This is a genomic window from Noviherbaspirillum sp. (genome assembly GCF_036846085.1).
GTDB lineage: Bacteria > Pseudomonadota > Gammaproteobacteria > Burkholderiales > Burkholderiaceae_D > Noviherbaspirillum.
In genome coordinates, this window is record NZ_DAIUCO010000003.1 from 1 (window position 1) to 56,157 (window position 56,157).

49 protein-coding genes, 1 other RNA gene and 1 pseudogene are annotated in these 56,157 nt (G+C 61.3%); 42 read left to right on the forward strand and 9 right to left on the reverse strand.

Annotated features, from left to right (window positions below; genetic code table 11):
* The 10 genes from V7080_RS00580 to V7080_RS00625 form a co-directional block, all read left to right on the forward strand.
* Positions 1–843 (forward strand): sodium:solute symporter family transporter (locus V7080_RS00580; RefSeq protein ID WP_442947164.1); only part of this gene is annotated, 843 nt, incomplete at its 5' end.
* A 103-nt stretch (positions 844–946) separates the two neighbouring features.
* The gene (locus V7080_RS00585; RefSeq protein WP_334186450.1) at positions 947–1,270 is read left to right on the forward strand and encodes an FmdB family zinc ribbon protein; all 324 of its coding nucleotides are present in this window, start codon (positions 947–949) and stop codon (positions 1,268–1,270) included.
* Between the two features lie 87 nt (positions 1,271–1,357).
* Positions 1,358–1,999, forward strand: coding sequence for a DUF502 domain-containing protein (locus tag V7080_RS00590; protein WP_334186495.1), 642 nt, complete (start codon positions 1,358–1,360; stop codon positions 1,997–1,999).
* A 100-nt stretch (positions 2,000–2,099) separates the two neighbouring features.
* A complete protein-coding gene (aspS, locus tag V7080_RS00595; RefSeq protein ID WP_334186451.1) occupies positions 2,100–3,917 on the forward strand; it encodes an aspartate--tRNA ligase in 1,818 nt (605 codons plus the stop codon).
* Positions 3,918–4,053: 136 nt separating this feature from the next.
* On the forward strand, positions 4,054–4,563 hold the full coding sequence (gene nudB / locus V7080_RS00600) for a dihydroneopterin triphosphate diphosphatase (protein ID WP_334186452.1): 510 nt from the start codon (positions 4,054–4,056) through the stop codon (positions 4,561–4,563).
* Between the two features lie 73 nt (positions 4,564–4,636).
* On the forward strand, positions 4,637–5,431 hold the full coding sequence (locus V7080_RS00605; RefSeq protein ID WP_334186453.1) for an endonuclease/exonuclease/phosphatase family protein: 795 nt from the start codon (positions 4,637–4,639) through the stop codon (positions 5,429–5,431).
* A gap of 65 nt (positions 5,432–5,496) precedes the next feature.
* Positions 5,497–6,663: a cardiolipin synthase ClsB gene (gene clsB / locus V7080_RS00610; RefSeq protein ID WP_334186454.1), complete on the forward strand. Its 1,167-nt coding sequence runs from the start codon at positions 5,497–5,499 to the stop codon at positions 6,661–6,663.
* A gap of 56 nt (positions 6,664–6,719) precedes the next feature.
* A complete protein-coding gene (locus V7080_RS00615; protein WP_334186455.1) occupies positions 6,720–7,235 on the forward strand; it encodes a GNAT family N-acetyltransferase in 516 nt (171 codons plus the stop codon).
* Positions 7,236–7,348: 113 nt separating this feature from the next.
* A complete protein-coding gene (locus tag V7080_RS00620; protein ID WP_334186456.1) occupies positions 7,349–8,197 on the forward strand; it encodes a DMT family transporter in 849 nt (282 codons plus the stop codon).
* Positions 8,198–8,385: 188 nt separating this feature from the next.
* Positions 8,386–8,886 carry a pyridoxamine 5'-phosphate oxidase family protein gene (locus V7080_RS00625; RefSeq protein ID WP_334186457.1) on the forward strand — a complete coding sequence of 167 codons (501 nt, stop codon included), beginning with the start codon at positions 8,386–8,388 and terminating at the stop codon, positions 8,884–8,886.
* Here V7080_RS00625 and V7080_RS00630 read toward each other — a convergent pair.
* Positions 8,883–9,059, reverse strand: coding sequence for a hypothetical protein (locus V7080_RS00630; RefSeq protein ID WP_334186458.1), 177 nt, complete (start codon positions 9,057–9,059; stop codon positions 8,883–8,885). The genes V7080_RS00625 and V7080_RS00630 overlap by 4 nt on opposite strands.
* A gap of 74 nt (positions 9,060–9,133) precedes the next feature.
* Between V7080_RS00630 and V7080_RS00635 the strand changes: the two genes are divergently transcribed.
* Both V7080_RS00635 and V7080_RS00640 read left to right on the forward strand, forming a co-directional pair.
* Positions 9,134–10,306, forward strand: coding sequence for a hypothetical protein (locus tag V7080_RS00635; protein WP_334186459.1), 1,173 nt, complete (start codon positions 9,134–9,136; stop codon positions 10,304–10,306).
* 61 nt (positions 10,307–10,367) lie between these two features.
* Positions 10,368–11,144, forward strand: coding sequence for a ferritin-like domain-containing protein (locus V7080_RS00640; RefSeq protein ID WP_334186460.1), 777 nt, complete (start codon positions 10,368–10,370; stop codon positions 11,142–11,144).
* A 7-nt stretch (positions 11,145–11,151) separates the two neighbouring features.
* Here the strand turns inward: V7080_RS00640 and V7080_RS00645 are convergent, their stop codons facing one another.
* From V7080_RS00645 to V7080_RS00655, 3 genes are read right to left on the reverse strand one after another with little or no spacing between them, the layout of a single operon-like run.
* Entirely contained in the window at positions 11,152–12,453 is a 1,302-nt protein-coding gene (locus tag V7080_RS00645) for a diguanylate cyclase (RefSeq protein WP_334186461.1), read from the reverse strand.
* A 46-nt stretch (positions 12,454–12,499) separates the two neighbouring features.
* The gene (locus V7080_RS00650; protein ID WP_334186462.1) at positions 12,500–13,231 is read right to left on the reverse strand and encodes an anti-sigma factor; all 732 of its coding nucleotides are present in this window, start codon (positions 13,229–13,231) and stop codon (positions 12,500–12,502) included.
* The gene (locus V7080_RS00655) at positions 13,228–13,812 is read right to left on the reverse strand and encodes a sigma-70 family RNA polymerase sigma factor (protein WP_334186463.1); all 585 of its coding nucleotides are present in this window, start codon (positions 13,810–13,812) and stop codon (positions 13,228–13,230) included. The genes V7080_RS00650 and V7080_RS00655 overlap by 4 nt, the downstream gene beginning before the upstream one ends.
* 191 nt (positions 13,813–14,003) lie before the next feature.
* On the opposite strand from V7080_RS00655, the gene V7080_RS00660 reads away from it, so the two are divergent.
* The 7 genes from V7080_RS00660 (at position 14,004) to V7080_RS00690 (ending at position 22,691) form a co-directional block, all read left to right on the forward strand.
* On the forward strand, positions 14,004–14,381 hold the full coding sequence (locus V7080_RS00660) for an RNA-binding S4 domain-containing protein (RefSeq protein WP_334186464.1): 378 nt from the start codon (positions 14,004–14,006) through the stop codon (positions 14,379–14,381).
* Positions 14,382–14,588: 207 nt separating this feature from the next.
* The gene (locus tag V7080_RS00665; RefSeq protein WP_334186465.1) at positions 14,589–15,245 is read left to right on the forward strand and encodes a TetR/AcrR family transcriptional regulator; all 657 of its coding nucleotides are present in this window, start codon (positions 14,589–14,591) and stop codon (positions 15,243–15,245) included.
* A 25-nt stretch (positions 15,246–15,270) separates the two neighbouring features.
* A complete protein-coding gene (locus V7080_RS00670) occupies positions 15,271–17,061 on the forward strand; it encodes an acyl-CoA dehydrogenase C-terminal domain-containing protein (RefSeq protein ID WP_334186466.1) in 1,791 nt (596 codons plus the stop codon).
* A gap of 233 nt (positions 17,062–17,294) precedes the next feature.
* Positions 17,295–19,682, forward strand: a complete 2,388-nt coding sequence (locus V7080_RS00675) for a 3-hydroxyacyl-CoA dehydrogenase/enoyl-CoA hydratase family protein (RefSeq protein WP_334186467.1) — start codon at positions 17,295–17,297, stop codon at positions 19,680–19,682.
* A 19-nt stretch (positions 19,683–19,701) separates the two neighbouring features.
* On the forward strand, positions 19,702–20,898 hold the full coding sequence (locus V7080_RS00680; protein ID WP_334186468.1) for an acetyl-CoA C-acyltransferase: 1,197 nt from the start codon (positions 19,702–19,704) through the stop codon (positions 20,896–20,898).
* A gap of 72 nt (positions 20,899–20,970) precedes the next feature.
* Positions 20,971–21,876 carry an alpha/beta hydrolase family protein gene (locus tag V7080_RS00685; RefSeq protein WP_334186469.1) on the forward strand — a complete coding sequence of 302 codons (906 nt, stop codon included), beginning with the start codon at positions 20,971–20,973 and terminating at the stop codon, positions 21,874–21,876.
* 47 nt (positions 21,877–21,923) lie between these two features.
* Positions 21,924–22,691: an enoyl-CoA hydratase gene (locus V7080_RS00690; RefSeq protein WP_334186470.1), complete on the forward strand. Its 768-nt coding sequence runs from the start codon at positions 21,924–21,926 to the stop codon at positions 22,689–22,691.
* Between the two features lie 86 nt (positions 22,692–22,777).
* Here the strand turns inward: V7080_RS00690 and paaY are convergent, their stop codons facing one another.
* Positions 22,778–23,380, reverse strand: a complete 603-nt coding sequence (paaY, locus tag V7080_RS00695; protein ID WP_334186471.1) for a phenylacetic acid degradation protein PaaY — start codon at positions 23,378–23,380, stop codon at positions 22,778–22,780.
* Positions 23,381–23,531: 151 nt separating this feature from the next.
* Here paaY and V7080_RS00700 point away from each other — a divergent pair, with 151 nt between their 5' ends.
* Together V7080_RS00700 and paaZ are read left to right on the forward strand one after the other, a co-directional pair.
* The gene (locus V7080_RS00700; protein ID WP_334186472.1) at positions 23,532–24,149 is read left to right on the forward strand and encodes a TetR/AcrR family transcriptional regulator; all 618 of its coding nucleotides are present in this window, start codon (positions 23,532–23,534) and stop codon (positions 24,147–24,149) included.
* Between the two features lie 189 nt (positions 24,150–24,338).
* Positions 24,339–26,390 carry a phenylacetic acid degradation bifunctional protein PaaZ gene (gene paaZ / locus V7080_RS00705; RefSeq protein ID WP_334186473.1) on the forward strand — a complete coding sequence of 684 codons (2,052 nt, stop codon included), beginning with the start codon at positions 24,339–24,341 and terminating at the stop codon, positions 26,388–26,390.
* A 145-nt stretch (positions 26,391–26,535) separates the two neighbouring features.
* Here paaZ and V7080_RS00710 read toward each other — a convergent pair whose 3' ends face one another.
* The gene (locus V7080_RS00710; protein ID WP_334186474.1) at positions 26,536–26,973 is read right to left on the reverse strand and encodes a hypothetical protein; all 438 of its coding nucleotides are present in this window, start codon (positions 26,971–26,973) and stop codon (positions 26,536–26,538) included.
* Positions 26,974–27,298: 325 nt separating this feature from the next.
* Here V7080_RS00710 and V7080_RS00715 point away from each other — a divergent pair, with 325 nt between their 5' ends.
* Positions 27,299–29,395: a TonB-dependent receptor family protein gene (locus tag V7080_RS00715; RefSeq protein WP_334186475.1), complete on the forward strand. Its 2,097-nt coding sequence runs from the start codon at positions 27,299–27,301 to the stop codon at positions 29,393–29,395.
* Between the two features lie 60 nt (positions 29,396–29,455).
* Here V7080_RS00715 and V7080_RS00720 read toward each other — a convergent pair whose 3' ends face one another.
* Positions 29,456–31,345, reverse strand: a complete 1,890-nt coding sequence (locus tag V7080_RS00720; RefSeq protein ID WP_334186496.1) for a sigma-54-dependent Fis family transcriptional regulator — start codon at positions 31,343–31,345, stop codon at positions 29,456–29,458.
* Between the two features lie 417 nt (positions 31,346–31,762).
* On the opposite strand from V7080_RS00720, the gene V7080_RS00725 reads away from it, so the two are divergent.
* From V7080_RS00725 to V7080_RS00735, 3 genes are all read left to right on the forward strand, one after another.
* Positions 31,763–31,918, forward strand: a complete 156-nt coding sequence (locus tag V7080_RS00725) for a DUF2256 domain-containing protein (protein WP_334186497.1) — start codon at positions 31,763–31,765, stop codon at positions 31,916–31,918.
* Positions 31,915–33,462 (forward strand): cryptochrome/photolyase family protein, encoded by a 1,548-nt coding sequence (locus V7080_RS00730; protein ID WP_334186476.1) that lies wholly within the window; start codon positions 31,915–31,917, stop codon positions 33,460–33,462. The genes V7080_RS00725 and V7080_RS00730 overlap by 4 nt, the downstream gene beginning before the upstream one ends.
* Positions 33,463–33,647: 185 nt before the next feature.
* Positions 33,648–34,880, forward strand: a complete 1,233-nt coding sequence (locus V7080_RS00735; protein ID WP_334186477.1) for a hypothetical protein — start codon at positions 33,648–33,650, stop codon at positions 34,878–34,880.
* 40 nt (positions 34,881–34,920) lie between these two features.
* On the opposite strand, the gene V7080_RS00740 is transcribed toward V7080_RS00735, so the two are convergent.
* Positions 34,921–36,630, reverse strand: a complete 1,710-nt coding sequence (locus V7080_RS00740) for a thiamine pyrophosphate-binding protein (RefSeq protein ID WP_334186478.1) — start codon at positions 36,628–36,630, stop codon at positions 34,921–34,923.
* Positions 36,631–36,705: 75 nt separating this feature from the next.
* On the opposite strand from V7080_RS00740, the gene rnpB reads away from it, so the two are divergent.
* From rnpB to V7080_RS00825, 17 genes are all read left to right on the forward strand, one after another.
* Positions 36,706–37,083, forward strand: an RNA gene (rnpB, locus tag V7080_RS00745) — RNase P RNA component class A.
* 842 nt (positions 37,084–37,925) lie between these two features.
* Complete coding sequence (mraZ, locus tag V7080_RS00750; RefSeq protein WP_334186479.1) at positions 37,926–38,354, forward strand: division/cell wall cluster transcriptional repressor MraZ; 429 nt, start codon at positions 37,926–37,928, stop codon at positions 38,352–38,354.
* A gap of 6 nt (positions 38,355–38,360) precedes the next feature.
* Positions 38,361–39,323 carry a 16S rRNA (cytosine(1402)-N(4))-methyltransferase RsmH gene (rsmH, locus tag V7080_RS00755; protein WP_334186480.1) on the forward strand — a complete coding sequence of 321 codons (963 nt, stop codon included), beginning with the start codon at positions 38,361–38,363 and terminating at the stop codon, positions 39,321–39,323.
* The gene (ftsL, locus tag V7080_RS00760) at positions 39,320–39,592 is read left to right on the forward strand and encodes a cell division protein FtsL (protein ID WP_334186481.1); all 273 of its coding nucleotides are present in this window, start codon (positions 39,320–39,322) and stop codon (positions 39,590–39,592) included. The genes rsmH and ftsL overlap by 4 nt, the downstream gene beginning before the upstream one ends.
* Positions 39,592–41,349, forward strand: a complete 1,758-nt coding sequence (locus tag V7080_RS00765) for a peptidoglycan D,D-transpeptidase FtsI family protein (protein ID WP_334186482.1) — start codon at positions 39,592–39,594, stop codon at positions 41,347–41,349. Before ftsL ends, V7080_RS00765 begins: the two co-directional genes overlap by 1 nt.
* A complete protein-coding gene (locus V7080_RS00770; protein ID WP_334186483.1) occupies positions 41,349–42,905 on the forward strand; it encodes a UDP-N-acetylmuramoyl-L-alanyl-D-glutamate--2,6-diaminopimelate ligase in 1,557 nt (518 codons plus the stop codon). The genes V7080_RS00765 and V7080_RS00770 overlap by 1 nt, the downstream gene beginning before the upstream one ends.
* Positions 42,905–44,293 carry a UDP-N-acetylmuramoyl-tripeptide--D-alanyl-D-alanine ligase gene (locus V7080_RS00775; RefSeq protein ID WP_334186484.1) on the forward strand — a complete coding sequence of 463 codons (1,389 nt, stop codon included), beginning with the start codon at positions 42,905–42,907 and terminating at the stop codon, positions 44,291–44,293. The genes V7080_RS00770 and V7080_RS00775 overlap by 1 nt, the downstream gene beginning before the upstream one ends.
* A gap of 1 nt (position 44,294) precedes the next feature.
* Positions 44,295–45,464 carry a phospho-N-acetylmuramoyl-pentapeptide-transferase gene (gene mraY / locus V7080_RS00780; RefSeq protein ID WP_334186485.1) on the forward strand — a complete coding sequence of 390 codons (1,170 nt, stop codon included), beginning with the start codon at positions 44,295–44,297 and terminating at the stop codon, positions 45,462–45,464.
* The gene (gene murD / locus V7080_RS00785; RefSeq protein WP_334186486.1) at positions 45,464–46,966 is read left to right on the forward strand and encodes a UDP-N-acetylmuramoyl-L-alanine--D-glutamate ligase; all 1,503 of its coding nucleotides are present in this window, start codon (positions 45,464–45,466) and stop codon (positions 46,964–46,966) included. The genes mraY and murD overlap by 1 nt, the downstream gene beginning before the upstream one ends.
* Positions 46,963–48,168: a putative lipid II flippase FtsW gene (gene ftsW, locus V7080_RS00790; RefSeq protein ID WP_334186487.1), complete on the forward strand. Its 1,206-nt coding sequence runs from the start codon at positions 46,963–46,965 to the stop codon at positions 48,166–48,168. The genes murD and ftsW overlap by 4 nt, the downstream gene beginning before the upstream one ends.
* On the forward strand, positions 48,165–49,247 hold the full coding sequence (gene murG, locus V7080_RS00795) for an undecaprenyldiphospho-muramoylpentapeptide beta-N-acetylglucosaminyltransferase (protein ID WP_334186488.1): 1,083 nt from the start codon (positions 48,165–48,167) through the stop codon (positions 49,245–49,247). The genes ftsW and murG overlap by 4 nt, the downstream gene beginning before the upstream one ends.
* Positions 49,247–50,635 carry a UDP-N-acetylmuramate--L-alanine ligase gene (gene murC / locus V7080_RS00800; RefSeq protein WP_334186489.1) on the forward strand — a complete coding sequence of 463 codons (1,389 nt, stop codon included), beginning with the start codon at positions 49,247–49,249 and terminating at the stop codon, positions 50,633–50,635. Before murG ends, murC begins: the two co-directional genes overlap by 1 nt.
* Before the next feature lie 155 nt (positions 50,636–50,790).
* The gene (locus V7080_RS00805) at positions 50,791–51,762 is read left to right on the forward strand and encodes a D-alanine--D-alanine ligase (RefSeq protein ID WP_334186490.1); all 972 of its coding nucleotides are present in this window, start codon (positions 50,791–50,793) and stop codon (positions 51,760–51,762) included.
* A 19-nt stretch (positions 51,763–51,781) separates the two neighbouring features.
* Positions 51,782–52,549 carry a cell division protein FtsQ/DivIB gene (locus tag V7080_RS00810; RefSeq protein ID WP_334186491.1) on the forward strand — a complete coding sequence of 256 codons (768 nt, stop codon included), beginning with the start codon at positions 51,782–51,784 and terminating at the stop codon, positions 52,547–52,549.
* A gap of 10 nt (positions 52,550–52,559) precedes the next feature.
* The gene (ftsA, locus tag V7080_RS00815; RefSeq protein WP_334186492.1) at positions 52,560–53,792 is read left to right on the forward strand and encodes a cell division protein FtsA; all 1,233 of its coding nucleotides are present in this window, start codon (positions 52,560–52,562) and stop codon (positions 53,790–53,792) included.
* Positions 53,793–54,014: 222 nt separating this feature from the next.
* Positions 54,015–55,193, forward strand: coding sequence for a cell division protein FtsZ (ftsZ, locus tag V7080_RS00820; protein ID WP_334186493.1), 1,179 nt, complete (start codon positions 54,015–54,017; stop codon positions 55,191–55,193).
* Positions 55,194–55,302: 109 nt separating this feature from the next.
* Positions 55,303–55,809, forward strand: a complete 507-nt coding sequence (locus V7080_RS00825; RefSeq protein WP_334186494.1) for a peroxiredoxin — start codon at positions 55,303–55,305, stop codon at positions 55,807–55,809.
* Between the two features lie 86 nt (positions 55,810–55,895).
* Here V7080_RS00825 and V7080_RS00830 read toward each other — a convergent pair.
* Positions 55,896–56,157 (reverse strand): annotated as a pseudogene (locus tag V7080_RS00830) (DeoR family transcriptional regulator); the annotation flags it as partial.

A 56,157-nucleotide genomic window follows, 5' to 3' on the forward strand; every position in this document is an offset into this window, starting at 1 on the left:
ATGGCGACACAGGCAAACCTTTGGAATTTCCTGCCGCCGCCGACCTTCACCGATATCGCCTTCTTCATCGCCGCGGCATTGACGATGATGCTCGGCAGTATTCCGCAGCAGGACGTGTTCCAGCGCGTCATGTCGGCGAAGAACGCGCCAACGGCGCGCACCGGCGCAATCGTCGGCGGCGCGAGCTATATCCTGTTCGCCTTCGTGCCGATGTTCATCGTCTCCTGCGCCGTCGTGGTCATGGGCGCGAGCGCGCTCGACCTGGCGAAAAACGATTACCAGCGGTTGCTGCCGACCTTCGTGATGACCAAGATGCCGCTCGTGATGCAGATTCTGTTCTTCGGCGCGCTGCTCTCCGCCATCAAGAGCACCTCGTCTGCAACCCTGCTGGCACCGTCCACGAGTTTCGTCGAAAACATTCTCAAGAACCTGCGTCCGGGCATGACGGACCGGCAGCAATTGTTCGCGATGCGTTGCTCGATCGTGGTCTTCGCCACGCTGGTGCTGACGTATGCCATCGTGATGAAAGGCACGCCGATCTACGAACTGGTGTCGACGGCTTACCAGGTAACGCTGGTCGGTGCCTTTGTGCCGCTGGTGATGGGTTTGTACTGGCAGCGTGCAACGACGCAGGGTGCGATCCTGTCCCTGTTCGCGGGCATCACGACCTGGGCCCTGTTTTTTCCGCAGGTTACCGGCCTGGGCGAGGCGTTTCCCGGCCAGCTTGCCGGCTTGATCGCCGCGTTCGCCGGCATGCTGGCCGGCTCGCTGCTGCCGCAGCTTGTTGGCAAATCGGCAGGAGAAGGGCAGGCCGCAGGCAGCCGATCCTTGCCACATGCCTAATACCCCGCCCGAAATCTTTCGGTCGTGCATCGGATGACGTGCTTCGCCGCGCTGAAACCCTTTATAATTCAGGGCTTTGGATGATTTTTGCGGAGGAAGTTTCATGCCAATTTATGCATATCGCTGCGAAGATTGCGGTTTCGCCAAGGATGTATTGCAGAAGGTGTCCGATGCGCCGTTGAGCGATTGCCCCTCGTGCGGCAAGCCGGCGTTCAAGAAGCAATTGACCGCCGCCGGCTTCCAGCTTAAGGGCTCTGGCTGGTACGTGACCGATTTCCGCGGCGGATCTGGCAAGGCTGCGCCTACCTCGGACAACAAGGAATCCGGCGCCGCGGCGACGCCTGCCGCCACCGAACCCGCGAGCGCGCCCGCCGCAGCTGCGCCAGCCGCCAGCAGCACATCCGGCGACAAGGCCGCTGCCGGTTGAGTTCGATTGCAGGCTGCCCGCACATCCGGTGAAGCGGCCTATTTTTAAGAGATCGCATCACCCGCGGTCTCGATGACAAAGAAGAAAATGCGTAAATACTTCATCACCGGCCTGTTGATCCTGGTTCCCCTTGCCATCACGCTATGGGTCCTGAACCTCGTGATCAGCACCATGGACCAGTCGCTTCTGCTGCTGCCGGAGCGCTGGCGGCCGCAAGCCGTGTTCGGATTCAATATTCCCGGCCTCGGCACGATACTCACACTGTTGATCGTATTCCTCACCGGCCTGCTGACCCGCAACTTCATCGGCAAGCAAGTCGTGCATGCCTGGGAAACGCTGTTGCGGCGCATCCCGATCGTCAGTTCCATTTATTCCAGTGTCAAACAGGTATCGGACACACTGTTCTCCTCGTCAGGCAACGCCTTCCGCAAGGCAGTGCTGGTGCAGTATCCGCGCGAAGGTTCCTGGACGATTGCCTTCCTGACCGGCGTGCCCGGCGGCGATGTCAGGAACCATTTGGTGGGTGACTACATCAGCGTCTATGTGCCAACGACACCGAACCCGACTTCCGGCTTCTTCCTGATGGTGCCGAAAGCCGATACTGTCGAACTCGACATGACAGTCGACGAAGCATTGAAATACATCGTCTCGATGGGCGTCGTCTCTCCTGAATACGTGGTTGCCGCGGGCAGCAACCTGAAGGCAATCCCGCCGCAGACCGGCACATAACATCGCGCAACGGTCTATTTGCATCAACTGATATCGGGCTTTCGCCCGGGTGAAACCGGCGTCGAGATCCCTTCCCAAAAACTACAATCGGAATTTGATTATGTCTATGCGAACTCATTATTGCGGCCTCACCACCGAGGCGCTACTCGGCCAAACCGTCAGCCTGTGCGGCTGGGTGCATCGCCGGCGTGATCACGGCGGCGTGATCTTCATCGATCTGCGCGACCGCGAGGGTCTGGTACAGGTGGTCTGCGATCCTGATCGCGCCGATGTGTTCAAGACTGCCGAAGCAGTCCGCAACGAATTCTGTCTGCGCATCACCGGCGTCGTGCGCAACCGTCCGGAAGGCACGACCAACGCCAACCTGAAATCGGGCAACATCGAAGTACTGTGCCAGCAGATCGAAGTGCTCAATCCTTCGGTGACGCCGCCGTTCCAGCTCGACGACGACAACCTGTCCGAAACCACCCGCCTGACGCACCGCGTACTCGACCTGCGCCGTCCGCAGATGCAGAACAACCTGCGCCTGCGCTACAAGGTGACGATGGAAGTGCGCAAGTTCCTCGACGCCAACGGCTTCATCGACATCGAAACGCCGATGCTGACCAAGTCCACGCCCGAAGGCGCACGCGATTACCTCGTGCCGTCGCGCGTCAACGCCGGCAATTTCTTTGCGCTGCCGCAGTCGCCGCAGCTGTTCAAGCAGCTGCTGATGGTGGCCAACTTCGACCGCTACTACCAGATCACCAAGTGCTTCCGCGATGAAGACCTGCGTGCTGATCGCCAGCCGGAATTTACCCAGATCGACTGCGAAACCTCGTTCATGAACGAACAGGAAATCCGCGACATGTTCGAAGGCATGATCCGCCTGGTGTTCAAGAACACGCTGAACATCGACCTGCCGAATCCATTCCCGGTCATGGACTACGCAACAGCAATGGGCCTGTACGGCTCCGACAAGCCGGACATGCGCGTGAAGATGCAATTCACCGACCTGACCGACGTGATGAAGGATGTCGACTTCAAGGTGTTCAGCGGCGCGGCAAACATGGAAGGCGGCCGGGTGGTCGGCCTGCTGGTGCCGGGCGGCGCGAAGGAAGGCAGCGGCATGCCGCGTTCGGAAATCGACGCCTACACGCAATTCGTCGCCATCTACGGCGCCAAGGGCCTTGCCTACATCAAGGTCAACGAGAAAGCCAAGGGACGCGACGGGCTGCAGTCGCCGATCGTCAAGAACCTGCATGACGCGGCACTGGCCAAGATCATCGAGCAGACCGGCGCGCAGGACGGCGACCTGATTTTCTTCGGCGCCGACAAGGCCAAGGTCGTCAACGATGCGATCGGCGCATTGCGGGTCAAGATCGGTCATAGCGACTTCGGCCGCAAGAACGGCTTGTTCGAAGATGCCTGGAGACCGCTGTGGGTGATCGACTTCCCGATGTTCGAGCATGACGAGGAAAACGATCGCTGGACGGCGGCCCACCATCCGTTCACCGCGCCGAAGGACGGCCACGAAGACCTGCTCGAGACCAATCCGGGCAAGGCGCTGGCCAAGGCCTACGACATGGTGCTGAACGGCTGGGAACTCGGTGGCGGCTCGGTGCGTATTCACCGCGCCGACGTGCAAAGCAAGGTCTTCCGCGCGCTCAAGATCGACGCCGAGGAAGCGCAGCTCAAGTTCGGCTTCCTGCTCGACGCGCTGCAATACGGCGCGCCACCGCATGGCGGCCTGGCGTTCGGCCTCGACCGTATCGTGACCATGATGACGGGCGCGGAATCGATTCGCGACGTGATCGCCTTCCCGAAAACCCAGCGCGCCCAGTGCCTGCTGACGCAGGCGCCGTCGGAAGTCGACGAAAAGCAGTTGCGCGAGCTGCATATCCGCCTGCGCAACGTTGAGCCAGCGGTAAAGGCGTAAGCTTTTCCGCGGCCATTGATGCCGCCGTTTCAGGGCATAATCAAGGCGCGGTTTACCGCGCCTTTTTTTGTGCATCGTCGCCCGGTCACCTGGACCTTGACGTGCCGGGCCAGCGCCATCTTTCAGAGTGGGGTGCATGAGTACTGTGTATAAAATTCCCGAATCGGTACTGGTGGTCATCCATGACGTCCGCCTGGATGTACTGCTGATCGAGCGTGCCGACAGACCGGGATTCTGGCAGTCGGTGACCGGGTCCAAGGATCTGCCGGACGAGTCGCTGCTCGAGACCGCAATCCGCGAGGTGTATGAAGAAACCGGCATCCGTATCGCCGGGCTGCCGGCACAGGCCGCTGACAGGGACGGGATGCAGGGGCCGGAATTGCCGCTTGAAAATCTGCGCGACTGGCAACTATCCAATGTCTACGAAATTTATCCGGTCTGGCGGCATCGCTATGCACCGGGCGTGACCCGGAACACGGAGCATGTTTTCAGCCTGCAGGTGCCCCGCGACATCCCTATCCGGCTGGCGCCGCGCGAGCATCTGCACCACGCCTGGTTGCCGTGGCGCGAAGCGGCGGATAAATGCTTCTCCCCATCGAACGCCGAAGCCATCCTGCAACTTCCTGAATATGTTCGCCGGAGCTGATCGGCCTTGGGCGGAACCAAGTCCATGCCAACGGCATCCATTCATGTGACATTCAACAACTTCACCTAAGCGAATGAAACTACGCATCGCGACCTACAACATCCACAAAGGCGTTTCTTCATTTGGCAGCCGGCCACGGGTACATGCCTTGAAACAGGCGTTGACTTCGATGGAGGCAGATGTACTTTTCCTGCAGGAAGTGCAGGGCCGGCACGACCGTTATGCAACCCGGCATGCCGGCAACTGGCCCGAACTATCGCAGCACCAGTTTCTTGCCGGGGAATCCCATCATTGCGCCTATGGCATGAACGCGGTGTATGACCACGGGCATCACGGCAATGCCCTGATCAGCTGCTATCCGATTGCGTCCGCGCGCAACCAGGATGTATCGGATCACGCGTACGAAGCGCGCGGCATCCTGCATTGCGTGGTGCAGTCGCCGGCCGCCGATCTGCATTGCTATGTCGTCCACCTTGGCTTGTTTGCCGGCAGCCGCAAGCGGCAGACGGAAGCGTTGATCGACGCCGTCGAAGGATCGTGCCCACCCGGCGCACCGGTCATCATCGCCGGCGATTTCAACGACTGGACCAACCAGCTCAGCGACACGCTCAGGAAGCGGCTCGGCGTCACCGAAGTCTTCGATACCAACCTGCCGTCACGCGGCTTCGGCACCTATCTTCGCCAGCTGAGCGGACGGGGCGTGAAAGTCAAGCCGGCCCGTACCTTCCCCGCCGCGCTGCCGTGGCTCAGGCTCGACCGCATCTATGTGCGCGGATTGAAGGTGGAATCCGCCCAGGTCTTGCACGGACCGTTGTGGGCGCGACTGTCGGATCACGCCCCCATCGTTGCAACGCTGGTCCTGGAGTAGTGCGGTTCGAGGCGAACAGCTAGAATCGATGCCCACCAGCTTCCTGCCTGGAACCCATCCGCCCCATGCGACCGGTCGCCTTTACCGCCAATAACCGTATCGCGCTGCTGCAAGGCGGCGCCGACTACTTTCCCGCGCTGATCGCATCCTTCGACGCGGCGCGATCCGAGATTTATCTCGAAACCTATATCTTCACGCCCGACCAGACGGGACTCGACATCATGGCTGCGCTCGCTCGTGCCGCCGACAGGGGCGTGGCAGTCAATGTCATCAGCGACTGGGTCGGCACCGGCCATGTCAACTGCGTGTTTCTGAAGCGGGAATTCGGCAAGACCAAGGTCCGCTACAAGGTCTTCAATTCCTGGTTCCATCGCGGCCTGACGCGCACCCATCGGAAAATCTGCGTCGTCGACAAGGAAGTCGCATTCCTCGGCGGCCTCAACATCAACTACGATTGGATCTCGGACGACGGCTTCAACGAACCCTTGCCGGCGCCCCGCTGGGATTTTGCGGTACGCATCGAAGGGCCGCTGGTGGCGTCGATTCACCATGAAGTCGAGTCGCAATGGCGGCTGCTCAACGGCTTGCATCTCCGCTTCAGGTGGAAGCGTTTCCGCGAAAAGCTGGTACGTGAACCGGCGGCGGATTCCGGTCCGGCACTAGCCGGGCTCGTGGTGCGCGACAATCTCCGCAATCGCCGCACGATACAGCGGGCCTACCTGAAGGCGCTGGGCAGTGCACGGAAAAGCGCGCTTCTCGCCAATCCCTATTTCGCGCCGGGACGGAAGCTGCGTGACGGGCTTGCCATGGCAGCGGCGCGGGGCGTCGATGTGACGCTGCTGATCGGCGTCGGGCAGTTCCGCATACAGGATGCTGTCGCGCATTCGTTCTATCCGAAGTTGCTGAAAAGCGGCGTCAAGGTCGTCGAGTACCACAAGACGCAGTTGCACGGCAAGGTGGCCGTGATCGACGACGAGTGGGCAACGGTCGGCTCAAGCAACTGGGACGGGCTCAGCCTGTTCGTGAACCAGGAGGCCAACGTGGTCGTCAGGGACCGCGAGTTCGCTCGTGCGCTGCGACTGCGGATCGAAGGCGCGGTGGCGGAAGGCAAGGTGGTGCGGCCGCAGGATTTTGCGAATATACCGTGGTATGAGCGCGCCCTGTACGGCGCCGCCTACTTGTTCTACAAGAGTGTGCTGCGCGTGATTACCTTCGGCCGCTATACCGAGTGAGCGGAGGCGGCGGATGAAGCTTTGCAGGGAGCGACAGCGATGAACCGGAGCATGCCATGATGGAAAACATTCGATTCAGGGAAGCCCGCGCCGGTGACGTGGCGGATATGACGGCATTCATCTTCATGCATGGTCCCAACCAGTGGAATCACCTGCCGGAGGAAGACGTCGGCGCGCATATTGCCGCCATTACCGATGGAAAGACCGGCGCGGTGCTGGCTGAAATAGAAGGGCGCCTTGCCGGCTTCGTCACCTTTACCGCCAGCCGTTCGATGACCCGATATCAGTCGCGGGAGAACATCGGGCACCGCCACGGCTATGTATGCGAGGCGGTCGTGCATCGCGACCACGCAGGCAAAGGCATCGGCGCGCAACTGCTGAAACGCGTGGTGGCGGCATTGGCAGCCAACGGCCACACCGAAATCTATATCGAGCGGCATGAAGAAAACCTGGCTTCCGCCGGCATGATGCGCAAGGCCGGATTCATCGAGATCGACACCTACAACGATCCGGTGCGCAGGACCTCCGGCTCGCGACGCACGACTGTCTGCCGGCTGATGATCAACGGCTGATGATCACCGGCTGAGGGGTTCCGCATGGCCGGGCAGGTCCGGCGGATGTCGATTGGACGCAAGGTGGTCATTGCACCGATAATCCGGTGTCGACCGTTCATCCAACAACACTCATGTCACGTCATTCCGCCATCGCTCTCGTCCTGCTGTCCGCGCTCGGATTCGGCACCATGGCCTTGTTCGCCAAGGTTGCCTATGCAGGCGGGGTAACGCCCACGGTATTGCTGGCCTTGCGCTTCACGCTGGCGGTGGCATTGCTGGCGCCGGTGGTATGGGCAAAACGCATGGCCCTGCCGCGCGGGCGCGTGCTGGCCGGCTTTGCATTGATGGGCTTGCTCTACACCGCGCAGTCGCAAAGCTATTTCACGGCGCTCCTGCATGCGAGCAGCGGACTGGTCGGGTTGCTGTTGTACGTCTATCCGGTGCTGGTGACCCTGCTCGCGCTTGCATTGGGCTGGGAAAAGCCGGAACGCCGCACGTTCATGCTCCTTGCCATTGCCGTTGCAGGCATCGCGATTACTCTGGGCGGAAACCTGCAGGGCAGCCCGCTCGGCATCGCGCTCGGTCTGCTGGCTGCCGCCGTGTACGCCGTCTATATCCTGATCGGCGGACGTGTCACCCGCGATATTCAACCTCTGGCCGGAACGCTGGTGGTGATGGCCACCGCCGCGGTGGCCAATGGCGCGCTTGCCGTGGCGGGCGGACAGTCGTTGCCGACCGGCGCATCCACGTGGCTTGCAATCGGCGCGATCTCATTGTTCTCGACGGTCATCGCGGTGGGAGCGCTGCTTGCGGGCATCCGGCATATCGGCCCGGCCCAGGCATCGATCATCTCCACGCTGGAACCGGTCATCACGCTCTGCCTCGGCGCGCTGCTACTGGGGGAAACCATCGGCACGGGGCAGGTGGTCGGCGGCGTGATGGTATTGGGCGCCGTCGTGATGCTGGCGCGCCGTCCGTGAGCTGTACGACTGAGCCCGTTGATGTGGCGGACAGCGCTGCGTGTCCTTGCCTGCACGCATAACGCATTTGCACATCGGAAAAGTTGCGGCGCGCGTAGAAATGGAACTTTCATTGTGCGGCTGCATCATCCATTGATGGCCGGGTGCCACCGGCTTCCCGAAGACCATCATCACCGCAAGGAGGAATCATGGATGTGCAAGAGCAGGACAATCCGGAGCTGCAGGCAGTTGCCGATCTGGTGAAGGACATCAAGTTCGCCATGCTGACTACCGAGGAGTCGGACGGCACGCTGCGCAGCCGGCCGATGTCCACGATGCAAATGGAGTCGAACGGCGACCTGTGGTTTTTCACCAGCCAGTCGTCGCCGAAAATTACCGAAGCCGAACAGCACCGGCAGGTGAATCTCGGTTATGCACGCATCGACAAGCAGGACTATGTGTCGATTTCCGGCATCGGTGAAGTCGTTCGCGACAAGGCCAAGATGGCGCAGTTGTGGACGCCGTGGATCAAGCCCTGGTTTCCCGACGGGCTGGATGATCCGGACCTCGTGTTGCTGAGGGTAAGGATCACCGAAGCCGAATATTGGGATGCGCCCGGCAGCACGGTGAAGCGCCTGTACGGTCTGGCGAAAGGCATTGTCACGGGCGACACCAGCAGTCTCGGCGACAACCGCAAAGTATTGAACTAGGCGAAGTACCGAACCAGAAAATGTAGTGAATACATAGCGGCGACTGCGGTCGCCGCTTGCTTTTTTAGTGCGTCATCCCGCAAATCCGACTCTTCCTTTTCCTGAAAAATCGCCCGCATTAAAAATGCGACAACGCCGAACTTCGTTGGGTCGGCATCATCGAAGCTGTTCAAGATGACAACAGCCGGGTCGTCTCAACCACCTTCAACGCGCTGTCGGCACCGGCATTCTTCCGAGGAGCATGACGATGGGATTCAATTTATTCAGTGCAAAAGGCGTTCCGCTGGAACAGCAGCGCTTCACATGGCGCGATATGGTCGGCAAGCCGATCAGCAAACTCGACGACGATGCGTTCACCAGGGCGCGCGTCATTCTCATGAACGGCATCGAACAGGAATCAATCCGCTTCCAGCATTTCGCAGCACGGGCTAACCGGGCGTTGCGCGTTCCGCTCGCACGCGTGCGCCGCACCGAGCAGCACCAGGCAACCATGGTGAACTGGCTGCTCGGCCCCGACCATTCACCGCTGGAAATCACGCTGGGCTATGAGCAGGTCGCCATCGAAGTCACGGCGGCAGTGGCGCAGCAGGAGCCGGATCCCTATCTTGCCCAGAACTATCGCTTCGGCATGCTGGAGGACTTCGACCACCTGTATCGCTATTCCGCCTTGCTGGATCGTGTCGAAGGCAAGGACGCCAACAATATTTTGCAAAGCTACACCGACATCATGCCCGGCCGGCCGACCGTCTTTGAACACAGGGCGCCGCAGGACGATGTGCGCGATCCGTACGACCGCAAGACGGCCGCGCCGATCACCAAGCTCAACGCGCTGACGATTGTCGCCGTCGAGTTCCAGGTGCATGAGTACTACATGAATATCGGTCCGCAATTCGCCGATCCGGTGGCGCGGCAGCTCTATGCCGAGATCGCTTCCATCGAGGAGCAGCACGTCACGCAGTATGAATCGATGCTCGATCCGGAGGAGGGCTGGCTGGAGCAATGGCTGCTGCATGAAGCGAGCGAGGTGTACAACTATTACAGTTGTATGCAGCAGGAAACCAACCCGCGTGTGAAGGCGATCTGGGAACGCTTCCTGGATTACGAGCTCGGCCAGTTTCATTATGTCGCCGACCTGTTCAAACAATACGAGAAGAGCGATCCGATGGAAGTGTTTCCCGGCGATCTCCCGGAGCCGATTTCATTTGCCAGCCAGCGTGACTTCGTACGCCGGACGCTGTTGCAGGAAGCGGACCTGCGCACCAACGGTACGCAGTTCGTGCCGATGGATAAGGAAAGCCAGGCATCGATCGACTACCGCTCGTACATCAATTCGGAAGGATCGCCGAGCGAGACGGTTGCCGCCGGCTATATCTGGACGCCGGGCACCGAACTCAATCGCAAGGTCGCCATCGCCGCATGAGCGATTGCCAGCCATGCCGTATCAACCTATTTCAACGGTCTGACGACCCGAAGGAACAGCAATGAAAGAAGAAACCCATATCGGAATGAATCGCACCGGCATCCAGATGTCGCCGTTCGACACCACTGCAATGACAACGCCGCCCACATCGGAAATCCCGGCGACGCCGGGCAGTGAATCGGCGCTGGCACAGATGCGCAGCCTCTACATTGCCGAGGCCGACACGCTCGGTTCCGTGCCGGTGCCGGGCACGGTAAAAGGCGTGCTCACCACCGGTGTTTCCATGTTGACCGGCAACAATCCGGAGATCCTGCTCGACAAACTGGGCGAACGCCTGGCGTTCGAACGTACCAGCACGCGACTGTACGATGCCTTGCTCACCAAGGTGGAAACCTTGCAGGAGGGCACGACCAGCATGACGCTGGGCGAGCTGCGCAAGATCCGCGATGAAGAGTTCCGGCATTTCACCATGGTTGCCGCCGCCATCGAATCGCTGGGCGGTGATCCGACCTCGCAGACGCCGTGTGCGGATTTGGTCGGTGTGGAATCGATGGGACTGATGCAGGTCATCACCGACCCGCGCACGACGCTGGCGCAATCGCTGCATGCCATCCTGGTGGCGGAAATGACCGACAACAATGGCTGGGAACTGTTGATCGTGCTTGCCGAGGATCAGGGACAGATGTCGATGATGGCGGATTTCAGCGTGGCGCTCGACAGGGAGCGTGCGCATTTGCAGATGGTGCAGACATGGTTCGAAGAGGCGACCATCGGCCAGGCGATTTCCAACGAGGCGGTCGACGAGGCGGAATCGCCGCCGTCCCAGCAATTGCATTGACGCCGCTTCAACGCTGCAGGGTCTCGATACCTGACCGGACCAGCGCCGGCATGTTTTCCTCGACGCGGCTGGCGGCGCGCTTCATCTCATACATGCGCCGGTCCGCGACGCCGAGAATTTCCTCCGGCGTCTCACCGTCTTTCGGAAAAACGGCGATGCCGATGCTGGCGCTCACGCGCGCCTCCCCGTGCTGCTGCAGCAGCGGAACGGAGACCGATTCCGCCATCCGGACCGCCAGTTTTTTTGCCTGGCCATAGCCGCGCACCTTGGGCATCAGTACAGCGAACTCGTCGCCGCCCAGGCGCACGATGACATCGGTTTCACGAACCGTTGCCGCAAAGCGGCGGGCCGCTTCCCGCAGCACATCGTCACCGGCGTCATGCCCGAAGCGGTCGTTGATCTGCTTGAAGCCGTCGAGATCGATGAACAGCACCGCGAGCGGGTGCTGATCCCGCTTCGCGCATGCGAACATATACGGCATCAGCTGGTCCAGGAAACGCCGGTTGGGCAGGCGTGTCAGCGGATCATGCTGGGCTTCGTGCGCCATGCGTTCGGCATGCATGCGTTTGAGGCGAAGGTCGCGCAACGATACCCATATCGTCAGCCCGCCAAATATCGTCAGCATGCCGAGCAGCAGAAATGCGTTGTGGCGGGTGGATATCCAGCGATTGCCGGATGCGCGCAGTTCTTCCGCGAGCCGGCGATCGCTATCCAATCGTATCTGCCGGATCACTTCCCGGATCGCGTCCATGTGCGCCTTGCCGGCGCCCTGCCGGACGACGGCCAGCGCAGCGTCGGCATTCGTCCGGCCCTGCTGCAATGCGATGGTTTGGGCCAGTTCATCCAGCTTGGCGCGCGCAAGCCGGCGCAGTTCCGCTGCCCTCGCGGCCGTTGCCGCGTCATCGGCAAACCATGCCGGCAGGTCACCGAGCATGACGCCGATCCGTGCCTTCGCTTCATGGTAGGGATGCAGATAATGTTCATCGCCGGTCAGCAGATAGCCGCGCTGGCCGGTTTCAGCATCCTGCAGCGCGATGAACAGGGCATCCAGCCGGTGCAGCTTGCCATGCAGCGCATCGATCCTGCGTTCGTTGGCGATGTAAGCCTCGACGTCCCTCAAGGTGCTTGCGCCGACCAGCAGAAGCACGGGCAACGCCAGCACCATCATGACGATGATGGTGTATTCCGTTTTCCACTGCCATGCCTTGAAATGTGTTCTCACGGTGACGTTGCCGATATGGATGCAGCAGGGCGCTGTGCGCAGCGTGTCGGAAATCGGCCGGTGCCGCCGGCATGGAGAGGCCGGCATTCAACCGATAATCCGCGCAGACCCGGACAGCGCGGTTGGAATACGCCTAGATCTGCACCCACGCACCCTTGAAAATAACGGGGCCGCTCGGTGCATTCGGGTTCGGCGAGCCGCCTTTCGGCTCCAGACTGATCGCCAGCACGGGGATCGATTCCGGCGTCGCATCTTCCGGCATGGGCAATACCACCGTGCCATTGTTGGCCACCAGGCCGAGCGAGCGGGGCGCACCTTGCTTCGGCACCGCCCAGAGTTCAAGGCTCCGGTCGGCCGCGATGTTCTGCGGCATGACGACCTTGACCGTCATCTGCCGGCGCTTCGCATCCCCGGTCACGACCATGACAGGCTGCGCTTTCTCATCCGACAAGGTGGCGACGAAGGACATGGTTTGCATTGCCGGTTCCGGCTGCCTGGTCAGCATGACCGTGACGAGAATCGTGGCCAATGCCGTCGACGCCATTCCCAATCCGCGCCAGAAGCTCAAGTCTTCCCGCAAGCCGAGCCAGAAGGAGCGCCGGTCCTGCCGGACCGGAGCCGGAGCCAGCTTCAATTGTTTTTCGATCGCCTGCCATACCTGCGGCGACGGTTGCGCCGACGGCGCGAACTCCGCCATCGGATGCAGGCGGTCCTGCCATTCCGCCACCGCCCGTTTCACGATCACATCGTCGCGCAACCAGCGTTCAAAGCGCCGCCGCGCGCCGCCGCGCAGCGTGCCGAGGACGTATTCACCAGCAAGCTGTTCGAGCAGCTTGTCGTTCCGTTTCAGGTTCTGGAGGTTCATGCACCCTCCAGCTTGGTGAGGCACAGGCGCAGACGTTCCAGCCCGCGCCGTATCCAGGTCTTGACCGTGCCGATCGGCAGCGTCATCTGCTCCGCCACTTCGCTATGGGAGAGATCATGATAAAACGCCAGCGCGATCGCCTGCCGGTGCAGGCCCTCCAGGCGTGAAAAGCAATGCGCCAATGCTTTCGCGTCGCCGCTGATCTGCAGCGCCTCGATCGGCGTGGGCTCATTGCTTTCCATTGCGTTCATGACATCCTGGTCAAAATTGTCGGCATCGATCTCGACAGCGTTGTCCAACCGCCGCAGAATGTCGAATGACTTGTTTCGCACGATGGTGGTCATCCACGTCATCGGCGCCGCGATGCTGGCCTGATACGTTGAGGCGTTATGCCAGATGCTGACAAAACTCTCCTGTAACGCCTCTTCGGCCAGCTCCCTCTTGACTAATATACGCAGCGCGAAGCCAAACAGTTTCGACGAAGTTGCATCATAGAGTGAGCGGAACGCCTCGCCGTCTTGCCGGGCGACGGCGGCGAGCCAATTTTTCAACTGCGCGGGTTGCAGATCTGAAGTGGACAAGGGGGGACTCGTATTAAAAGTTGGGCAGGGCCACGCAGTGCATGACCGACGCCGGCAAACCAACTGTTACTGGAAGTTAAGCCGGATTATAGTATGGCCGCCTCCATATCTGCTGTTTATGCCAGGAACACTTTTGTATTAAACAACAGCCCATATTTACATTTTTTGCTATTGAGTAGGCGATATCAAATATGAATCCTTCCGTACGTATTGATAAATGGCTGTGGGCAGCCCGATTCTTCAAAACCCGTTCCCTTGCGACCGATGCCGTCGACAGCGGGAAGGTGCGGTTGAACGGAGAGCGCATCAAGCCGGCGCGCAATATAAAGGTGGACGATGTCCTTCAGATAGACAACGGGGCGACCGAATGGGAAGTGGCAGTGAAAGACCTGTCCGACAAGCGCGGCCCCGCTTCGGTGGCCCAGACCCTTTACGCCGAGACCGAAGAAAGCATGGCAAAGCGGCAACAGCAGGCGGAGCAGCGGCGGTACTTCCGCGAACCGAGTGCGACGATAAAAGGGCGCCCTACTAAACGTGACAGGCGCCTGATCGACCGGTCAGGATCATAATGTTGCACCTGGGAAGCCCGGAAATAGTGCTTTTCAGGATCTTATACAAATAGAATCGACCCTCTAAGTTCTCGTTTGACTTTTGCATCTCGCTGGATAATAGTACGAGCGTTCGCTTAGTTATCCGCGCTGTTAATTGATCGTATTTCTTGAAATTTCAACAGGGCTGCTGTGGCTATCAATATCACTGAATCGACACCGAAATTTATGCGTAAGGGCGAACTGACGCGCGCCGCCATCCTCGATGTGGCGCTTGACCTGGCAAGCAGGGACGGCCTGGAGGGCCTGACCATTGGTTTGCTCGCCGACAAGATGAATATGAGCAAGTCGGGCGTGTTTGCGCATTTCGGTTCGCGCGAAGACCTTCAGATCGAAGTCGTCAAGCTTTACCACCAGCACTTCGAACAGGAAGTGTTTTACCCGAGCATGAAGGAACCGCGCGGCCTGCCGCGTCTTCAATCGATGTTCGGGCGCTGGGTCCGCCGGGTGTCGGTCGAGATCGCATCGGGCTGCATCTATATCAGCGGAGCGGTCGAGTATGACGACAGGCCGGGCGCCATCCGCGATCAGTTGGTCAGCATGGTGCATGCATGGCAGGGTGCGTTACGGCGCTGCGTCAAGCAATGCATCGACATGGGACATCTCGGTGCGGATGCCGATCCGGATCAGCTCGTGTATGAGATGTACGGACTGATCCTGGCGCTGCACCATGACGCACGATTCATGAAAATGCCCGGCAGCGTAGAGCGCGCGCAAACCGGCTTTGAACGCCTGATCCGCAACAATCAGCAATCGCAGACGACCGATGACGACAGGCCGGCTGCGAAAAACAATCCCAAATCCGCTGTACAAAAAACAGCCTAACTCATTCAGTGTCAGGAGAATAACCATGGGTCAATATATCGCGCCATTGCGGGATATGCAGTTCGTGCTGCACGAACTGCTTAAAGTCGAAGACGAACTGAAGCAACTGCCGACGCATGCCGAAATCGACGCCGACATCATCAACCAGGTGCTGGAAGAGGGTGGCAAATTCACTTCGCAGGTCATTTTCCCCCTGAACCATTCCGGCGACCGCGAAGGCTGCCGCCTGGACAAGGAAACCCACGTGGTGCACACGCCGAAGGGTTTCAAGGAAGCCTACAAGCAGTATGTCGAGGCCGGCTGGCCATCGCTGTCCTGCGACCCGGAGTTCGGCGGCCAGGGCCTGCCCATCGTGCTGAACAACTCCTTCTATGAAATGCTGAACTCCGCCAACCAGGCCTGGACCATGTATCCCGGCCTGTCGCATGGCGCTTATGAATGCCTGCATGAGCACGGCACGCCCGAGCAGAAGGCAATGTATCTGCCGAAGCTGGTGTCCGGCGAATGGACCGGCACCATGTGCCTGACCGAGCCGCATTGCGGCACCGATCTCGGCATGCTGCGCTCGAAAGCCGAGCCGCAGGCGGACGGTTCGTACAAAATCACCGGCGGCAAGATCTTCATCTCCGCCGGCGAGCACGAGATGTCGGCCAACATCGTTCACCTGGTACTGGCCCGCCTGCCGGACGCACCCGTGGGCACCAAGGGAATCTCCCTGTTCCTCGTGCCGAAATACATTCCGAACGCCGACGGTACGCCGGGCGAACGCAACAAGATTTTCTGCGGCGCGATCGAGGAAAAGATGGGCATCCACGGCAATTCCACTTGCCAGATGAACATGGACGGCGCCACCGGATGGCTGATCGGCCAGCCGAACAAGGGCCTGAACGCGATGTTCGTGATGATGAACGCGGCCCGTCTCGGCGTCGGCATGCAGTCGCTCGGCCTGACGGAAGTCGCGTACCAGAACGCGGTGATGTATGCGAAAGACCGCCTGCAGATGCGCAGCCTGTCGGGTGTGAAGGCACCGGACAAGCCGGCCGACCCGATCATCGTCCATCCGGACGTGCGTCGCATGCTGCTGACCGCGCGTGCATTCGCCGAAGGCGGCCGTGCATTCAGTTCCTACATCGCGCTGCAGATCGACCGCGAACTGAACCATCCGGACGAGCAGGTCCGCAAGGATGCCGCCGACGAAGTCGCGCTGCTGACACCGATCATCAAGGCCTTCCTGACCGACAACGGCTGGATCGCCACCTCCGAATGCATGCAGGTCTACGGCGGCCACGGCTTCATCTCCGAATGGGGCATGGAGCAGTATGTGCGCGATGCACGGATCAACATGATCTATGAAGGCACCAATACCATCCAGTCGCTCGACCTGCTGGGCCGCAAGATCCTGATGGACAACGGCGCGAAGCTGCGCAAGTTCGGCGACAAGGTGAAGGCCTTCGTGGAAGAAAACGGCACCGACGAAGCCATGTCGGAATTCATCACGCCGCTGGGCGACATCGGCGACAAGGTCGGCAAGCTGACGATGGAAATCGGCATGAAGGCATTCCAGAACCAGGACGAGGTAGGCGCCGCCGCCGTGCCTTACCTGCGCGTGGTTGGTCACATGGTGTTTGCTTACTTCTTCGCGCAGATGGCGAAGATCGCGCTGGAGAAGCAGGATTCCGGCGACAACTTCTACAAGGCGAAGCTGGCGACGGCACGCTTCTACTTTGCGCGCCTGCTGCCCGAAACGGCAATGCTGATCCGCCAGGCACGCGCGGGTTCGTCGAACCTGATGGCGATGGAAGAAGAGTTGTTTTAAGTTTTGTTTCAATCGAGTCGGCGACATTAGAAAGTTGCAAGTGTCCTGTTCCCTCCCTCTCAAGGGGAGGGCCAGGGTGTGGATGGGTTCTAAATACCGTTCGCTAACAACCTTTCCACGTCGCCGCTTGCAAGCGACTCCGATTCGCGCAGCGCAAAGCAATGCTTTGCGAAACCCTGCACTCATCCCCCTACTCGGGGGAGGGACTCATTCAAGAATATAAGGAAAATCCCATGTCCAACTTCATCGTCAAGAAAGTCGCCGTCCTCGGCGCAGGCGTGATGGGCGCGCAGATCGCGGCCCACTGCGTCAATGCCAAGGTCCCCGTCGTCCTGTTCGACCTGCCCGCCAAGGAAGGCCCCAAGAACGGCATCGTGCTGCGCGCCATCGAGAACCTGAAGAAACTCAGTCCCGCGCCGCTGGGCAACAAGGACGATGCGGCGATGATCGAAGTCGCCAACTATGAAGACAACCTCGACGTGCTGAAAAGCTGCGATCTCATCATCGAGGCGATCGCCGAGCGTATGGACTGGAAGCATGACCTGTACAAGAAGGTCGCGCCGCATATCGCGCCGAACGCGATCTTCGCCTCCAATACCTCCGGCCTGTCGATCACCGCGCTGTCGGAAGGCTTCGACGCCGACCTGAAGGCGCGCTTCTGCGGCGTGCACTTTTTCAATCCGCCGCGCTACATGCACCTGGTCGAACTGATCCCGACCGTGTCGACCCGTCCGGAAATCATCGACCAGCTCGAAGGTTTCCTCACCACCACGCTCGGCAAGGGCGTCGTGCGCGCAAAAGACACGCCAAACTTCATCGCCAACCGCGTCGGCATCTTCAGCATGATGGCGACGATGTATGAAGCACAGAAATTCGGCCTGCCCGTCGACGTAGTCGATGACCTCACCGGCACCAAGCTCGGCCGCGCCAAGTCGGCTACCTTCCGCACTGCCGATGTGGTCGGCCTCGACACCATGGGTCATGTGATGAAGACGATGCAGGACAACCTGCAGTCCGATCCGTTCTATCCGGTCTACAAGACGCCGGAACTGCTGGCCAAGCTGATTGCCGCCGGCTCGCTCGGCCAGAAGACCGGCGCCGGATTCTTCAAGAAAGTCGGCAAGGATATCCTGCGCTTCGACGGCGAGAAGGGCGACTATGTGCCCTCCACCGGCAAGGCGGACGACCTGGTCGCGCGCATCCTGAAGGAAAAGGATGCCGCCAAGAAAATGAAGACGCTGCGCGAATCCAGCAATCCGCAGGCGCAGTTCCTGTGGGCGATTTTCCGCGACACCTTCCATTACATCGCCGTGCATCTCGAATCGATCGCCGACAACGCGCGCGATGTCGATTTTGCGCTGCGCTGGGGCTTCGGCCAGAAGAACGGTCCGTTCGAAGGCTGGCAGGCTGCGGGCTGGCAGCAGGTAGCGACCTGGGTGAAGGAAGATATCGATGCCGGCAAGGCGCTGTGCGACGCACCGCTGCCGGCGTGGGTATTCGACGGCCGCACCGGTGTACACACGCCGGAAGGCTCCTGGTCGCCAGCGAAGAACGCCTATGTGCCGCGTTCCGACCTGCCGGTGTACCAGCGCCAGGCATTCCGCGCCACCGTGCTCGGCGAAAATGCGCCAGACGGCTCCAAGGCCGGCGCCACCGTGTTTGAAGATGATTCGGTACGCATCTGGCACCAGAACGATGACGTGCTGATCTTGTCCCTGAAGACCAAGATGCGCGTCATCGGTCAGGGCGTGATCGACGGTCTCGCCAGGGCGATCGCCGAAGCGGAAAAGAACTACAAGGGTCTCGTCATCTGGGGCACCGATGCGGCCGAGGGCGGCGCGTTCTCCGCCGGCGCGGACCTGCAATCAATGCTGCCGGTCTTCATGTCGGGCGGCATCAAGGCCATCGAACCGGAAGTCGCCAAGCTGCAGCAGGCACATCAGGCACTGAAGTACGCGAACGTGCCGGTGGTGGCCGCAGTGGCCGGCCTGGCACTGGGCGGCGGCTGCGAGCTGATGATGCATGCGGCCAAGCGCGTGGCATCGATCGAATCGTATATCGGTCTGGTGGAAGTGGGCGTCGGACTGGTTCCTGCCGGCGGCGGCCTGAAGGAAGCGGCGGTGCGTGCAGCGGCCGATGCCAAGGGCACCGACATCCTGCAGTTCCTGAAGACCTACTTCACCAATGCGGCGACGGCGAATGTGTCGAAGTCGGCACTGGAAGCGCAGAAGATGGGCTACCTGTCGGCCAACGACGTCATCGTCTTCAACCCGTACGAGCTGCTGCATGTCGCGAAAGTGGAAGCGCGCGCCATGTACGACGCCGGCTACCGTCCGCCGCTGAAGGCACAGGTCCCGGTCACCGGACGCTACGGCATGGCGACCATCATGGCGCAGCTGGTGAACATGCGTGACGGCGGTTTCATCTCCGCCCACGACTTCAAGCTGGGATCGATGATTGCCGAGATCGTCTGCGGCGGCGAGGTGGAGGCGGGCAGCGTCGTCACCGAGCAGTGGCTTCTCGACCTCGAGCGCAAGGCCTTCATGGAGCTGCTGAACAACCCGAAAACCCAGGAACGCATCATGGGCATGATGCAGACCGGCAAACCCGTCCGTAACTGACCGGATCAGGAGTAGAGAAATGACCAAACAACTTCAAGAAGCCTATGTAGTCGCCGCCACCCGCACGCCGATCGGCAAGGCGCCGCGCGGCATGTTCAAGAACGTGCGTCCGGACGACCTGCTGGTGCGGGTGCTGCAATCCGCGATGTCGCAGGTACCCGGTCTCGATCCGAAACTGATCGAAGACGCCATCGTCGGCTGCTCGTTCCCGGAAGCGGAGCAGGGCATGAACGTCGCCCGTAACGCGGTGCTGCTGGCCGGCCTGCCGAACACCGTCGGCGGCGTGACGGTCAACCGTTACTGCGCATCCGGCATCACAGCGGTGGCGATGGCCGCCGACCGCATCCGCGTCGGCCAGGCCGATGTCATGATCGCCGCCGGCGTCGAATCGATGTCGATGGTGCCGATGATGGGCCATCATCCGTCGATCAACATGAATGTCTTCAAGGACGACAACATCGGCATGGCGTACGGCATGGGCCTGACGGCGGAAAAGGTTGCGCAGCAGTGGAAGGTCTCGCGCGAAGACCAGGATGCGTTCGCGCTCGAATCGCACCGCAGGGCGCTGGCAGGCCAGGCCGCCGGCGAATTCGACGCGGAAACCACGCCGGTCGAGATCGTCGAGCGTTTCCCGAACCTGGCGACCGGCCAGATCGACATCAAGACCCGCACCGTCAATCGCGACGAAGGCGCACGCCCGGACACATCGATCGAAGGCCTCGCAAAGCTGAAGCCGGTGTTCGCCGCCAAGGGCAGCGTCACCGCCGGCAACAGCTCACAGACCTCCGACGGCGCCGGTGCGCTGATCCTCGTCAGCGAAAAAATCCTGAAGCAGTTCAACCTGACCCCGCTGGCAAAGTTTTCGTCCTTCGCCGTGCGCGGCGTGCCGCCGGAAATCATGGGCATCGGTCCGAAGGAAGCGATCCCTGCCGCCTGTCGTGCAGCCGGCATCACCCAGGACCAGATCGACTGGTATGAGCTCAATGAAGCGTTCGCGGCGCAGGCGCTGGCAGTGGTCCGTGACCTTGGGCTCGACCCGTCGAAAGTCAACCCGCTCGGCGGCGCGATCGCCCTCGGCCATCCGCTCGGCGCCACCGGCGCGATCCGCGCGGCGACCGTGGTGCATGCGCTGCAGCGCAGGAACCTGAAATACGGCATGGTCACCATGTGCGTCGGCGCCGGCATGGGCGCTGCCGGAATCTTTGAGCGGATGTAAGGACATCCCTGCGTAAAGACTGAAAAAACCGTGCGGCCACAAGCTGTGCGGTTTTTTTCTTGAAGGAGTGCCATGGAATCCATCGAACTCACCGCGAATGACGGCGTCAGGCTCGCCGCCACGCGGTTCGCTCCATCCGGCAAGGCAACTGCCGTGGTCGTGCTGCCGTGCGCAATGGGCGTGAAGCAGGACTTTTATTTTCCTTTCGCCGCATACCTTGCCGAGCACGGCATGGCGGCAATCACCTTCGATTACCGCGGCATGGGCCGATCGGTACCCGCCGCGTTCCGGCGTTCGCTGCGCGGCTTCAAGGCCGATCTGTTCGACTGGGCCGAGCGCGACTACAACGCCGCGCTGCATGCGGCGAAGGCGTGGCATCCCGATGTTCCGCTCCTGGTCATCGGCCATTCGCTCGGCGGACAGCTGCCCGGCCTGGTGCCGGACAATCACCTGATCGACGGCATCCTGACCGTCGCCGCCGGCAGCGGCTACTGGCGCGAAAACGCGCCCCAGCTCAAGCGCATCGTCTGGTTCATCTGGTACTTCGCGGTGCCGGTCTACACACGGCTGTTCGGCTACTTCCCCGGCAAGAAAGTGAAGAAGGTCGGCGACCTGCCGAAGGGCGTGATCCATCAATGGTCGCAATGGTGCCGCAATCCGCATTACGTGGTTGATGCGCATGGCGCGCCGCTGCGCGACGGCTACGACCGCATACGCGTGCCGCTGCTGGCGATGAGCTTTACCGACGATGAGATGATGAGCCGCCTCGGCATCGACAAGATGCACGACTGCTACCGCAATGCGCAGGTCGAGCGCCGCTACATCAAGCCGTCGGATGTGGATGCGCGGCGCATCGGCCACTTCGGTTTCTTTCGCCCGCAATTCAAGGCAACGCTCTGGCAGCAGGCGGTCGACTGGCTTGAACAGCGCGCGCAAACAAAGCTTCACTCCCAGGCAGGCCGGCACGGCATGGCCTGATCATTCACGACAACGATATCAACCACACACAGAAAAATGGAGAACACATGGACATCCTGACCAGCAAGGCCAACGGCATCCTCACTATCGAATTCAACCGCCCGGATAAAAAGAACGCGATCACATCGGCGATGTACCAGCTGATGGCCGATGCGCTGAAGGACGGCGAAAGCGATGCCGCGGTGCGCGCCATCGTCCTGATCGGCAAGCCGGAAATCTTCACCGCCGGCAACGACCTCGAAGACTTCATGAAGAACCCGCCGGGACCGGTGGGCGACCGTCCGGTAGCGCAATTCATGCGGGCGCTCTCCGGTGCGAGCAAGCCGGTGGTTGCCGCGGTCGCCGGCGCGGCGGTCGGTATCGGCACCACGCTGCTGATGCATTGCGACCTCGTGTATGCAGCCGACAATGCCAAGTTCTCGATGCCGTTCACGCAACTCGGCCTGTGTCCCGAATTTGCCTCCAGCATGCTCTTCCCGCAAATGGTCGGTTATCAGCGCGCGGCGGAAAAGCTGCTGCTCGGCGAAGCGTTCTCCGCGCAGGAAGCACTGCAGATGGGTTTGGTCAGCAGGGTGGTTCCGGCTGCGGAATTGGCCGCCTTCGCGCAGGGACAGGCAGCAAAGCTGGCCGCCTTGCCGGCGTCGTCGCTGCGGGTCACCAAGCGCCTGATGAAGGGCGAACAGGGAGAAGCGATCACGGCGCGCATGGCGGAGGAGAACAAGCACTTTGGCACGATGCTGAGCGCGCCGGAGGCGAAGGAAGCGTTCACCGCGTTCTTCGAAAAACGGAAGCCGGACTTTACGAAGTTCTCGTGATCCGAGGATGGTTTGCGGGGCATCCGCACGTCGTACCGGTGATTCCCACGAGAGTGGGAATCCGCTAACGCACCGTGCCGTAAATCTTATCCCCGCTTCGCCGCAATCAACGGCTTCACGTCCGGCGCCTGCGGACGTGGCCGGTTTGTCTCCACTTCCGTCAAGGGCTGGACTTCCTGCATCGTCGCCAGGCAGCGTTTCGTCAGATCCTGGTACGTCAGCGTTCCTTCCAGCTTCCACGCAATCTCTTCCTCGCTGAGTTCGCGCAGCACCTTCGCCGGCACGCCGGCCAGCAGCGATCGCGGCGGCACCTTCATGCCGGCGCGCACGAAAGCGCTGGCGGCGACAATCGTTTTTTCGCCGATCTCCGCCTCGTCCATCACGACCGCATTCATGCCGACCAGCGCGTCGCGCCGCACCACGCAGCTGTGCAGGACCGCGCCGTGACCGATGTGGCCGTTTTCCTCGACCACCGTATCGGCAGCGGGGAAGCCGTGGATGACGCAGGTGTCCTGCACGTTAGCGCCGCGTTGCAGCACGATGCGGCCGAAGTCGCCGCGCAGCGATGCGCAGGGGCCGATGTAGCACTCCGGGCCGACGATCACGTCGCCGATCAGTACGGCCGTCGGGTGGACATAGGCGGTCGGGTCCACCACGGGGATGACGCCTTCAATCGAATAACAGGGCATGAAAGCTCCTCAGGTTGGTTCGTGCCAGGGCGACTGCATTGCGCTTGCCCCGGCTTGCCATGGACGACTATAATTTAAGCCGACCGGTCGGTCAAATATACTGCAGGCAAGTTTGCCGCCTGTTTCACAACCAGATTTTGGATTCCACTGCATGGCACGAGGACGTTCCCCGGGATATGACGACCAGCGCGAGGCCATCCTGTCGCATGCCGCACGGCTGTTCGCCCAACGCGGTTATGCGGCGACGTCGATGAACGAGGTCGCCGAAGCCTGCGGCATGTCCAAAGCGTCGCTGTATCACTATTACCGGGACAAATCGGCCTTGCTGGTGCATATCGCCGATGCGCACGTAACGCGCCTGGAAGCGGTGATCGCGGAGGTAGTGCAGCAGAATCTTCCTCCCGACGCGCGGCTGCGCAGCCTGATTCACCGCTTCGTCGAGGAATACGCGATGGCGCAGGATGCGCACCGGGTGCTGACCGAGGATGTGCGGTTCATGAACGAGGACGACCGCGAGCGGGTACTCGACGGCCAGCGCCGCGTGGTGGCGGCATTCGCGACGGTGATCGCCGAACTGCGTCCGGAGACGGAAGAGGCGACGCTGGCCAAACCGCTGACGATGCTCCTGTTCGGGATGATCAACTGGATGTTCACCTGGCTGAAGAAGGACGGCGACCTGACGTATGAGGCGATGGCGCCGATCGTGACCGACTTGTTTTTCGGCGGGTTTCCGGCGGTGCAGGTGCCGGGTGCCGGTTCAAAAAGTTGACGTCAACGTTTGATTTCTCTACCTGTCGTCCCCGCGAAGGCGGGGACCCAGAGATGCACCACCGTACTCATTCGCGTAGCCAGTGCATCCCTAGATTCCCGCCTCCGCGGGAATGACAGCGCTACTGCATAGGCAGCAAAATATTTTCAGCAATTCCAGTCCACATCGATATCACTTCAGGAGACTCTCATGACCACCATGCCCACCCTGCAAAGCTTCATCGGCGGACGCTGGATCGGCGCGCAGGCGGCCCAGCCGCTGGCGAGCGCGATCGACGGCCATGTCGTTGCCCACACCCATGCCGAGGCAATCGACTTTGGCGAGGCACTCCTGCACGCGCGGCGCAAAGGCATCCCGGCGTTGATGGCGATGGATTTCCAGGAACGGGCGGCCCGCCTGAAAGCGCTTGCCGCCTATCTCGCCGAACGCAAGGAACAGCTCTACGCAATCTCGCATCACACCGGCGCCACCCGTGCCGACGGCTGGATCGATATCGAGGGCGGCACCGGCACGCTGCATGCCTATGCCGGCATGGGTTCGAACGAACTGCCGTCGGGGAATGTGCTGCATGAAGGACCGCCGCTGCAGCTCGGCAAGCAGGGCAAATTCTTTGGCACTCATATCCTCGTGCCGCGCGGCGGCGTCGCGGTGCATATCAACGCCTTCAATTTCCCTATATGGGGCCTGCTGGAGAAATTCGCTCCGACCTTCCTTGCCGGCATGCCGTGCATCGCCAAGCCGGCGACCGCGACCAGCTATCTCACCGAGGCGATGGTGCGCATGGTGCAGGAATCCGGCCTGGTCCCGGAAGGCAGCCTGCAACTCGTCATCGGCGGCACCGGCGACCTGCTCGACCGCCTCGAGGGATCGGACGTGGTGACCTTCACCGGCTCTGCCGATACGGCGGCGAAGCTGCGCGCCCATCCCAACCTGATCCGGCAATCGATCCCGTTCAATGCCGAGGCGGATTCGCTCAATTGCGCGATCCTCGCGCCGGATGTCACCCCGGACGACGAGGAATTCGACCTGTTCGTGAAGGAAGTCGCACGGGAAATGACCATCAAGGCGGGGCAGAAATGCACCGCGATCCGCCGCGCCATCGTGCCGCACCAGCATCTCGATGCGGTCGCGCAGCGCCTGCGCGAGCGGCTTGCAAAAACAGTGATCGGCGATCCGTCGCGTGAAGGCGTGAAGATGGGTGCGCTCGCATCGCATGCGCAGCAGGCCGATGTGGCGGAGCGGGTGGCGCTGCTGTCGCAGGGCAACGAGGTGGTGTTCGGCGCGAAGGATGGGTTCAACCCGGTCGGCGATGGTGTCGGCGAAGGTGCCTTCTTCGCGCCGACCCTGCTGCTGTGCCGCGACGCCTTCGCCAACGAAAAGGTGCACGACATCGAAGCCTTCGGACCGGTCAGCACCCTGATGCCCTACGGCGATATCGACGAGGCATTGGCGCTCGCCGCCAAGGGACGCGGCAGCCTCGTCGGCTCACTCTTCACCCGCGATCCGAAGATCGCCGCGAAGGCGGTTCCGGTCGCGGCGATGCATCACGGCCGCATCCTCGTGCTGGATCGCGAGGCTGCCGCCGAATCCACCGGCCATGGCTCGCCGCTGCCGGCACTCAAGCACGGTGGTCCCGGGCGTGCCGGCGGCGGCGAGGAACTCGGCGGCCTGCGCGCCGTCACGCATTACCTGCAGCGCACGGCGGTGCAGGGCTCGCCGACCATGCTGACGGCGGTGACCGGCGAATATGTGCGCGGCGCGGCGTTGAATGAATCGGAGATCCATCCGTTCCGCCGCCATTTCGACGATCTGCAGGTCGGCGATTCGCTGCTCACCCATCGCCGGACGGTGACCGAAGCCGACATCGTCGCCTTCGGCGGCCTGTCGGGCGATTATTTCTACATGCACTTCGACGAGATCGCGGCAAAGGAAACCCAGTTCGGCAAGCGCATCGCGCACGGCTACTTCGTGCTGTCGGCCGCCGCCGGCCTGTTCGTGTCGCCGGCGCCCGGACCGGTGCTGGCGAACTACGGCCTCGACACGCTGCGCTTTATCAAGCCGGTCGGCATCGGCGACACGATACAGGCGCGCCTGACCTGCAAGCGCAAGATCGACCGCCGCAGGAAGGACCCGAAAGGCGTGGGGCAGGGCGTGGTGGCGTGGGATGTGGCGGTGACGAACCAGAACGGCGAACTGGTGGCGAGCTACGACATCCTGACGCTGGTGTCGAAACGGGCTTGACCGCGATCGGGCTGGGGATAGCGGCGCTGCTGGGAACGGTGGCGGCGCCGAAAATCCAGGCGCGTTTCAGGAGGGGTAACCTGGAAGAAGTTTCCGATGGCATGTCCGGGTCGTACGACAGGCCATGCCATCGGAGCGAAGCGAATCAGCGCGAATAGTACCCGGAACCGTGCCGTGAGCCATGTCCGTCGCCATGCTGCCGGTGGCCATGTCCCTGGTACTCCTGCCGCGGGTATTGCTCCACGCGGCGATGCTCGCGCCAGTGATTATGATGATGCACCCGGGGCGGCACATAGGTCACTGTCGGCGGCGGAACGTAGACGGTCGGCGGCGGACCATACTGGAAATTCGATTCGATCGAATTGGATACCGGCGGTGCATAGTAATAACCGGGAGCCGGTTGCTGGTACACCACCACCGGCGGCGCATACCGATACACCACGGCGGGAGGAGGGGCGTAATAACTTGGGGAACCGACCGACACCGACCATTGCACATTGCCGCCCGCCTGGGCCGGCATTGCCGCAAGAACCGCTGCGCCCGCGGCGAAAAGGGTTGCAAAACGGGTTAAATGGCGTTTCATGATTTGCTCCTGTAATCCTCACAATGTAGGGTAAAACCCCCGATTTTTCCATTGCTGTTACTAAATCCTTACAGGGTGCTTTACAGATTGCATCCCTATGGCAACATCGGCGCGATCAGGCCGTGCAAATGAAATGATTTCATACGCTACGTGTTACGCATATCGTCTCCCAAAGACGATGCGATAAGGTTCGCGGTGAGTCAGGCTTGATGAAAGTCGTAACGAAGTATCGTGGCTATGCTTCAATTTGCATCTCTCTATGATGCTTCGCCATGTGCATCAGCACCGGTTGTCTTCCAAACGATCTTCCGCTCCGGACATAGTCATGCACAACCGAATCCAACCGCCCGCTCCTGCCAGTCGTCACAACCTGCCGGTGCCTTCGCGGATTGCATGCATCTTTTGCAGTGGCATGCTGCTGTCTCCCGTTGTGTTCGCGCAGCAGGACAACATCCGCCAACTGGAGGAAGTGGTCGTCAGTGCCAGCCGGGCCGAGCAACGCAGCTTCGACGCGCCGGCCGCGATCGACTCGGTGCCAGTGGACACCTTCCATACCGGCTCGCCGCTGGTCAACATGTCGGAGCTGCTGTCGGCAGTGCCCGGCGTGCAGGTCCGTGAACGGCAAAACTATGCGCAGGATCTGCAAGTGTCAGTACGGGGCTTCGGGGCACGCTCGACGTTCGGTGTGCGCGGCGTCCGTATCCTTATCGACGGCATTCCGGCAACCATGCCGGACGGGCAGGGACAGGCATCGACCGCCAGCCTGACGTCGGCCAGGCGCATCGAATTGCTGCGCGGCCCGGTTGCGCAGTTGTATGGCAATGCCGCCGGCGGCGTACTGCAGGTCTTCACCAAGGACCCGCCTGCGACGGGCAAGCCGGAATTCGGCCTGTCCGCCGGCGCCGGGTCGGACGGCCAGCGCCACGTCGGCGCATCGATCGCCGGCGGCACCGATACCCTGGGCGCTTTGTTGGACGTATCCCGCTACAGCACCGATGGATATCGCGACCACAGCGCCGCGGAACGCACGCAGATCAATGCAAAAATCGTCGCCCGACCGTCGGCGGACACCACGCTGACCGGCGTGTACAACCGCTTCGACCAGCCGTTGGCGCTGGACCCGCTCGGCCTTACGCGGACCGCCTTCGATCAGAATCCACGGCAGGTAATACCCGCCGCGATTGCCTTCAATACCCGCAAGACCGTCGAGCAGCAACAGGCCGGCGTCGTGATCGATCACCGGATGTCGCCGGAAGATAGGCTCAATGCACGCATCTACGCCGGCGAGCGCGAGGTCGACCAGAAGCTGGCGTTCATGACGAATGGCGTCGTGAACCTCGACCGCAGCTATGGCGGCGTGGGGGTGAGTTGGACCCGCAAGACCCGCGTCAACCAGATGCCCTTCGGCTGGACTGTCGGCATCGAAGCCGACCGGTTGAAGGAAATCCGCAAGGGATTCGACAACAACATGGGGGAAAGCGGCGCATTAAGACGGAACGAGGACGACACCGCAACCAACACCGATCTATTCGGCCAGCTCGACTGGACCTTTGCGCCGCAGTGGCGTGCGCTGGCCGGCGTGCGGGTAAGCAAAGTGCGCTTCTCGGTCGACGACCGCTTCAATCCGCCGGCGACCAGCACGAGCGGCAGTGTCGAATACAACAACACCAGTCCCGTTCTCGGCCTGGTCTGGAATGCCAGCGACACGCTCAACATTTACGGCAATATCGGCGAGGGTTTCGAAACGCCGACGCTGGCGGAGTCCGCCTATCGCCCGGACGGCGTGCCCGGCCCCAACTTCGCGCTGAATCCGTCGCGCAGCCTGCAAAGCGAAATCGGCATGAAGATGCGCAGCGGCCGCCATGCCTTCGATGCCGCCGTGTTCGACGCCCGCAGCAGGGACGAAATCGTGTCCCGCTCCAGCGGAGGCCGCGCCACTTTCCAGAATGCCGGACGGGTCCAGCGGCGCGGCGTCGAAGCGTCATGGAAGGCGGACTGGAAAAATGCGAGTACACGCATCGCCTACACCCTGCTCGATGCGGATTTCAAGACCGGCTATAGCAACCCGGCGGGAACGATACCGGCAGGCAATCGCCTCCCCGGAGCACCGATGCACAGCCTGTTTGCCGATGTCGAAGTCAAGCCCGCCGACGCCGTCACGATCGGGCTGGAAATGCGCGCCGAAAGCAAGGTGTATGTGAACGACGCCAATGCCGAGGCGGCGCCCGGGTATGCCGTATTCCACGCCCGGGCAGGATACGAGTTCCGGCTGGGCGGTGCGAAGATGTTTTTGTACGGCCGCATCGACAATCTGCTGGACAGGAATTACGCCGGGTCCGTGATCGTCAATGAAGCAAACCGGCGCTTCTTTGAACCGGCGCCGGGGAGGCGAGTGTTCGTGGGATTGCGTACTGCGTTCTAGCACCGCGTTCGATGAAGAAACTGGCGGAAACGGTGCGGCGATACACCTTCCGCAGGATGCTTACTCCTGCCGCATCTTCCGATAAATCGTATTGCGCGAAATGCCCAGCACCCTCGCCGTCGCCGAGACATTGCCGCCGTGCGCGGCAAGGGTCTGCCGGATGATCGACGTCTCGACCTCATCCAGCCGGGTGGATGCCGCCGCTGCGCCGCGAGCGGTATCGGCAACGACTTGCGGATGGCTGTCCGCGAGGTCTTCCAGGAAATCGTCCGGCAGATGCTCGCGCCGGATCTCGCGATCATCGTCCACCATGATGGTTGCGGTGCGCAGGAGGTTGGTCAACTGGCGGAAATTGCCCGGCCATTTGTGCTGCTTGAACAATTGCATCGCCTCCGCCGACACGGTGAACGGCTCGCCGTCCGATTCGGCCGCCAGCAACCGGCGGATCACGGTTTCGAGGTCGGTGCGTTCGCGCAGCGGCGGCAGTTTCACGACCAGTCCGTTGAGGCGGTAGTAGAGATCTTCGCGAAACAGATTCTTCGCAATCATTTCCCGCAGGTTGCGGTTGGTGGCGCAGATCAGCGCGACATTCACCGGGATGGACCGGGCACTGCCGAGCGGCGTGACGACCCGTTCCTGCAATACCCGCAACAGCCGGGCCTGAAGGCTGAAAGGCATGTCGCCGATCTCGTCCAGAAATAGGGTGCCGCCATTGGCCTGCAGAATCTTGCCGATACCGCCTTTCTTTCGCGCGCCGGTGAAAGCGCCGTCCTCGTAGCCGAACAGTTCCGATTCGATCAGGGTCTCCGGGATCGATGCGCAATTGACCGCGACGAAGGGGCCGTCCGCGCGTGGCGAATCATTATGAATGGCTTGCGCCAGCAACTCCTTGCCGGTGCCGGTCTCGCCGGTCACCAGGATGGAAATGTCGCGGCCCGATACCTTGTTGACTTTGGCGATCACTGCCGCCAGCTGCGCATCGCCGGTATCGAGTGCATGCAGGCTCAGACGGCGCATCCGCGCCTGTGTCCCGGGCGGCGTCGCCCTGGTTTCGTCCCGGATGGCTGCCGCAGCCTTCTCGCTCGTGCCGGACACCGATAAATTCTGGAAGACCTTGTTCGAGAGGCGCAGCTCCGCCTTCGCGAATACCCGGACACCGTTGTGCAGGCACATGTTCAGCAGCGTAGGCGTGGCGGTCCGGTAATGATCGAACAGCACCGAGATCGGCAGCCCGAACAAGGAGCTGAAGGTATGGCTCTTCAATGCGGACAGGGATAATCCGAGCTGGAACAGGCCGCTGCGGCTCGCCGACAGGAAGCGGCCACCCGGCGTGAAGGATGCGATGCCCTCCATCAAGGTGCCGATGAACTCCGGCCGGCTGTGGAAATGCAAGGTGATCGCGTCGTTGAAGGCGGCGGAAAACACCTGGTTCTCGATCATCTGCGCCGACATCCGCACCAGCGCCATGGTGTGCTTGTGATAGCTGCTCTGGTCGCCGGTCACGTCGAGAACGCCGATCACTTCGCCCTGGTGGTTGAAGATCGGCGCGGCCGAACAGGTCAGGAAATGATTCGCGTGGAGATAATGCTCGTCCGCGTGCACGAGGGTGGGTTTCTTTTCCGCAATCGCGGTGCCGATCGCATTGGTGCCTTTTCCTTCCTCCGACCAGCTGACGCCCGGTTGCAGGGCCACGCGGTTCGCCTTTTCAAGAAAATCATCGTCGCCCAATGCATGCACGATCGCGCCGTTGGCGTCGGTCAATACCACCATGCTGTGCGTATTTTCGATCTGCTCGTACAGGGTTTCCATGACGGGCAGCGCATGGGTGTACAGCATCCGGTTCCGCTCGATCAGCAATGACAGATCGGTGCGCCCGAGCGGGTTGAAATCGACGCGGCTGTCCTCGGACAGTCCATATGCCGCCGAGCGCCTGCGGGATTCGCCGAGCATGGTGCTGAAGACGACAGAGGAAGGCGTGCCGGCCGGCGTGGGCGGACAATTTGACGGTGCTCCGGATATAGGGTGGTCGTGGCTGCCGGGAGGGCTTGTTGCGATGCCGTCATTGATGCGACTCATGTCTCGCTCCTGGTACAAGTTCAGCGTATTGCGGCGGCTTGTTCTGGCATTTTTATTGTGTTTCCCAGCAATGTAACACCGGATCACCATCGGCGCAAAAGTGGATCCCGGCCTTTTATGACAGGCCGAACCGGGTATCGGGATGCATCCCGATTCCGTATTGCAACTATCATGGGATCTTCCGGCCGACACGGGTCGGATATAGTAAGCAATCGACAGATGGCATGGCGATCTGCACTTCAACCCGGCGAGCTTCGCGCCGCCGACTCATCAGGACGAACCGACATTTCTATGCCCGACCGCACGCCGCATCCCGGCAATAAATCCACCCTGCCGAGCAAGCCCTGCGCAACCTGCGGCCTGCCGATGACCTGGCGACGCAAATGGGCGAAGAATTGGGACCAGGTGAAGTACTGTTCCGAGCGTTGCCGAAGGAACGCGAAATGAGCGCCGCCGGAATCCGCCATCTGGTCCTGATCCTGGGCGACCAGTTGAATGCCGACAACCCGGCATTGCTTGGTTTCGACCCGGCGCAGGATCGAATCCTCATGGTGGAGTGCACCGGGGAGGCGACGCATGTCTGGAGCCATAAGTCGCGCATCACCGTGTTTCTCGCTGCGATGCGGCATCACGCCAAGGCTCTGCGGGCGCGACAGTGGCCGGTCGACTATTGGTCGCTCGGCAGCCACGACCACGCACAGCTTGCCGATGCATGGCGTACGGCGATCCGGCAGTGGCGGCCAGTGAAGGTCATTGCCTGCGAGCCGGGAGAGTGGCGGCTCGAGACGGCGCTCCAGTCATTGTGCGAGGAGGAGGGTGTCGCGCTCGCCGTGCGGGAAGACAGTCACTTCCTGATTTCCCGCGCCGAGTTCATGCGCTGGGCCGGCAGCAAGACGACGCTGCTGATGGAGCCGTTCTACCGGACGATGCGCACGAGGACCGGCGTATTGATGGACGGGAAAAAGCCGGCCGGCGGCGTGTGGAATTTCGACAAGGAAAATCGTGGCGCCTTCGGCAAGAGCGGACCGGGTGAACGGCCGGCGACGAAGCGGTTTCCGCCCGACACGATCACCGAAGCGGTTATCCATGACGTCGCCATGCGATTCCCGGATCATCCCGGTTCGCTCGATGACTTCGGCTGGCCCGTAACGCGCGAGCAGGCGCTGCTGGCGCTGGACAATTTCATCGAGCATCGCCTTGCCCGCTTCGGCGATTACCAGGATGCGATGTGGAGCGGCGAACCGTATTTGTATCACGCGCTGCTGTCGAGTTCGATGAATCTCAAGCTGCTCGATCCGCGCGAAGTCATTGATGCCGCGCAGTCGGCGTGGCAGCGCGGCATCGCGCCGCTGCCGGCGGTGGAGGGATTCATTCGCCAGATCCTCGGCTGGCGTGAATTCATCCGCGGTGTGTACTGGCGCGACATGCCGAAGCTCGGCACGGCGAATTTCTTCAGGCACGATGTCCCGCTGCCGTCGTGGTACTGGACCGGCAATACGCAGATGAACTGCATGCGACACACCATCGGCCAGACACTGCAGCATGGCTATGCCCATCACATCCAGCGCCTGATGGTGACCGGCAACTTCGCGCTTATCGCAGGCCTGCTGCCGCAGCAGGTGTGCGACTGGTATCTCGCCGTGTACGTCGATGCGATCGAGTGGGTGGAACTTCCGAATACGGCCGGCATGTCGCTGTACGCGAACGGCGGACGCTTCACCAGCAAACCCTACGCAGCCAGCGGCGCGTACATCAAGCGCATGAGCAATTACTGCGGCGGCTGCCGATATCGGCCTGAGATCAAGACCGGCGCGCATGCCTGTCCGATGACGACCTTCTACTGGGATTTCCTCGACCGCAACCAGGAGCTTCTCCGGAGCAATACCCGTACCTTGCTGATGATGCGCAACCTGGACCGCATGACCGAGGAGGAGCGGTCGGCCGTGCGTGCGTATGCGCAGCAACTGCGCGTCGATATCGAGCGACTGTAGCCGAATCCGCGAGCACCCGGCTCTCGGCTCTCCTGAGCGGCTGCATCCTCGCGGCGGAACCACCTGCGCCAGACCGCCACTCATCATGAGGGAATTGGAATTCCAGAACAGCGACGGGAAAACTTGCTGCTGCCGAAGTAACAGGCATGCCGGAAGCGGCGCGGCCGTATAACGAGGTTGTTATCGTGAACGTTTTGAAGCTTTTTCGACCAGGCGGCGCCACACCGGCCATCGATACTCCGGCGCCGGCACAGCCCGCGCCGTCCGGCAGGCATAAGGCATCCACGGCCAAAGACACCAAGGGCGTCTTTAATCAACTGCGCGCGGGCGGAAGCAGGTGCGCCAACAATCTGCTGCACAGAATGTCCGCATCTCCGACCAAGCCGCAGGAGAGGGCGACCGCAGAGCAATTTTTATCGGCTCACGCGCCATCCTCGACGCAAGGCGTCAGGGGCACGACGGCGATCACGGAGAAGAACAAAGCGGTGGAAGGCGAGATACGCCGCCGGATCGCGCTGTTGCCCCAAGGCCGCGAGAAAGAATCCGCGTTGAAGCAGCTCGACAGCCTGATGCAGATGAACGAGAAGCGGCCGAAGGAATGCGGCCGTTTGCTTGCGCAACTGGACGGCGTCGTGACCCCGCTCGCGAAACGGGCGCAGAACATGGAGGCGCACCGCCTGAAGATTGTTGCTGATGCCAACCGGTGGGACATTCAACCGCCTGTGCCCGATTCATTGGCCGATCACGCTCGATTCAATGCAGAGGTGCGGACCCGCATCCGGAAAGAAATCGCCGAGGAAAAAAAGCGGTTCAAAATGACTGTGACGGATCGGTCCGGAAATGCGCAGGAAAAGGAAACGGCGCTCATCCGTTATCACCGGCTGCGGACAATGCCGATGTCCGCAGAGCAGGAGTTGAACGAATATCGTGCGCTGAACCAGGCGCTCACGTCCGGAGCCTTCCGTCCCGATCCGTATGCCGGCAAGAGGGCCGAGGCGGAACTTCAGGAAACGAAGAAGTCGATCTACGAATACATGACGTCGTTACCCCGGACAGAAGGTCAAAGGGAAGAACTGGATGCAATCATCACCGCGTATGAACGCTTGATCAATACCCATTCCCGAGACGGGGTGGGCACTGCAGGTGCGCTGAGGGACTTCAGGCGTTTGAAGCGCCAGATCGATCAAGGCGTATTCGAGCCGGCGCAACGGCCCCAGCCAGCCTTGCCGCCCAGTGCCGGCTCAGTGGAAAAATCGCGGGAGCGATATCTGCTTTCCGTCATCAACGAAGAGTTCACCTACGACCACGACGGCAGGGACGCCGACGGCCGGGACAAGTACGGCGAGATGTTGCAGAACAAAAAGCAGGCGCGGGAAGAACTCGAGCAGCTGCGTAGACGGTACGCACAACGGAGGTAAGGATGCCTTACCTGCCCGCGGTGATTGGTGCGGCGTTGCGTCAGGCACCCGCGCGTTGCTGCGCCGCCCTGCGGATCGTCTCCAACGTCGCGTTCGGTGTAATCAAGTTGGCGTCGTAACGTAATTCAATCAACGCCGGCAATCCGCTCGATGCAATGTGCGACAGCGCGTCGCGCAGCGCCGGGAGGAATTGTTCCGTCGTGTCCACCGCAACCCCGTGCGCGCCGTAAGCACGCGCGAGCGCTGCGAAGTCCGGGTTGTGCAGCCGCGTGCCGGATTCACGGGCGGGAAACTCGCGTTCCTGGTGCATGCGGATGGTGCCGTACATGCCGTTGTTGAACACGATGAACAGCACACCCGCGCCGTACTGCACCGCTGTTGCAAGTTCCTGGCCGGTCATGAGGAAATCGCCGTCGCCGGCAAAGTTCAGCACGGCGCGTGGCTTGCCGTGGTGCTGCGCGATTACGCTGGCAGCGACCGCCGCCGGCACGCCGTAACCCATTGCCCCCGAGGTCGGCGCCAGTTGGGTTCGGAATCCGCCGTAGCGCCAGAAGCGATGCGCCCATGTGGCGAAGTTGCCGGCGCCGTTGGTCAGAATCGTATCCGCCGGCATTTCCGCCTGCAACGTCTTCACCACCTGCCATAGGTTCAGCGGCGCGTCACCGTCCTTGAAAATCGGTGGCTCCGCCTGCCATGCGTCATATTCCGCACGCGCTTCGGCGACAGTGCCTTGCCATGCGCTCGCGTCGACCGCCGGCATTGCCGCCAGCGCGGCGGCGATCTGCGGCATGCCGCTATTGATCATCAGGTCCGCCTGGTAGACCTTGCCCAATTCCTCCGCGCCGCTGTGGACATGCACCAGACGTTGCGCAGGGCAGGGTGCGTCGATCAGCGAATAACCGCCGGTGGTCATTTCGCCGAGGCGTGGACCGATTGCAATGACCAGGTCGGAAGCCTTGATGCGTGCTGCCAGCTTCGGGCTGATGCCGATGCCGACGTCGCCGATATAGTGCGCATGGCGATTGTCGAGCAGGTCCTGGAAGCGGAACGCACAGGCAACCGGCAAGCGGCTGGATTCGGCGAAGCGACGAATGTCGTCACATGCGGCAGCATCCCATCCTCCGCCGCCCAGCAGGAGGACCGGGCGTTTTGCCGCGCCGAGCATGTCGCGCAGGGTTTGCAGCTGTGCTGCCGACGGTGCCGCCTGCACCGGCCGGTAGGGCCTTGCATCCGCAGTCTGCGCGGTTGCGGCCAGCATGTCCTCCGGCAGCGCCAGCACCACCGGTCCCGGCCGCCCGCTGGTGGCGGTCTGGAATGCGCGTGCCATATATTCAGGAATACGGTCCGCGCGGTCGATCTGTGCGACCCATTTCGCCATTTGCCCGAACATGCGCCGGTAATCGATTTCCTGGAATGCTTCGCGCTCGACGAAGTCGTTGCCGACCTGGCCGATGAACAGGATCATGGGCGTGGAATCCTGGAATGCGGTATGCACACCGATCGACGCATTGGTGGCGCCAGGGCCGCGGGTCACGAAGCAGATGCCGGGCTTGCCGGTCATCTTGCCGTAGGCGTCGGCCATGAACGCGGCGCCGCCTTCCTGGCGGTTGGTAATGAACTTGATCGGCGCGTCATGCAGCGCGTCGAGCACCGCGAGATAGCTTTCGCCGGGAACGCCGAAGGCGATATCGACGCCGTGGGTGAGTAATGCGTCGACCAGGATGCGGCCGCCGTTTCGTGGTTCGGTCATGGGATCACCGCGCAAGGCAAAACCGATACGTTAACAGAAAACGCTTTTCCGCATCGCTGTGAGACAATGGCGGCCGAAGCAAGCCAGACAGCCGCTGGCCGTCGCAAGACGGCGGGAGGAAGGTCCGGACTCCATAGAGCAGGGTGACGGCTAACGGCCGTACGTTGAAAGCCTGGGCTTCGTTGTCCAGGTATAAGGCGCGGAATAGGGCCACAGAGACGAGTCTTTGGGACCGGGGAGGGCGAAAGCCGCTCTCTGCGTCACAAAGGGTGAAACGCGGTAACCTCCACCCGGAGCAATTTCAAATAGGCACGCATTGATGCTGCTCGCGGAGCGTGCGGGTAGAAAGCTTGAGCCGTGGAGCAATTCACGGCCTAGAGGAATGGCTGTCATAACGCGAGCGCTTCGGCGCAAGCGTCGTAACAGAATCCGGCCTATCGGCTTGCTTCACTTAAATTCTTCGGCGCATGTCTCGCACTGGGCTTCGCAGTTGAGCTAACTCAACGCGGTCCGGCAGGCATGTCATTACAGTAGAACCTACCAGAGCCTGTTGGCCGTGGGATGGGAAATCGTGAAACCGCGGAGGATTGCCTACCCGGACAGGCGCAACATCGGCGGCCGCCATGTTTTTCGTTGCGCGTTCGGATTCGCTTTCCCGCTTCCAAAGTTTCATCCCACGACCAACAGGCTTTTGTCATTTCTTTCGCTGTACGGGCATATCTCCTGTGCATGCTCCCTTCTCTATATAAAATTTCTTCGCTTTTCTGATGCGTGATGCCCGCTCATTGGTAGACGCGTTTACCCACCGTATTTCTCCCGCCGTTTGACACATCCAGACCTGCTCCTTTTTCTGTCAGGAAACTTTAAGCATTTCAGTGCGCCATGGACCGACTGGTGTTGCCATAGCCCAAGATTTGCCGGCAAATCCTGAAGTAAGTAACCACTAGGGTGGTCGGCTGTATTCATTTTGTATGCCATGCACATGGCCAAATCGACATATTTCATTTGGTATATACATGTAAATAGCTCATGAGTAACTTTGAGACTATTCCCTAAGTCCTTAATTTGAATCACATTTCGTGTTTTAATTTGCTTGAGCGAAATCCGCTAAGTCTTTGAGTTCATTGGAAAAATCCGCATTTGTTGCCTCTGATATTACTTGACCGCAAATTCTCCATCCTCTAAAGTGGGTGGAAGTGTGAAAAAGTGTATTTTTGTGGGATAAAAACCAATCAAAACCGTACTCACACGATTCACCAAGACAACTAAAAACAGCGGATGCGAGGGTACTCAGGGTGTTTCAAGGGGCGTCATCATTGAATCTCGATGCGAAGGGGAGAATGTCCATCCCGGCCAAGCATCGTGACGCCCTGACGGTCCAGTGCGAGGGCCGTGTCACTCTTACCAAGCATCCGCACGGCTGCCTGCTGTTCTTCCCCCGTCCCGTTTGGGAAAGCCATCGTGAACAAATTGCCGCCTGGCCCATGTCGGCCCGGGCGTGGCAACGCATTTTCCTTGGCAATGCATCCGATGTCGAAATGGACTCGGCCGGCCGCATCCTGATCGCTCCCGAGCTGCGCAGTGCAGTCGGCTTGACGCGTGACGTGATGCTGCTCGGCATGGGCAGCCATTTCGAGATCTGGGATGCCGCGAAGCTGGCCGAAAGCGAGGCCCAGGCGGTTGCCGACGGCATGCCTGATGTTTTAAGTAATTTTTCCTTCTAGCCCGCCATGAATTCGGAAGCGGTGCAGGAATTGCAGCACCGCACGGTGTTGCTGGAAGAGGCGGTGGATGCGCTGGCGATCGAAGGGCCGCGCGCCGACGGGATTTTTGTCGACGCCACCTTCGGCCGCGGCGGGCATAGCCGCAGGATATTGGCCCACCTGGGTGAGCGGGGACGATTGATTTCGTTCGACAAGGATCCCCAGGCGGTGGCCACTGCGAAAGCGATGCCGGACAAGCGGTTCGAGATCGTGCATGACAGCTTTGCCACGCTGGAACAGGCACTGGCGGAGCGGGGTGTGAAGCAGGTGCAGGGCATATTGATGGACTTGGGCATTTCGTCGCCGCAGGTGGACGAGGCCGCAAGAGGATTCAGTTTTCGACTCGATGGCCCGCTGGACATGCGCATGGATACGACGCGCGGCATGTCTGCAGCGGAATGGCTCGCAACGGCGGCCGAACATGACATCGCAAAGGTGATAAAGGATTATGGGGAAGAACGGTATGCTTTTCAGATTGCAAAGGCGATTGCAGCTCGCAGAGCAGTCGCGCCAATTTCAACCACACGACAGCTTGCCGAGATCGTGGCACACGCCGTCAAAACCCGCGAGAAGGGCAAGGACCCGGCCACTCGCACCTTTCAGGCTATCCGGATTTTCATCAATCAGGAGCTTGAAGAACTCGAAGTAGGACTCGACGCGGCATTTCGACATTTGGCCCCTCACGGGAGACTGGCTGTGATCAGCTTTCATTCACTGGAAGATCGCATCGTCAAGCGCTACATGGCATCCAAGGCCAACGCGCCGCAGCCTGACCGTCGACTGCCGATTCGTGCGATCGACCTGCCGCAACCCGAGTTGAAGCTGCTGTCCAAGATGAAGCCGTCGGATGCGGAAATCGCCGCCAATCCGCGGGCGCGTTCGGCCATCATGCGGGTGGCTGAACGCATCGCTTCCGGAGCCGCGCAATGATCGGTCGCATGAACGTCGTGCTGACCGTCATTCTGGTCCTGTGCGCACTCTCGCTGGTGAATGCGCAGTACCAGGCGCGCCGGCTTTTCATCGAACTCGAACGGGCGCAATCCGCAGCCAAGCAGCTCGACCTCGAGTGGGCGCAGTTGCAGCTCGACCAATCCACCTTCGGCAAACATGCGCGCATCGAATCCAATGCGCGCCGTGATCTTAATATGTTGACTGTCACTCCTGACCGTACCCAGTACCTTACACCGGGGGTGAAGTAATGCGCGCCGCATCACGTACCGCCGCCGGCAGGGGAGTGCAGTTCAGCGCCAGCCCGGTGCTGGCCGTCAAACTCCCGGTATGGCGCTCGCGTGTCGTGCTGTTTACGATGTTCGCCGCCTTTGCCGCCCTCGCCGGCCGGGCGCTCTGGCTGCAAGGAATTTCCAACGAATTCCTCCAGAAACAGGGCGCGTCGCGCTATGCGCGCACGCTTGAATTGCCGGCGACACGGGGCCGCATCACCGACCGCAACGGCCAGATGCTGGCATCGTCGTTGCCGGTGAAAGCCATCTGGGCGATTCCCGAGGACGTGACGGGTACGTCGGACGACAAGCTGCGACAAATGGCCAAGCTGCTCGAAATGAGCGAGCGCGACCTGCGCAAAAAGCTGGACTCCGACAAGACCTTCGTCTATTTGAAGCGGCAGGTCGAGCCCGATGTGGCGGACAAGGTCATGAAGCTCGGCATCCCCGGGATCTCGACCAAGAAAGAATACAAGCGCTATTACCCCGAGGGTGAGGTGATGGCGCATATCGTCGGTTTCACCAACGTCGAGGACAAGGGCCAGGAAGGCATGGAACTGGCATTCCAGAACAACCTGGCAGGCACGCACGGCAGTCGCCGGGTGATCAAGGACCGCCTCGGGCGCATCGTGGAGGATATCGAATCGGTCCGCCATCCGCATGACGGCAAGGATTTGACGCTGTCGATCGATCGCAAGATTCAGTACATCGCCTATTCACATTTGAAGGAAGCGGTGGAGAAGCACAAGGCCAAGGCGGCAGGCATCGTCGTGCTGGACGCGAAAACCGGCGAAGTGCTGGCGCTGAGCAACCTCCCGACCTATAACCCCAATGACCGCGGCCGGCTGACCGGCGCTCAGCTTCGCAACCGGGTGCTGACGGATACCTTCGAGCCGGGCTCGACGATGAAGCCGTTCGCCATTGCGTTGGCATTGGAGAACAATCTGGTGACGCCGCAGACGAACATCCAGACCGCGCCGGGCCGGCTCACCATCGGACGGGCATCCATCGGCGATGCGCATCCGCATGGCATGCTGACGGTGTCGCAGGTGCTCGAGAAGTCGTCCAACGTCGGTACCGCAAAGCTTGCGCTGCAGATGAAGCCGGAGCAGATGTGGGAATTGTTCACCACGGTCGGCTTTGGCCAGGCGCCCAAACTGGACTTCCCAGGCGCGGTGGCCGGGCGGGTACGTCCGCACAAATCCTGGAAGCCGATCGAACAGGCGACCATGAGCTACGGTCATGGTATCTCGACCTCGCTGATCCAGATGGCGCGCTCGTATCTCATCTTCGCCCGCGACGGCGACATGATCCCGACGTCGCTGATGAAGGTGGACACGCCGCCGGCAGGGCAGCGGGTGATTTCGGAAAAGACCGCGCGGAATGTGCGCGCCATGCTGGAAATGGCCGCCGGCCCGGAAGGTACTGCTCCCAAGGCGCAGGTTCCGGGATACCGGGTGGCCGGCAAGACAGGAACCGCGCACAAGCTCGTCGGCGGCCAGTACGCGAACAAGTATGTGTCGTCCTTCGTCGGCTTCGCACCGGTATCCGACCCGCGGATCATTGTCGCTGTCATGGTCGACGAGCCGTCCAACGGCATGCACTACGGCGGCCAGGTGGCGGCGCCGATCTTTTCTGCAGTCGTTGCCAATGCGTTGCGCGCGATGAACGTCGCGCCCGATTCGTCGGTAACCGACATCATCATCCCTCCGGTCGAACTGAAGGAGAGCCTGTGATGCAGGTGCGCACACCGGACGCCGGAGCCGGCGCGATCAGCGTCGCGGACATTCTCGATTGGCTGCACACGGCGGCGCCCGAGGCCCAGCTTTCGTCGGACTCCCGCAGCATCACGAGCGGCGATGTATTTATTGCCTATCCAGGGGAAACCGCGGATGGCCGCGACTACATTTCCCAGGCAATCGCGCGAGGCGCCAGGGCGGTAATTTATGAAGCCGCCGGCTTCCACTGGGACGCCGGCTGGACAGTGCCGCATCTCGCGGTGCCGGACCTGAAAAAGATCGCCGGCTTTGTCGCGAATGCCTATTACGATCAACCTGACGCCGAGATGTTTTCCGTTGCGGTCACCGGCACCAACGGCAAGACCTCCTGCAGTCACTGGCTGGGTACGCTGTTGTCGCGCCTCGGCGATCCGACTGCCGTGGTGGGAACACTGGGCGTGGCGATGTTCCGGCGCGGCGGTCATGACGGCTTCAGCAGCACCGGCTACACCACGCCGGATGCCGTGCTGCTGCAACGCAGGCTCGCATCGCTGCGCACCAGCGGCGCAAAGGCGCTGGCGATCGAAGCATCGTCGATCGGACTGGAGCAGGGGCGCCTTCATGGTTTGCATATCGATGTCGCGCTCTTCACCAATTTCACCCGCGATCACCTTGACTATCACGGCGACATGGCTACCTATGAAGCAGCCAAGGCAGTCCTGTTCGACTGGCCGGGACTCAAGCACGCGGTGATCAATCTTGATGACGGCATGGGCCGGCGGCAGATGCAGCGGCTGCATCAGTCGCGCCCGCAGCTTGGCCTGATCGGATACAGCATTGAAGGCCGCACCGAAGGAAGCGTGCCCTGCCTGCATGCCAGCGACATCCGCAGCAACCACGCCGGTACCGCGTTTCAACTTGCTTCGCCGTTCGGCTCGGCGCAGGTCAAGACGCACTTGGTAGGACAGTTCAATGTCAGCAATGTGCTTGGCATCCTCGGCGTGCTGCTGGCAAAAGGAATCGCGTTGAAAGCGGCAGTCGAAGCGGTGGAGTCGCTGACCGCGGTGCCGGGACGCATGGAGCAATTGGGAGGACAGGAAGCGCCGCTGGTGGTGATCGATTATGCGCACACACCGGATGCGCTGGAAAAGACGCTGGCGACGCTGCGGCAGGTCGCGCAGCAGCGGGGAGGACAGTTGTGGTGCGTGTTCGGCTGCGGCGGCGACCGCGATCCGGGCAAGCGGCCGCAGATGGGCGCCGTATCGGAAACGGCGGACCATATTATCGTGACCAGCGATAATCCGCGCAACGAGGAGCCGGCGGGAATACTGGCCCAGATCGTGGAAGGGATCGATGCCAAACGCAAGGCGACGGCGGCACCACTTGTCATTGAAGACCGCGCCGCCGCCATCCTGTGGGCGGTACGTCACGCGGCAAAACCGGATGTGGTTCTTCTGGCCGGCAAGGGCCATGAACCCTACCAAGAGATAAAAGGCAAAAAATTGCCGTTTCTGGATGCGGACCATGCGGCACTCGCATTGGCCGCACGAGCAACAATGAAGGGGAATAGTTAATGAAGTTGTCTTTGGCTGATATCCAGCCATGGATCGTTGATGCCGCGATCGAAGGGGAAGCGGCAAACGTGGCATTCGACGGCGTGTCCACCGACAGCCGCAGCGTCGCGCCGTCCAGCCTGTTCGTCGCCCTGCGCGGCGAGCGGTTCGACGCGCATGACTTTCTGCAGGAAGTGGCGGCGAAAGGCGTCGCGGCCGTGATGGTGGAACGTGTTCCGCAGGGATTGACGGTGCCGGCGCTGGTAGTGCCAGATACACGCGTTGCATTGGGAGAGCTGGCACGCGGATGGCGGCAGCGGTTTGGATTGCCTGTCATCGGCGTCACCGGCAGCAACGGCAAGACCACCGTCAAGGAAATGATCGCATCCGTCCTCAAGGCGGCGTTCGGCGATGAGTCCATCCTCGCCACGCGCGGCAATCTGAATAACGATATTGGCGTGCCGCTCACGGTGTTCCGTCTCGAAGCGAATTTAAAGGCCGCGGTGATTGAACTTGGCATGAATCATCCGGGTGAGATCGCCACGCTTGCGGCCATCGCGCAGCCCGTCGTCGGACTGGTCAATAATGCACAGCGCGAACACCAGGAATTCATGGAAAGCGTCGAGGCGGTCGCGAAGGAAAACGGCGCTGTCATCCAGGGCCTGCCGGCGGACGGCATCGCGGTGTATCCGGCGGATGATCCTTACACAACACTATGGCGCGCCTATGCCGGGCAGCGCCGGAGCATGACATTCGGGCTATCCGCGGATGCGGATGTGACCTGTACTTTTCGAGTGAACGATTTCGGCAGTGATCTGTCCATTACTGCCTGCGGGAAACATTTCCAGGTGAAGCTGTCCGCGGCGGGTGAGCACAATGTGCGCAACGCACTTGCCGCAACAGCATGCACGCTGGCGATCGGTATTCCGCAGGAGGCAGTAATCCGAGGTCTGCAGGCATTCGCGCCGGTCAACGGCCGGCTGCAACGCAAGACCGCAAAGAATGGTGCGCTTGTCATCGATGATACCTATAACGCCAACCCCGACTCGGTACGGGCGGCGATTGATGTGTTGTCGAATACGACGGCGCCCCGCGTGCTGGTGCTGGGCGACATGGGAGAGGTGGGCGACGAAGGCCCGCAGTTCCATGACGAGATCGGCGGTTACGCACGGCAGCGCGGCATCGAACAGCTATTCACCCTTGGCCAGCTGGCGCGTCACGCGTCGGCAGCATTTGGCGGGGGCGCGCGGCATTTCGATGACATCGGGTTACTGAATCAGGCAGTGGAAGCAGGCACTCAACCGAACACGACGGTGCTGGTGAAAGGCTCGCGCTTCATGAAAATGGAGCGGGTGGTCCAGCATCTCGTGAATCCCGATTCATCCGGACAAGTACAGGAAACCCATTAACATGCTGCTTTGGTTGGCACAATATTTTCAACAGGAAGTGGGACCTCTCCGGGTCTTCAACTTCATCACCTTCCGCGCGGTGTTTGCCACACTGACCGCGCTCGGGATCGGCCTTATCGCCGGCCCGGCGGTGATCCGCATGCTGACCAGGCTGAAGGTCGGTCAGGCAGTCCGCACCAACGGACCGCAGACCCATTTGATCAAGACCGGCACGCCGACCATGGGCGGCGCGCTGATTCTCCTTTCCATCGGCATCGCTACCCTGCTGTGGTCCGACTGGAGCAACCGCTTCATCTGGGTGGTGCTCGTCGTGACGCTCGGCTATGGCGCCATCGGCTGGGTTGATGACTATCGCAAGGTGGTCTACAAGAACCCGGACGGCATGTCGTCCAAGGAAAAGTATTTCTGGCAATCGCTGATCGGCATCGCCGCCGCGATCTATCTCGCCTTCTCGGTATCGGCGCCGACCAACACCCAGGTGCTCGGGCTGTTCATCGAATGGGTGCAGTCGGGCTTCAATATCGACCTGCCGCCGAAAGCGGACTTCATCGTGCCTTTCTTCAAGACGATCAGCTATCCGCTCGGCGTGTGGGGCTTCATCCTGCTGACCTACCTGGTCATCGTCGGCACTTCCAATGCGGTCAATCTCACCGACGGCCTCGACGGCCTGGCGATCATGCCGACGGTCATGGTGGGCACGGCACTGGGCTTGTTCGCCTACCTGACCGGCAGCGCGGTGTTTTCGAAGTACCTGCTGATTCCCTACATTCCCGGTGCTGCCGAGCTGCTCATTTTCTGCGGGGCGATGGCCGGCGCGGGCCTTGCGTTCCTCTGGTTCAACGCGCATCCCGCACAGGTCTTCATGGGCGACGTCGGCGCGCTGGCGCTTGGCGGCGCACTCGGCACCATCGCGGTCATCGTGCGGCAGGAAGTGGTGCTGTTCATCATGGGCGGCATCTTCGTGGTGGAAACCCTGTCGGTGATGCTGCAGGTCGGCTACTTCAAGTACACGAAGAAGCGCTTTGGCGTCGGACGCCGCATCCTCCTGATGGCGCCGCTGCACCATCATTTCGAACAGAAGGGCTGGAAGGAAACGAAGGTCGTGGTCCGTTTCTGGATCATCACCATGATGCTGGTGCTGTTTGGTCTCTCCACACTGAAGCTGCGCTGATGAATTACCAAGGCAAACACGTTCTCGTTCTCGGACTCGGCGAATCCGGCATGGCCATGGCGCTATGGCTGGCACGCTGCGGCGCGACCCTGCGCGTGGCCGATACGCGGGCCGAACCAGCCCGCCTGGGAGAATTGCGCAGCAACTTGCAGGCGACCATGCCGGCGCTGGAATTCGTCGGCGGCCCATTCGAGGCCGCGCTTCTGGACAGCGTCGATTTCGTCGCAGTGAGTCCGGGCCTCGCACCCGGACGCGATCTCGCCGCATTGCTGCCGGTTGCACAGGAAAAAAACATCCCGGTATGGGGCGAGATCGAATTATTCGCGCAAGCCCTTTCCGCCTTGCGCGAGGAGCGCGGATATTCGCCGAAGGTGATCGCCATTACCGGCACCAACGGCAAGACCACGGTCACCAGCCTGACCGGACTGCTGTGCAGGCGTGCCGGAATGACGGTGCAGGTGGCGGGCAATATCAGCCCGGCGGCGCTCGATGTTCTGCGTACCGCGCTCGACAGCGACAATCTGCCACAGGCATGGGTGCTCGAACTGTCAAGCTTCCAGTTGCACACCACGTTCAGCCTGAAAAGCGATGCGGCGACCGTGTTGAATGTCACGCAGGATCACCTCGACTGGCATGGCGACATGGAAGCATACGCCGCCGATAAGGCACGCATCTTCGGTGCGCATACCGTGCGTGTCCTGAACCGCGACGACGCGCGCGTAATGCAAATGGCATCGCCGCTTTTGCCCGTGGTGACTTTCGGTACGGATGAACCCTCGCTGCCGGACTGTCTCGGTCTGGTCGACGAAAACGGCATGCAATGGCTGTCTGTCGCCGTTACCTCCGATGAAGGCGAACAGCCGAAGCGTCGCAAGAAAGAAATGGTCGAGGTCCCCGTCAGCGTCAATCGACTGATGCCGGCGGATGCCTTGCAGATCCGTGGCCGCCACAATGCGGTCAATGCACTTGCCGCGCTGGCCTTGTGCCGCGCCATCGGCCTGCCGATGGCGCGCCTGCTGCACGGCCTGCGCGAATATCGCGGCGAGCCACATAGGGTGGAAATGATCGCCAACGTCGGCGGCGTGGATTATTACGACGACAGCAAAGGTACCAATGTCGGCGCAACGGTCGCCGCCTTGAACGGCCTCGGCCAGAGCGGCGGCGGACGCCTGGTGCTTATCGCGGGCGGCGAAGGCAAAGGACAAGATTTTTCGCCCTTGCTGGAGCCGGTTGCCAAGTTCGTGCGCGCTGTCCTGCTGATCGGCAAGGATGCCCCGGCAATACGCGCAGCGGTAGAGTCATCGGGCGTGGAGCTGGTCGACTGTGCAACGCTGGAGGAAGCCGTCGGGAAGGCTGCCGAATTCGCGCAGTCCGGCGATGCGGTATTGCTGTCGCCCGCCTGCGCCAGTCTCGACATGTTCCGCAACTATGAACATCGCGCGGAAGTCTTCGTGGAAGCGGTGCGTGAACTTGCCCTGTCGCGCGGCGAGGTGATTGCATGAAATTCACTTTGCCCCTGTTTTCCACCCCGGCACCACCGCTGGCACGCGGCGCCGGACAGCGCTCGAAGATGATGGAATACGACCAGCCGCTGGCCTGGGTCGTCCTGCTGCTGATGCTGTTCGGCATGGTGATGGTCTACTCGGCATCGATTTCCCTGCCCGACTCGCCGAAGTACGCAAACTACAAGAATTCGCATTTCCTGGTTCGCCAGGCGATCTTCGTCACGGTCGCCATCGTCGCCGGCCTGCTGGCCTTCCGGGTCAAGATCGAAACCTGGCAGCGCTACGCGCCTCACCTGTTCGTCATCACGATGGTGCTGCTGGTGCTCGTGCTGGTGCCCGGCCTGGGAAAGGGCGTCAACGGCGCCAAGCGCTGGCTGTCGTTCAAGGTATTCAACCTGCAGCCGTCGGAAATGATGAAGCTGTTCGTTGTGCTGTACGCCGCCGACTACACGGTGCGCAAGCAGCAGGTCATGCACAAGCTCACCAAGGGTTTCCTGCCGATGACGGTCGCGATTGGCGTGGTCGGACTGCTGCTCCTGCTGGAGCCGGACCTCGGCGCCTTCGGCGTGATCGTCTGCATCGCGATGGGCATCCTGTTCCTGGGCGGCATCAATGGCATCTGGTTCGGCGGTATCGGCGCCACGCTGGTCGGCATCTTCAGCATGGTGATCCTGCTCTCGCCATGGCGGCGCGAGCGCATCTTTGCCTATCTCAATCCGTGGGAAGAAGAAAACGCACTCGGCAAGGCATACCAGCTTTCGCATTCGCTGATTGCATTCGGCCGCGGCGAGCTGTTCGGCGTCGGCCTCGGCGGCAGCGTCGAAAAACTGCATTACCTGCCGGAAGCGCATACCGACTTCCTGCTGGCAGTGATCGGCGAAGAGCTTGGTTTTGCCGGCGTCCTGGTCGTGGTGACGGCCTTCTACTGGATCATCAAGCGCGCATTCGAAATCGGACGCCAATCCATTGCGCTCGACCTGACCTTCGCAGGTTTGGCAGCGAAAGGCATCGGCATCTGGATCGGTGTGCAGGCATTCATCAACATGGGCGTGAATCTCGGCCTGCTACCGACCAAGGGATTGACGCTGCCATTGATGAGCTATGGCGGCTCGGGCGTGGTGATTAATTGCATTGGCCTGGCGATCCTGCTGCGTATCGACTACGAAAATCGCATCCTGATGCGCGGAGGCCGGGTATGAAGCCGGGCAAGCGACTGATGATCATGGCGGCCGGGACCGGCGGGCACATCTTCCCCGGTTTGGCAATCGCACAAACCATGCAGGCACGCGGCTGGCAGGTGTCCTGGCTCGGGACGCAGCATGGCATGGAGCGCGACATCGTACCGAAGCACAGGATCGAGATGGATTCGATCGACTTCGCCGGCGTGCGCGGCAAGGGCCTTGCGCATACCGCGAAGGGCGCGCTGAAACTCGCGGCCGGCATCGGCGCCTGCTTCAGCATCATCGGCCGCCGCAAGCCGGATGTGGTGCTCGGCATGGGCGGCTATGTGACGGTTCCGGGCGGGATGATGGCGAAGGCGCGCGGCGTGCCGCTGGTGCTCGTCAATGCGGACGCGGCCCTCCTGCTGTCAAACAAAACACTGGCACCCTTCGCGCAACGGGTGCTGTTCGGATTCCCGGGCGACTTCGGCAGCGCAGCGTCCAAGGCAATGGTCAGCGGCAATCCGGTGCGCACCGAGATTAGCAATCTGCCCGCGCCCGCGCAGCGATTCGCCGGCCGCAGCGGCCCGCTGAAAATCCTGGTCGTTGGCGGCAGCCTGGGCGCCAAGGTGCTGAACGAAGCGGTGCCGGCGGCACTGGCACTGTTGCCGGCGGCGGAGCGGCCGGTGGTGACGCACCAGTCGGGCCGGCAGCATATCGACGCGCTGCGGAGCGCCTACGCGAATGCGCAAGTGAATGCAGAAGTCGTCGATTTCATCGACGACATGGCGCGCCGTTATGCGGAGGCGGACCTCGTGATCTGCCGTGCCGGTGCAATCACCGTATCCGAACTGACCGCGGCCGGCGTGGCAAGCGTGCTGGTGCCGTTCGTCGCCAGCACGACATCCCACCAGCGCGACAACGCGCAGTGGATGGCCCATCAGAAAGCGGCGGTGCATCTGCCGCAAGGCGAGTTGTCGGCCGAGCGGCTGGCGGACATGCTGCGTTCACTGAACCGGCAAGCCTGCCTGACCATGGCGGAAGCGGCCCATGCTCTCGGGCGGCGTTCCGCGAATGAAACAATTGCAAACATACTGGAAGAACTGGCCGGACATTAATGAAACACAAAGTTAAAAACATCCATTTCGTCGGTATAGGCGGCTCCGGCATGAGCGGCATCGCGGAGGTACTGCTGAACCTCGGCTATACCGTCTCCGGCTCCGATCTAGGCAGCAATGCGGCGACGGTGCGCCTGGCGGAACTGGGCGCGAAAGTCAGCCAGGGTCATTCGGCCCAGAATATCGACGGCGCGGATGCGATCGTCACATCGACTGCCGTCAAGCCAGACAATCCGGAAGTCATCGCAGCACGTGCACGGCGAATCCCGATCGTGCCGCGCGCCATCATGCTGGCGGAATTGATGCGCCTGAAGCAGGGCATCGCCATCGCCGGCACGCATGGCAAGACCACGACCACCAGCTTGGTGGCGAGCGTGCTGGCGGAAGGCGGACTCGATCCGACCTTCGTGATCGGCGGGCGGCTGAACAGTGCCGGCGCGAACGCGAAGCTCGGCGCCGGCGACTTCATCGTTGCCGAGGCCGATGAGTCGGACGCCTCCTTCCTGAACCTGTCGCCATGCATCGAAGTGATCACCAATATCGATGCCGATCATATGGAAACCTATGATCACAGCTTCGCAAAGCTGAAGCAGGCATTCGTCGAGTTCACCCAGCGCCTTCCGTTCTATGGCGTTGCCATGCTGTGCATCGACGACGCCAACGTTCGCGAAATCATGCCGTTCATTTCCAAGCCGATCACTACCTATGGCTTCCATGAAGAAGCCCAGGTACGGGCTGTCGATGCTAGGGCGGTGGACGGCCACATGGTGTTCACGGTGCTGCAGGATGGCTACGAGGCGATGGAAGTGCGCTTGAACCAGCCGGGCATGCACAACGTGCAGAATGCCTGCGCTGCGATCGCGATCGCCCGCGAAGTCGGCGTGGACGATCGTGCTACGCAGAAGGCGCTGATGGAATTCAATGGCGTGGGCCGGCGATTCACCCGTTATGGCGATATCAAGCTGCCGGGCGGGGGCGCGTTCACGCTGGTGGACGACTACGGGCATCACCCGGTTGAGACTGCCGCCACGCTCGCTGCCGCTCGCGGCGCCTATCCGGGACGCAGGCTCGTGCTGGCATTCCAGCCGCACCGCTTCACCCGGACGCGCGATCTGTTCGAGGACTTCGTCAAGGTGTTGTCGACCGCCGACGCGCTGGTCCTGGCGGAAGTCTACGCCGCCGGCGAGCAGCCGATCGTCGCCGCAGACGGCCGCGCACTGGCGCATGCACTGCGGGTGGTGGGCAAGGTGGAGCCGATCTTCGTTGAAGATATCGCCGATATGCCGGACAGCATCGTGAGCATGGCCCGCGATGGCGATGTGGTGATCACGATGGGTGCGGGATCGATCAGCGGCGTGCCCGGAAAGCTGGCGGCGTTGAAAAGTTAAAGGAATGGCTCCTTCCCCCTCTTGGGGGGAAGGTTGGGATGGGGGTAGTTAGGTTGAGCAATTGCATGCGGTAGCTCGACCTCACTACCCCCACCCTAACCCTCCCCCTTGCAGGAGGAGGGAACCGGTAAGTAATACTGAATGAGTAAACAGACATGACACAACATTTCGGAAAAGTAGGCGTACTCTTCGGCGGCCGTTCAGCGGAGCGCGAAGTTTCGCTGATGTCCGGCAGCGGCGTTCTGAAGGCCTTGCAAAGCAAGGGCATCGATGCGCATCCGTTCGACCCCGCAGAGCGCAGCCTCGCCGCACTCGCTGCGGAAAAATTCGACCGCGTATTCATTGCGTTGCACGGCCGTTATGGTGAAGACGGCACCCTGCAAGGCGTGCTGGAACAGCTCGGCATTCCCTACACCGGTTCCGGCGTGATGGCGTCGTCGATCGGCATGGACAAAGTGATGACGAAGCGTATCTGGCTCAGCCACAGCCTGCCGACACCGCGCTTCGTGGTCCTCGACTCCAAGGAAGCAACGGCGGAGGAGCTGCGTGCCGTGCCGGACGAACTCGGCCTGCCGCTGATGCTGAAAGCGCCGCATGAGGGCTCCACCATCGGCATCAGCAAAGTGACCGGCTATTCGGAGATGAAGGAAGGATTCACGCATTGCGCAAAGTACGACGACGTCGTGCTCGCCGAGGAATTCATCACCGGCCGTGAACTGACCGTGCCCGTGCTCGGTGCCGGGCGCACCGCGCGTGCATTGCCGATCGTCGAGATCCGCGCGCCGCAAGGCAATTACGACTACCAGAACAAGTACTTCAGCGACGACACGCAGTACCTGTGTCCCGCGCCGCTCGATGACGGCCTCACCAAGCGCATCCAGTCGCTCGCGGTGCGTGCGTACAACGCATTGGGCAGTTCCGGCTGGGCGCGAGTGGATTTCATGCTGCGCGCAACCGACAATGAACCGTTCCTGTTGGAAATCAATACCTCGCCGGGCATGACCGGACATTCTCTTGTGCCGATGTCGGCGAAGGCTGCCGGTGTGAGCTATGAAGACCTGTGTGTCGAGATCCTGCGTTCCGCCGACCTGGACCTGGCCCAGTCGGAAAACTGGAAACCGGTTTGATAACGAAGATTGACTGACCATGTGGCACGACATCCGAATGCTTAACGCAACCACCAATGCCTTGCTCGGCCTGCTGGCGCTCAGCCTGCTGTCGAGCGCCGTCTGGTGGGTCGCGCAGCGGCCGATGTTTACGCTGAAGTCCATCCGTATCGAAAGCGCCCAGGAAGACGCGCTGCGCTACGTGAATCCGTCAACGGTCAGGACGACCGCGGTGCCACGGATCAAGGGCAATTTCTTCACTGTCGATCTCAACCAGGTGCGGCTGGCGTTCGAGGTGGTGCCCTGGGTCCGCCGGGCGGCAGTGCGGCGGGAATGGCCGAACGAGCTGATCGTCACGATCGAGGAGCATCAGCCACTGGGAACCTGGGGTGACGACGGCCGCTTGTTGTCCGTAAAAGGCGATGTGTTCACCGCCAATCTCGCCGAAGCCGAGGAAGACGGTGAACTGCTTGAGTTCGCCGGACCGGAAGGCAGCGAAAAGGAAGTGGTGGCACGTTACCGCGACCTGCAGCAATGGTTTTCGCCGGTCAAGCTCGCGCCGCAGGCGGTGCAGTTGTCGGGGCGCTATGCGTGGAGCATCCGGCTCGACAACGGCATGACGGTGGAACTGGGGCGGGAACAGACCGAAACGACATTGAAGGACCGGGTGGATCGCCTCGTCGGCATCTATCCACAGTTGGTGGCGCGGCTGCAGGACCGGATTGAAAGTGTGGATATGCGTTATCCGAATGGCTTTGCATTGAAGGCACAGGGACTGGCGTTCGGACTCGATCATAAAAAAAAGTAAGCAGATAAACATGACAAAAGACGCAAAGAATTTGATTGTCGGCCTCGACATCGGCACATCGAAAGTGGTGGCGGTGGTGGCGGAAGTCATGCCCAATGGCCGGCATGAGGTGATCGGCCTCGGCCAGCATGAATCGAAGGGCTTGAAGAAGGGCGTGGTGGTCAATATCGAGGCGACCGTCGAATCGATACAACGCGCGCTGGAAGAAGCCGAGCTCATGGCCGACTGCAAGATCCGCAACGTCTACACCGGCATCGCCGGCAGTCATATCCGCAGCTTCAATTCCAGCGGCATGGTCGCGATCAAGGACAAGGAAGTCACCGCCACCGATGTGGCACGGGTGATCGAGACCGCCAAGGCGGTCAATATCCCGACCGACCAGCAATTGCTGCACACGGTGCCGCAGGAATTCATCGTCGACAGCCAGGAAGACGTGCGCGAGCCGATCGGCATGAGCGGTATCCGGCTGGAAGTAAAGGTCCACATCGTGACCGGCGCCGTGTCCGCCGTGCAGAACATCGTCAAGTGCGTGCGCCGCTGCGGCCTCGAGGTATCCGACCTGATCTTGCAACCGATGGCATCCGCCGATGCGGTGCTGACGCCGGACGAGAAGGAACTCGGCGTGGTGCTGATTGATATCGGCGGCGGCACCACCGACGTTGCGATCTTTACCGAAGGAGCGATCCGCCATACGGCAGTGATCCCGATCGCCGGCGACCAGATCACCAATGACATCGCGATGGCCTTGCGCACCCCGACCGCCGAAGCGGAGGAGATCAAGCTGCGTTACGGCGTCTGCAAGCAGGTGCTCGCCGATCCGGGCGAATCACTGGAAGTGCCGGGTCTCGGCGACCGTGGTCCGCGCACCTTGTCCCGCCAGGCCCTGGCAGCGGTGATCGAGCCGCGCGTCGAGGAATTGTTCGCGTTGGTGCACCAGGTGGTACGCGAGTCGGGCTACGAGGAAGTGCTGTCGTCGGGCATCGTCCTGACCGGCGGCTCTGCAATGATGCCGGGCATGGTGGAACTGGCGGAAGACATCTTCTTGAAACCGGCGCGCCTCGGCGTGCCGGAGTACAGCGGGCAGCTGGCGGACGTGGTGCGCAGCCCGCGGTATTCGACGGTGCTGGGTTTGTTGTTGGAAGCAAAGAAGCAGTATCTCCGCGGTCATATCGTCACACGCCAGGATGGTTCGGTGAAGGCGATCTGGCAGCGGATGAAGGAATGGTTTCTGGGAAATTTTTAAGGTGGTTGGCAGTTGGTGCTTTTCATTCACAAACGGACTGTCAACGTGAAAGGAAAAGCTCCTTCCCCCTGAAAAGGGGAGGGAACCCTGAAGTGATTGGAAGTACGACTTGGTATTTTTTAAATGCGTTTAATTTGTCATTAACCGCAGTTTGCAGTTGCTAGTCGCCACGTCGCGTGGTGCCTATCGACTGAAAACTGCATCTTGGATAAGGGAGTCATCATGGAAATCGATATGGTAGACAATGCATCACTTGGCACGGTAATCAAGGTCGTCGGCGTCGGCGGTGCAGGCGGCAACGCAGTGCAGCACATGATCAACAAGGGTGTGTCCGGAGTGGAGTTCATCGCCGCCAACACTGATGCGCAGGCGCTCAAGCAGTCGGCCGCGCATAACGTGATCCAGATCGGCGAGACCGGCCTTGGCGCTGGCATGAAACCGGAAGTCGGCCGCGCTCTGGCGGAAGAATCGCGTTCCCGCATTGAGGATGCGCTGCGCGGCGCGCACATGGTGTTCATCGCTGCAGGCATGGGCGGCGGCACCGGCACCGGCGCGGCACCGATCGTCGCGCAGGTGGCGAAGGAGCAGGGCGCATTGACCGTTGCGGTGGTGTCCAAGCCGTTCTCCTACGAAGGCGCGAAGTGCATGGAAATCGCCGACGAGGGCCTGGAAGCGTTGAGCCAGCACGTCGATTCCCTGATCGTGATCCTGAACGAGAAGCTGGAAGAGATCTACGAAGACGACAGCATGATCGAATGGCTGCAGCATGCGGATGACGTGTTGAACAACGCCGTCGCCGGTATCGCGGAGATCATCAACGTGCCGGGTCATATCAACGTCGACTTCAACGACGTCAAGACGATCATGGGCGAACAGGGCAAGGCAATGATGGGAACGGCAACCGCCTCCGGCGTCGACCGTGCGCGCATTGCCGCCGAGCAGGCGGTGGCGTCGCCGCTGCTGGACGGCATCGACCTGTCCGGTGCACGGGGCGTGCTGGTCAACGTGACCGCAAGCCGTAACCTGAAAGGTAAGGAAATCAAGGAAGTCATGGCGACCGTGCGTGCATTCGCCGCGCCGGACGCGTCGATCGCGCAGGGCATCGCCTACGACGACAAGATGGGCGACGACATCCGCGTCACCGTGGTGGCGACCGGCCTTGGCCGTGCGCGCAAGAGCGTGCAGCTCGTGCAGACACCGGTGCTGCGTACCGGTACCCACAACGAGCCGATCATGGCAACCGGCGGCAGCCACGGCGTCCAGCCGACGCAATCCTTCGACGGCCTGAAGGCGCCTGCGGTATGGCGTCGCGAGTCGGCATCGGAAACCGTCCGTGCGCTGGAGAAGAACGGCATGGAAACGTATGACATCCCCGCCTTCCTGCGCAAGCAGGCCGACTGATCCTGCCATGCAAAAGTAGCAATAACAGGGCATACTGCGGTCTCACGCCGCGCCTCGCAGGCGCGGCGTTTTTCATTCATCCTGTCTATTGATACGCAAAGGAATCACCATGACCATTAAAGTCGGCGACCGCCTGCCGGAAGGAACACTGTCCGAATTCATCGACGTCGAGACGGAAGGATGCGCGCTCGGCCCGAACACGTTCAATGTCGGCGACCTCGTCAAGAACAAGAAGATCGCCATCTTCGGCCTGCCCGGCGCTTACACTCCGACCTGCTCGGCCCAGCATGTGCCTGGATATATCAAGAACGCGGACGCGCTGAAGGCGAAAGGCGTCGACGAAATCTGGTGCATTTCCGTCAATGATCCGTTCGTGATGGGCGCCTGGGGACGCCAGCAGAATGCGACCGGGGTCGTGCGCATGATGGCCGACGGCAGCGCGAAATTCACCAAGGCGCTGGGACTGGAGTTCGACCTCACCGAGCGTGGTATGGGCATTCGTTCGCAGCGTTACTCGATGCTGGTGGAAGACGGTGTCGTGAAGCAGTTCAATCTCGAACAGCCGGGCAAATTCGATGTGTCGAATGCCGAAACCTTGCTCAAGCAACTCGGCTGAACGCGTTCCAGTCGTGCAGTAACGCAATAAAAAACGGCGCATCGAGCGCCGTTTTTCTTGGGCCTGCAGCCGCCGGGTCTTGCCTTTCATGGTGCGACGACTACTTTCACCTGCGCCTCCTTCAATACCTTCGCCAATGCTTCCGGCGGGCGCGCATCGGTAATCAGCATATCGACCTGTGACAGGCTTCCCATGCGTACCAGCGCCTGCCGTCCGAATTTGTCGCGGTCCGCCACCAGCCAGACTTCCCGCGACTGCTCGATGATGGTTTGCGCCACCTTGACCTCACGGGGATCGAAATCGCGCAGCGTGCCGTCCGCCTCAATGCTGGAAATCCCGACGATGCCG

Bases quoted from the DNA above. Each gene is read 5' to 3' on its own strand.
- V7080_RS00620 (WP_334186456.1), top strand. From the start codon at position 7,349: ATGTCACGTCATTCCGCCATCGCTCTCGTCCTGCTGTCCGCGCTCGGA.
- V7080_RS00650 (WP_334186462.1), bottom strand. From the start codon at position 13,231: ATGAACCTCCAGAACCTGAAACGGAACGACAAGCTGCTCGAACAGCTT.
- V7080_RS00605 (WP_334186453.1), top strand. From the start codon at position 4,637: ATGAAACTACGCATCGCGACCTACAACATCCACAAAGGCGTTTCTTCA.
- V7080_RS00730 (WP_334186476.1), top strand. From the start codon at position 31,915: ATGAGCGCCGCCGGAATCCGCCATCTGGTCCTGATCCTGGGCGACCAG.
- murD (WP_334186486.1), top strand. From the start codon at position 45,464: ATGAATTACCAAGGCAAACACGTTCTCGTTCTCGGACTCGGCGAATCC.
- V7080_RS00775 (WP_334186484.1), top strand. From the start codon at position 42,905: ATGAAGTTGTCTTTGGCTGATATCCAGCCATGGATCGTTGATGCCGCG.
- aspS (WP_334186451.1), top strand. From the start codon at position 2,100: ATGTCTATGCGAACTCATTATTGCGGCCTCACCACCGAGGCGCTACTC.
- ftsL (WP_334186481.1), top strand. From the start codon at position 39,320: ATGATCGGTCGCATGAACGTCGTGCTGACCGTCATTCTGGTCCTGTGC.
- rsmH (WP_334186480.1), top strand. From the start codon at position 38,361: ATGAATTCGGAAGCGGTGCAGGAATTGCAGCACCGCACGGTGTTGCTG.
- V7080_RS00805 (WP_334186490.1), top strand. From the start codon at position 50,791: ATGACACAACATTTCGGAAAAGTAGGCGTACTCTTCGGCGGCCGTTCA.
- V7080_RS00725 (WP_334186497.1), top strand. From the start codon at position 31,763: ATGCCCGACCGCACGCCGCATCCCGGCAATAAATCCACCCTGCCGAGC.
- murG (WP_334186488.1), top strand. From the start codon at position 48,165: ATGAAGCCGGGCAAGCGACTGATGATCATGGCGGCCGGGACCGGCGGG.
- V7080_RS00665 (WP_334186465.1), top strand. From the start codon at position 14,589: ATGCGTAAGGGCGAACTGACGCGCGCCGCCATCCTCGATGTGGCGCTT.
- V7080_RS00585 (WP_334186450.1), top strand. From the start codon at position 947: ATGCCAATTTATGCATATCGCTGCGAAGATTGCGGTTTCGCCAAGGAT.
- V7080_RS00615 (WP_334186455.1), top strand. From the start codon at position 6,720: ATGATGGAAAACATTCGATTCAGGGAAGCCCGCGCCGGTGACGTGGCG.
- V7080_RS00670 (WP_334186466.1), top strand. From the start codon at position 15,271: ATGGGTCAATATATCGCGCCATTGCGGGATATGCAGTTCGTGCTGCAC.
- murC (WP_334186489.1), top strand. From the start codon at position 49,247: ATGAAACACAAAGTTAAAAACATCCATTTCGTCGGTATAGGCGGCTCC.
- nudB (WP_334186452.1), top strand. From the start codon at position 4,054: ATGAGTACTGTGTATAAAATTCCCGAATCGGTACTGGTGGTCATCCAT.
- V7080_RS00810 (WP_334186491.1), top strand. From the start codon at position 51,782: ATGTGGCACGACATCCGAATGCTTAACGCAACCACCAATGCCTTGCTC.
- clsB (WP_334186454.1), top strand. From the start codon at position 5,497: ATGCGACCGGTCGCCTTTACCGCCAATAACCGTATCGCGCTGCTGCAA.
- V7080_RS00700 (WP_334186472.1), top strand. From the start codon at position 23,532: ATGGCACGAGGACGTTCCCCGGGATATGACGACCAGCGCGAGGCCATC.
- V7080_RS00675 (WP_334186467.1), top strand. From the start codon at position 17,295: ATGTCCAACTTCATCGTCAAGAAAGTCGCCGTCCTCGGCGCAGGCGTG.
- V7080_RS00645 (WP_334186461.1), bottom strand. From the start codon at position 12,453: ATGCCGGCCTCTCCATGCCGGCGGCACCGGCCGATTTCCGACACGCTG.
- paaY (WP_334186471.1), bottom strand. From the start codon at position 23,380: ATGCCCTGTTATTCGATTGAAGGCGTCATCCCCGTGGTGGACCCGACC.
- V7080_RS00770 (WP_334186483.1), top strand. From the start codon at position 41,349: ATGCAGGTGCGCACACCGGACGCCGGAGCCGGCGCGATCAGCGTCGCG.
- V7080_RS00660 (WP_334186464.1), top strand. From the start codon at position 14,004: ATGAATCCTTCCGTACGTATTGATAAATGGCTGTGGGCAGCCCGATTC.
- V7080_RS00625 (WP_334186457.1), top strand. From the start codon at position 8,386: ATGGATGTGCAAGAGCAGGACAATCCGGAGCTGCAGGCAGTTGCCGAT.
- paaZ (WP_334186473.1), top strand. From the start codon at position 24,339: ATGACCACCATGCCCACCCTGCAAAGCTTCATCGGCGGACGCTGGATC.
- V7080_RS00710 (WP_334186474.1), bottom strand. From the start codon at position 26,973: ATGAAACGCCATTTAACCCGTTTTGCAACCCTTTTCGCCGCGGGCGCA.
- V7080_RS00720 (WP_334186496.1), bottom strand. From the start codon at position 31,345: ATGCTCGGCGAATCCCGCAGGCGCTCGGCGGCATATGGACTGTCCGAG.
- V7080_RS00740 (WP_334186478.1), bottom strand. From the start codon at position 36,630: ATGACCGAACCACGAAACGGCGGCCGCATCCTGGTCGACGCATTACTC.
- V7080_RS00590 (WP_334186495.1), top strand. From the start codon at position 1,358: ATGCGTAAATACTTCATCACCGGCCTGTTGATCCTGGTTCCCCTTGCC.
- V7080_RS00685 (WP_334186469.1), top strand. From the start codon at position 20,971: ATGGAATCCATCGAACTCACCGCGAATGACGGCGTCAGGCTCGCCGCC.
- V7080_RS00715 (WP_334186475.1), top strand. From the start codon at position 27,299: ATGCACAACCGAATCCAACCGCCCGCTCCTGCCAGTCGTCACAACCTG.
- ftsA (WP_334186492.1), top strand. From the start codon at position 52,560: ATGACAAAAGACGCAAAGAATTTGATTGTCGGCCTCGACATCGGCACA.
- mraY (WP_334186485.1), top strand. From the start codon at position 44,295: ATGCTGCTTTGGTTGGCACAATATTTTCAACAGGAAGTGGGACCTCTC.
- ftsW (WP_334186487.1), top strand. From the start codon at position 46,963: ATGAAATTCACTTTGCCCCTGTTTTCCACCCCGGCACCACCGCTGGCA.
- V7080_RS00690 (WP_334186470.1), top strand. From the start codon at position 21,924: ATGGACATCCTGACCAGCAAGGCCAACGGCATCCTCACTATCGAATTC.
- V7080_RS00825 (WP_334186494.1), top strand. From the start codon at position 55,303: ATGACCATTAAAGTCGGCGACCGCCTGCCGGAAGGAACACTGTCCGAA.
- V7080_RS00635 (WP_334186459.1), top strand. From the start codon at position 9,134: ATGGGATTCAATTTATTCAGTGCAAAAGGCGTTCCGCTGGAACAGCAG.
- V7080_RS00640 (WP_334186460.1), top strand. From the start codon at position 10,368: ATGAAAGAAGAAACCCATATCGGAATGAATCGCACCGGCATCCAGATG.
- ftsZ (WP_334186493.1), top strand. From the start codon at position 54,015: ATGGAAATCGATATGGTAGACAATGCATCACTTGGCACGGTAATCAAG.
- V7080_RS00680 (WP_334186468.1), top strand. From the start codon at position 19,702: ATGACCAAACAACTTCAAGAAGCCTATGTAGTCGCCGCCACCCGCACG.
- V7080_RS00765 (WP_334186482.1), top strand. From the start codon at position 39,592: ATGCGCGCCGCATCACGTACCGCCGCCGGCAGGGGAGTGCAGTTCAGC.